This is a genomic window from Pseudoalteromonas sp. SG43-4 (assembly GCF_014164325.1).
GTDB classification, from domain to species: Bacteria; Pseudomonadota; Gammaproteobacteria; order Enterobacterales; family Alteromonadaceae; genus Pseudoalteromonas; species Pseudoalteromonas distincta.
Genome location: NZ_JACJFB010000018.1, coordinates 1 through 57671, shown reverse-complemented (window position 1 = coordinate 57671; position 57671 = coordinate 1). Strand labels below are relative to the sequence as shown.

Below are 57671 nucleotides of genomic sequence, written 5' to 3'. Positions count from 1 at the left end.
CTTTAAATTCGGTTATTACAGGTTGAGTGAAAATCATATCGTATGTTTTTGCATTTACCCATGCCATTTGTTCTTTATCCGGGCCTTGTATTTGCCCTGTTATAAAGTCGGTTAAGGCTGAATATGTGGCATTCCACTTACCATCGTAGTAATTTTTCTGTTGGTATTTTCTTACGCCTTCTGGTGTTTTTGAAAATTCGTTTTTATAGAAAAAATTTGTATCTTTGTAATCAACATACTGCAGGTAGTTTTCAAGCCCAATAGGGTTAAGTAAAATTAATTTACTTGTTGTGTTTGGGTACATTAATGCAAAACGACTCGCTAGCATCCCACCCATAGAGTGCCCTAATACAATTGACTCTTTTATATTAAGTGAGTCCATTAACGCATGAGTATGATGAGCAAGAGCCGCAAATGAATACTGGTAATTAGTTGGTTTAGATGATTTTCCAAAACCAATTTGATCAGGAATTAATACGCCGTAGCCTAAAGATTGCAGGTATTGCGCAGTGGTAGTCCAGTAATCTGCATTAAAATTTTTGCCGTGCATAAGCGTCACTGTAGGCATGTCGGATTTGGTAGGCTTTAAGTAAATATACGCCATTTTAAGGGACTGTTTTTGTGACTCAATGTTAAAGTAATTTACTTTAAAGTCGTACTGATAACTGCTTAAAAGTGCATCATAAGAAAGTGAAGAGGTATCTTGCGTTGTGCTCGCTAATGCATTGTTTGTTAATAACAATAAAGTAGAAAAGCAAATAACTTTAATCGACGACATTTGGTTACTCCAATTAAGGACAAATAATATGAGCTCTAATATATAAAACTCAGAATAATTCATTATAGTAACCAAACATTAAGTACTATTCAATTGAGGCTTTGTCATGCTCAACGTTGTTTAATTTGGAGATGAAAAAAGCGAAGCTAAAATAGAGCTTCGCTTATTAATGTAGGGTAAAACGAGTATCGTTAAAGCTTAAAACGTCCACTCAATATGGATTTGTGGCACTGACTCAGTGACTTCAGTACCTAGTTTATTGTGCCAGTATTGTAATTCCATACCCAACAGTAGTGTGTTTTCTTTCATTTGAAGAGCGTGGCCCATATCCCATACTAAAATAGGCTGTGCGAGTATCCACGCCTCTACATCGTTACCAAATTCATCTTCACGCTCTGCAATGTATTCAGCGTGGCCTTTAAAGCTAAATTTTTGTGAGCCAATAGTGAAAGGGTATTCAAAGGCAACATCAAGCATCCAGCTATTTGTTTCAATAGGAGCCCCGCCTTTTGCTACACCTTCACTATCGTCAATGTAAGCTGTGAATAGCGTTTGAAAAAAGTTAAACCCAGGTACATCCCAGCTTAATTTAACACCAGGCAAGTATTTCATTACTTTAGCGTCGCCAGCAACGTTAATACCACCGGTAAGGCCCACATCTAATAATGCGCCTGCGCCAATTTTTTCGCCGCTAATGGCCGATAAGCTTACCGTTGAATACCACTCACCATAAAAATCAGCATCTTGGTAACCATCATCGGTATCGTCTTTACTGTAATCGATAAAAAAGAAGTTATCGCCGTAATCGTAACCCGATGCATGTTGAACCGAGTAAACAGTGGTGTTTGACTCTTGCTCAGTGAATGGGTTTTTTTGGTCGCCATTATTAATATGTAGTGCTGTGCTGCTCCAATTAGCCGCAAAAGCAGAAGACGATAAAGCAATTGATGTAAAAGTAACGAGAGGAAGTAATTTTTTAAATTTCATATCTGTATTTAACTATAATTTTAGTGACACGCGAAGGCGCGCATTATAGCAAAAGTGATTGATATGTAGAGTATTATTTTAACATATGTTGCAGCTTACTTATTAAGCTGCAACATAGTGTCGGTGTTTAAATTATGCTTTATTGCGGCGTAAGCAAATAACTGCAATGGCTGTAAATGCTAAAATAAAACAGTAATAAGAAGACGTTGATACTTCCCACGGGCTAATTTTAAACGTAGCACCTAATAACAATGCTTGGGCACCGTATGGCAATGAACCCTGTGTTACACAGGCAAATATATCAAGTAAACTGGCAGAGCGTTTAGAGCTTATTTCACCGTCATCTGCTAGCTTTTTAGCAATAGGACCCGCGACAATAATAGACACTGTGTTATTAGCAATACATACATTACTTGTTAAAACTAACGCAGCGATACCTAATTGATCTGCCACTTTACGGTGCCATTTTGCAATGATTTTAGTAATCGCTTGAATTTTTTGAGCAATGTAATCAAGACCACCGTTAATACGAATAAATTCAGATAAGCCGCCAATAAACATAGAAAGTAAAAATATTTCCTGCATATCAGTAAAGCCTTTGTAAATGTCTTTTACAAAGCTTGCGCCTTCGTAACTACCGGTAAAGCCCATTAATGCGGCAAAAATAATACCGCTAAACAACACTACAAATACGTTCAAGCCAGCAACTGCTAACACTAAAATAAAGGCATAAGGAAGTACCAACCAAATATCATAATCTTTAGTTTCAACTACTTGTGCAGCAGGTGTTAAATAAAACAACAGGGCGATAGTTAGAATGGCTGCAGGGACTGCAATTTTAAGATTTTCTTTAAACTTGTCTTTCATTTCACAGCCCTGCGTGCGCGTAGCTGCAATAGTGGTGTCTGAAATAATAGATAAGTTATCGCCAAACATAGCGCCAGATACAATCGTACCGGCCATTAATGCTGGATCTATACCCGTTTTAATTGATACCGCATAAGCGATAGGGCCAATGGCGCCAATCGTACCCATTGACGTTCCCATTGCAGTAGAAACAACGGCCGCAATTAAAAACAAACCAGGGAGCAATAACGAAGGTGGAATAAGCGATAAGCCTGCATTTACTACCGCATCTACACCACCGGTTGCACTTGCCACAGCCGAAAAAGCACCTGCAAGTAAGTAGATTAAACACATGGTAATAATATTGTTGTGTCCGGCACCTTTAATAAAGGTCTCTACACATTGGTTTACCGTGCCTTTATTTAAAATAAACGCAAGCATAATAGCGGGCAATATAGCAACAGGTGCAGGTAGTTGGTAAAAAGCATAATCAACCCCTTGCGATTGCAAATACAAACCTGAGCCTAAAAATAGCGCTACAAAGGTAAGTAGGGGAAGTAAAGAAAGTATTGCTTTGTTTTTATTAAATGATGGCTGCATCATAATCCTCATAACCAGTAAAATTTATCACAGCCAAAACTCCTCTTTTAGCTGAATTTAGCAGTACAACTTTTTATTTTAAAAAGTTGTTAGCCGCAGCGTCCGCAAGCCAAAGACCAAATCGACGCGAAAGAGAAGTTTAAATGTATAGATGGCTAAAGTAAACTGGTATTGTTATTATTATTAAATTAAAAGGTCACCTGACTATTGCATGACTTTTAGATAATATCTATAAAGCAACGCGATTTTCAGCGATTAATATTTATCCAACTGCATAAAAATACCCACCTGCGTATTTTGCAATGTCCGGATATATAGCTAATAAACGGATTCAAATAAAATTAGGTAAAAACCATGACTACAAATCGAATAGGTGTTTTTGGTGCTAACGGCAGAATGGGCTTAGCCCTATTAGAAGCCGCGACAATTAAAGAGCAAACACAACTTACAGGCGCATATGTTCGTAGTGGTTCATCGCTATTGGGCATTAATGTAAATCAAGTAAATAGCGCAGCCGATAACAGTGTTAGCTTTAGCGACGAAAGTACAATAGATAATGTAGATGTTTTAATCGACTTTACGCTGCCAGCGGGTATGAAAAACCATTTAAAAACAGCTGTTGCGCAAAAAATTCCTATGGTAATTGGCACAACAGGTTTAACAAATGATGATATGGCGCTATTACACGATGCCGCTAAACATATCCCTATTGTATTTGCACGAAATTACAGCGTAGGTGTCAATGTATTACTTAACCTTGTGCAAACTGCAGCGACTAAATTTGGTGACGATTTAGATATCGAAATATTTGAAGCGCATCACCGTCATAAAATAGATGCACCATCAGGTACTGCACTGGCAATAGGTGAGTCAATCGCGCAAGCGAAAGGCTGGGATCACGACGAGGTTGCGGTATATGACCGAAGCCAAGTAGAAACAGCGAAATCTCAAAATGAGATTGGTTATTCTGTCCTAAGAGGGGGCGATATAGTAGGTGAACATACCGCATACTTCGCTACAATGGGCGAAAGGCTTGAATTAACACATAAAGCAAGTTCGAGAATGACGTTCGCTCTAGGTGCTATAAGGGCTGCAAGCTGGTTAAAAAACAAACCTGCTGGACTTTATGATATGCAAGATGTGCTAGATCTTAAGTAGTTTAGTTACTATTTTAACTGTTTGGGTCTAATTTCACCTACAGTGACTTATTTGTAACAATTAACCAAATAATGTTAGACCTAAATAGCAACTTCATGTAATATGCAGCCAATTTGCCAAAAATTACTAAATGCGTGTTTCCAATTATACCCAAGTGGCTAGTAAATCCAGGGTTTCAGTGGGAATGAAAATAGTTTTAGGCAAGAAAAATGATTGAAGGTTGAATGCTTTACATCTGCATCATTTAAGACTGCGTAAAACAATTTAAGCTCACAAAAATCTGGTTTTGACGATCCCTCTGGGTATTGGCGGGGTGTTAAGCAATTGCTTACTCCCGTTTTTTACTGTTAGGAGGTTTAACTTGACTAAATCCGCTCTGTTAGTCCTAGAAGACGGCACAGTGTTTCGCGGTACTGCAATCGGCGCTGACGGCATGTCAGTCGGTGAAGTGGTATTCAATACGTCTATGACTGGTTATCAAGAAATTTTGACTGATCCATCATACGCGGAACAAATCGTAACTTTGACGTACCCACATATCGGTAATACGGGTACCAACAGCGAAGACGAAGAAGCGAATCAAATTTGGGCTAAAGGCCTAGTGATCCGTGATTTGCCACTGCTAGCAAGTAACTTTCGTAACGAGCAATCGTTAGATGATTACTTAAAAGAACGTAATATTTTAGGTATTGCGGACATCGACACCAGAAAGCTAACTCGAATTTTGCGTGATAAAGGCGCACAAAACGGGTGTATTGTTGCCGGTGACGAGCTAGACGAAAATAAAGCGTTACAAGCCGCGCAAGCCTTCCCAGGTTTAAAAGGTATGGATTTAGCAAAAGTTGTCTCAACCAAGGAAAATTTTGAGTGGCGCGAATCAAGCTGGACATTAGGTGAAGGATTTAAAACCCTTGACGCTGCTGATGAAAAGTTTCATGTTGTTGCCTACGACTTCGGTGTAAAACGTAATATTTTACGTATGCTTGTAGACCGTGGTTGTAAACTTACAGTAGTACCAGCGCAAACTTCTGCCGCTGACGTACTTGCTTTAAACCCTGATGGTATCTTCTTATCTAATGGCCCTGGTGATCCTGAGCCATGTACTTACGCTATTGAAGCCATTCAAGCCTTTTTAGAAACCGACACACCTATTTTTGGTATCTGTTTAGGTCATCAGTTATTAGCCCTTGCCTCAGGTGCTAAAACAGAAAAAATGAAATTTGGCCACCACGGTGGTAACCACCCAGTTAAAGACCTAGACCGTAATGTAGTTATGATCACAGCTCAAAACCATGGTTTTGCAGCTCAAGAATCAAGCCTACCAAGTACGCTTCGTGCCACGCATAAATCGTTATTTGATGGAACGCTTCAAGGTATTCATCGTACTGATAAGCCTGCGTTTAGCTTCCAGGGTCACCCTGAAGCAAGTCCAGGTCCACACGATGCAGCACCATTATTTGACCACTTCATCGATTTGATGCAAGCGCGTAAACACTAATTTAACTGGAGTAATAATGCCAAAACGTACCGACATAAAAAGCATTCTTATCTTAGGCGCAGGCCCAATTGTAATTGGTCAAGCTTGTGAATTTGACTACTCTGGTGCTCAAGCGTGTAAAGCACTTAGAGAAGAAGGCTATAGAGTTATATTAGTTAACTCAAACCCTGCAACTATCATGACCGATCCTGAAATGGCCGATGCTACCTACATCGAACCAATTCACTGGGAAGTGGTAGAAAAAATTATTGAAAAAGAAAAGCCAGATGCAGTACTGCCTACAATGGGTGGTCAAACAGCATTAAACTGTGCACTTGATTTAGACAAGCACGGTGTATTGGCTAAGCACGGCGTTGAGCTAATTGGCGCAACGGCGGATGCAATCGACAAAGCAGAAAACCGTGAACGCTTTGACGTAGCAATGAAAAACATTGGCCTTGAATGTCCTCGTGCTGAAATTGCTCACTCAATGGAAGAAGCTAAAGATACAATGAGCCGAATTGGCTTACCATGTATCATTCGTCCTTCTTTCACCATGGGTGGCACCGGTGGCGGTGTTGCTTACAACATGGAAGAGTTTGAAGAAATTTGTGAACGTGGTTTAGACTTATCGCCAACAAACGAATTATTGATTGATGAATCACTGATTGGTTGGAAAGAGTACGAAACAGAAGTTGTACGTGATAAAAACGATAACTGTATTATTGTTTGTACCATTGAAAATTTTGACCCTATGGGTGTTCACACTGGCGATTCAATCACCGTCGCACCAGCGCAAACGCTAACCGACAAAGAATACCAAATTATGCGTAACGCCTCTATGGCGGTATTACGTGAAATTGGTGTAGAAACTGGCGGTTCTAACGTGCAGTTTGGTATTAATCCTGAAGATGGCCGTATGGTTATCATTGAGATGAACCCACGCGTATCACGTTCATCTGCACTTGCATCAAAAGCAACGGGTTTCCCAATTGCTAAAATTGCTGCAAAGCTAGCAGTAGGTTATACGCTTGACGAGCTTCAAAACGATATTACTGGCGGTAAAACTCCAGCATCTTTTGAGCCTTCAATCGATTACGTTGTAACAAAAATTCCTCGCTTTAACTTTGAAAAATTTGCCGGTGCTAACGATCGTTTAACTACGCAAATGAAATCAGTTGGCGAAGTAATGGCGATTGGTCGTAACCAACAAGAATCATTACACAAAGCATTACGTGGTCTTGAAGTGGGCGCAACAGGTTTTAACCCAATAGTTGCACTTGATGACCCTAAAGCGAAAGAAAAAATCATCCGCGAATTACGCGAACCAGGTGCTGAGCGTATCTGGTACATTGCCGATGCAATGCGCCATGGTATGAGCGTTGATGATGTTTATGAGCTGACTAAAGTTAATCGCTGGTTCTTAGTACAAATAGAAGATATTTTAAAAGACGAAGCAAAAATTGGTGAAGTAGGTATGGCTGGTTTAAATGCCGACTTCCTACGTAAACTTAAACGCAAAGGTTTCGCAGATCCACGTATAGCTGAAATTGCTGGTGTATCTGAAGCTGAAATTCGTAAAAAACGTCACTTATTAAACATCGTGCCAGTATACAAGCGTGTTGATACGTGCGCCGCAGAATTTAGCTCAGACACAGCTTACATGTACTCATCTTACGATGAAGAGTGTGAAGCAAACCCAACAGATAAAGACAAAATCATGGTTATTGGTGGCGGTCCTAACCGTATCGGCCAAGGTATTGAATTTGATTACTGTTGTGTACATGCCTCGCTTGCGCTTCGCGAAGACGGCTATGAAACCATTATGGTTAACTGTAACCCTGAAACGGTTTCTACCGATTACGATACATCTGATAGATTATACTTTGAGCCAATTACACTTGAAGACGTACTCGAAATCGTACGTGTTGAAAAGCCAAAAGGCGTTATTGTGCAGTACGGTGGTCAAACACCACTTAAATTAGCACGTGAGCTTGAAGCGAATGGCGTGCCAGTAATTGGTACTTCACCTGATGCGATTGACCGTGCAGAAGACCGCGAACGTTTCCAACAACTTGTTGAGCGTTTGAACTTACTTCAGCCAGAAAATGCAACAGTAACTTCAACTGAAGAAGCACTACTTAAATCAGTCGAAATTGGTTTTCCACTAGTTGTACGTCCATCGTATGTACTAGGTGGTCGTGCAATGGAAATTGTATATGATGAAGACGATTTACGTCGCTACATGACCGAAGCTGTATCTGCATCAAACGAAGCACCTGTATTACTTGACCGTTTCTTAGATAACGCAATTGAAGTTGACGTTGACGCAATTTGCGACGGCGAGCAAGTAATTATTGGCGGTATCATGGAGCACATTGAGCAAGCCGGTGTTCACTCTGGTGACTCAGCATGTTCATTACCAGCACATTCTTTATCGCAAGAAGTGCAAGATGTAATGCGCAAGCAAGTAACAGATATGGCGCTTGAGCTTGGTGTTGTTGGCTTAATGAATACACAGTTTGCTGTAAAAGATGGCAAAGTGTACTTAATTGAAGTTAACCCGCGTGCCGCACGTACTGTACCGTTTGTATCAAAAGCAACCGGTGTAGCGCTTGCAAAAGTGGCGGCTCGTTGTATGGCGGGTCAGTCTTTGGCAAGCCAAGGTATTACTAAAGAAGTGATCCCTCCTTATTACAGCGTTAAAGAAGTTGTTTTACCATTTGCTAAGTTTCAGGGTGTGGATCCAATTCGTGGCCCTGAGATGCGCTCAACGGGTGAAGTGATGGGGGTTGGTGATACTTTCGCCGAAGCATTCGCAAAAGCACAATTAGGTGCAAGCAACACTTTACCACGCGGTGGTCGCGCGTTATTATCTGTTCGTAATAGCGATAAGCCACGCATTGTTGAATTAGCCAAGATTATGACCGACTTAGGTTTTGAACTTGACGCAACGGGTGGCACGGCACAAGCTCTTGAAGAAGCTGGCATTGAAGTACGACGTGTAAACAAAGTATATGAAGGCCGCCCGCATATTCTTGATTATATCAAGAATAAAGAGTACAGCTATATCGTTAATACCACCGAAGGTCGCCAAGCGATCGAAGATTCGAAGGTGTTGCGTCGTGGTGCATTGCAAAATAAAACCAACTATACGACAACCTTGAACGCGGCTTTTGCTAACTGTACTGCTAACAAAGCAGATGACCGTAGTAAAGTAACGTCAGTTCAAGAGCTACACCTGCGATTGAACTAAGGAAATGTGCCAAGGCCAACTAGGGCCTTGGTGTTAAGTGAGAAAAGTATGCAATCAATTCCGATGACAGTTCGTGGCGCAGATTTACTGCGCAAAGAGCTTAACGAATTAAAAACAGTTACCCGTCCAAAAATTATCGCCGACATTGCTGTTGCGCGTGAACACGGTGACTTAAAAGAAAATGCTGAGTACCACGCTGCGCGTGAGCAACAGGGTTTTTGTGAAGGTCGAATTCAAGAAATTGAAGCAAAGCTTTCAAATGTTCAAATTATCGACGTAACTAAAATGCCGAATACTGGTAAAGTTATCTTTGGCACTACGGTAACTATTGTAAATGTAGAAACCGATGCAGAAGTAAAATACCGTATTGTGGGCGATGATGAAGCAAATATTAAAAACAATTTAATATCTGTTAACTCGCCTATAGCGCGTGGTTTGATTGGTAAACAAATGGACGACGCAGTGTCTATCCAAACGCCAAAAGGTATCGTTGAGTACGAAATCATTGAAGTTGAGTATCTTTAACGCATAACTCACTTTAACGTTTTAAATAAAAACCGATGTATTTACATCGGTTTTTTTATGCCCTAAATAAATCACTATACTGATAAGGGTGTTCATATTGCATAAAGAGTGAGCATGATGATATAGGTACATAATCACTTCATTAAAAGGAACACTCAATGGCTAATATACTTTACCCAGCGCCTTTAAAAGTAGGCTCTAAAATTGCTATTTGCTCGCTTTCAGCAGGTCTGAAAGAAAAGTTCCATGCACGATTAGACATTGTTATAAATGGATTAAAAAATCGAGGGTATGATGTTGTTGAAGGCGAGTTTTCACGTCAAAACAAACCGCGTGAACAGCTTAATGCTAAAGCACATGCTCAGCAATTAATGGGCTTTTTATTAGATGAAGAAATTGATGCAATTATGCCGCCAATGGGTGGTGAGCTGGCAATGGAAATACTGCCACTGCTTGATTTTAATGCCATTAAACAAGCAAAGCCTAAATGGTTAGTTGGCTTTTCTGATGTGAGTACTATTGCCTGTGCATTAACGGCTAAGTGCCAATGGGCGACCCTGCACAGTGCTAACCTTATGCAGTTGCATCCTGATGAAAAAAATCCGTATAGCTTACAAATATTCGAAACCCTTACTTACGAAGCGGGTAGTAAATTTGAGCAAGGGCCTTCCTCTTTATATCAAAAAAACAAGCCTAGCTACGCGCAAAACCCAAATGAATTACTAAGTCCTAGCGAGCCAACAAAATGGCAATGTTTAAACTACACAGATAAACGCACCATAGAAATGTCAGGTCGCTTATTTGGCGGATGTTTAGATACAGTAGGTTTACTGCTCGACTCACCATTTTTAGCACTACATGAATTTAAAAAGGACAGTGCGCCCGAAGGGCTTATTTTATACCTTGAAAACTCAGAACTTACACCTACAACCGTTGCACGATTTTTACTGTCATTAAAATTAGCTGGCATATTTGACGACATTAATGGTTTGGTTTTAGGGCGAAGTGAAATAACACAAGGTCATTACGATGCCTTTGATTATCGCCATGCGTTAGATGTAGCGCTAGGTGGGTGTTTATTTCCTGTAATTTTTGATGCCGATATAGGGCACGTTCAACCTAACTTAAATTTGGTCAATGGTGCTACCTGTACGCTAGTTGCTGATATAAATGAAGGTATAGTAGATCGCGCATCGTTAAATATTCAACTTTCGTAGTTTTTATTGTATTTAGTTTTGAAAAACAAATAAATACAAGCGTATAATATGCCTACAGTAACTGCTAATGCTTACTGTAAATTCTCAGGGCGGGGTGAAATTCCCCACCGGCGGTATGTTTAATGTTTTTTATGACTTAAACGAGCCCGCGAGCGCTTTATTTAACTTATTTTAGGTTAAGTAAAGGTCAAGCAGATCTGGTGAGATGCCAGAGCCGACGGTTACAGTCCGGATGAAAGAGAATATGGCTTATTATACTAAAACCAATTTAATTAAAAACATGATCCTTGTATCGCGTTAATTGAGCTATTTTTCTTTGCGCTATATTTAGTCACTAATTTAATGTTATTGGTATAACAGTGTGCGCTGCATTTTGCTGCGTGCTTTTTGTTATTTTATTTAAGCTATTTTGGTAGTGATCGCTTTAAATTTAAGTGATGTATTACTGATCCTTTCACAGTCCTGAATCTATTATTTTTATTTGGAATATAATGATGATTCAGTCTCTACTTACTCAATTCGGCGAAAGCCATACCCGCGTACAAAGCGCAATCACTGCACTACAGCAAGGCCAAGGCGTACTTGTCGTTGATGATGAAAACCGTGAAAATGAAGGCGACTTTGTTTTTTCAGCTGAGCACCTAACGACTTCTCAAATGGCCGAAATGATCCGCGAAGGCAGCGGTATTGTTTGTTTATGCATGGGGGATGAGCGCATTAAACAGCTCGACTTACCGCAAATGGTAGCTAACAATACGAGTCAAAATAACACCGCTTATACAGTCACTATTGAAGCTAAGCATGGCGTAACAACAGGCGTATCTGCTGCTGATAGAGTAACTACTATAAAAGCAGCGACAGCGGATAATGCAAAACCAAGTGATTTATCCCGCCCAGGGCATGTATTTGGTTTAAAGGCACAAACGGGTGGCGTATTAGTGCGTCGCGGTCATACCGAAGCATCCGTTGATTTAATGCAACTTGCCGGCTTAAAACCATTTGGCGTAATTTGCGAACTAACAAATCCTGATGGTTCAATGGCGCGCTTACCTGAGGTGAGTGATTATGCTAATAAACATAATATGACCGTTGTTTCTATTGAAGATTTAGTGCAATACATTCAGGCTGCACAGCGCAAAGTAAGTTAAACTGCTTTAAAGCAAAAAAACCACTTATTTAAATAAGTGGTTTTTTAATATTGTTATCATTTAAGTTTATAACGTATTACTTATAAAACCTGAATAACTTGCTCTTTTGCTAAGCGAGATTTAGGTAATTTAGCATTATAATCTTCAGCGCTATCATGATAGCCAAGTACTAATGCCACGTCGCATACGTAACCATCAAGTTCTTTTTCAAAGACTTCGCCAATCAGCTCGGCATCTACGCCTTCCATTGGGGTTGAATCAATGCCTAAACGTGCAGCGACATGCATAGTGTTACCCAGTGCAATGTAAGTTTGTGCTTTAGTCCACCTCGAATAATTGTTATTTTTTAAGAAAACTTCCAGACTTTATTTGAGAGGCTAATTAAAGTGTGTGACATTACATGTTAACTGTCAGTGCTAACGTTATAGTATAAGTGAAAGATAGTACGGCTTATTTTGCTTTTGTAAGCGAGTTAATGCCATGCTATATTGACGTTAACTTATATAAAAGGAATTAATAATATGATCGTTAAATTTAATAAACTTTGGTCTAATCATCCATATCCTGACGCACCTTGTGATAAATCTCTGTTTGGAAATCAATGCGCTATTCGCATGGGGGTTGCGCTAGAAAAGTCAGGAATAGATACTTCGTCTTTTGATAGTATGTATCCTCAACGCCGGTGCTACCCTGGTTTAAAGCATAGTCCTAGACATATCTTGGCAGCTCAGGAGCTTGCAAATTGGATTGACTCTCCTCGTAGCACTGCATTTGGTACTAAAAAAGTAATTAAAGGGGGCGCTTTATCCAAGTTGAAAGATAAAAAAGGAATTATATTTATAATGAATGGCTGGGGTAATACTGATCACATTGACTTGTGGGATGGGGAGTACCTAAAGGGTGGTAACACAGATTGGCTGAATTTAGGTGATGAGATCTGGTTTTGGGAAATTTTAGTATGAGAAATAAATTAACATTTAGCTCTATGTTACTTTTATTTTCTTGTTCAAATATAAACGCTGGCATACTTTTAGATGCTGAAATTTGCGAAGTTTCAATGGACAATAATAGTGAAAAACTACAGTTGTCACCTCCATGCTCATTAGTCAAAACTGAAAATGGCAAGAAAAATTTTTTTCAATTTAATGAAAGTAAAATTTATATTATTTCTGGAGCCCCGGCTAAATTAGAGAAATTAAAAAGATGGTCAGTAAAAGAGAGTGATAGATGTTCACTGGAATATCAGGCTGTTATAGTCGTTAGTAATAAATTTTCTCTATCTAAACTGAAAGATAAAGGTTTAGTGTGTCCTGATATTGGTTTAGATGAAAAGTTTTATCAACAATTTGTCCAATATTAATCTATGAAAGAGTAGTACAGTTTTCTCGCTTACTCCATATACCTTACGGATTATAAAAAACCACTTATTATAATAAGTGGTTTAATTGAAAACTGTTATTAATATAGTATTACTTATAAAACCTGAATAACTTGCTCTTTAGCCAAGCGAGATTTAGGTAGCTTAGCATTATAATCTTCAGCGCTATCGTGATAGCCAAGTACTAATGCGACGTCGCATACGTAACCATCAAGTTCTTTTTCAAAGACTTCGCCAATCAGCTCGGCATCTACGCCTTCCATTGGAGTTGAATCAATGCCTAAACGTGCAGCGGCATGCATAGTGTTACCCAGTGCAATGTAAGTTTGTGCTTTAGTCCACTCTTCATTAACGCCTTGCTCATCAGTATTCATATCAACAAACGCATAAGCACCAAAAGCTTGTTCGCGATTTTCTGCTTTAGTACGGCCATTTTTAATATCTGCATCAATAACTTGTGCGTAGTCATCGCGGGTATATTTAGGATTGTGAGCGAATAATATTATATGCGAAGCTGTTTTAATATGTGGCTGGTTAAACGCAAATTTATTAGCAAATGTACTATGCATACGCTCTTTAGCCTCATCTGATTCAATTACGATGAATTTCCAAGGCTGCGAGTTAATAGATGATGGAGATAGGCGCATAGCTTCGTAAATAACGGCTAAATCGTCTTGAGATACACGTTTCGTTGCATCGTAACGTTTTGCTGTGTAACGCTTTTCTAAGTCATTAAGAATAGGGTGAGTCATTAGTTTCTCCATTGAGTAGGTGTTTTACCAGTATTTACTATGTTGAGTCAGTTTTAGTAAAAACAAACCCTTTTAAAAATTTATTACAAAAATAATATCGTGTTTTTAAATCACTTTACTTATTTGATTCAATTGATATCTACGTAAAGTAAGGCCTATCAATATAGCTAGGTACGGATAGTAGTGGGTTATTACAATATGATAAACAGGTATATGGTTGAATCATTATCAAATATTATTAGGTAATAGTTTCTTTAATAAATATAAATACACTAATAGCCACCCCGAAATATTGGTTGAAGACACCAATTACATTGGTGCCTTCAATTAATTCAGGCAGCGCGTATTTAGTATTTATGGAATTAAAAACCTTCCAACACTATTTTGCCAATAGAGCGACCTTCTTCAAGTTCTGCGTGTGCAATACGCAGGTTAGCCGCATTTATAGTGCCTAAATTTTTACCAATCGTTGTTTGAATATGGCCCTGATCAATTAACTCAGCAACATGATTTAATAACTTGCTTTGCTCAATTAAATCTTTGGCATTAAACATTGAGCGGGCAAACATAAATTCCCAATGTAGCGATAAGCTCTTCATTTTTAATTTACTAACATCTAATGACTCAGGATCGTCAATCATTGCAATTTTACCAAAGGGTGCAAGTACCTCTGTATACGCTTCAAAGTAAGTATCAGTACTGTGCAGACTTGCTACATGTGTTACCGAGCCAATGTTTAATGCGTCAATTTGAGCGGGTAATGGTTTTGTATGATCAACAACATAATCTGCGCCTAGTTTTTTAACCCATGCTTGTGAGCTTTCACGCGATGCAGTGGCAATCACTGTTGCACCAGTAATCGCTTTAGCAAGCTGAATAAAAATAGAGCCAACGCCGCCTGCGGCACCTGTTACTAAAATAACTTCGTCAGATTTTGTTTTTGCATCAGCTGCTTGTTTTACAATGTTTAAATGCTCAAATAATAATTCGTACGCTGTTATTGCAGTAAGGGGTAATGCAGCAGCTTCAGCATTGTTTAAGCTTTGTGGTTTGAACCCTACAATGCGCTCATCCACTAATTGAAATTCTGCATTACTACCTGGGCGGGTAATATCACCTGCGTAGTAAACAGCATCGCCAGGTTTAAATGCCGTTACAGCATCGCCGGTGGCAACAACTTCACCAACGGCATCCCAACCAATAACTTTTACTTCACCATCAGCAGGGGGCATAGATGCACGCACTTTGTAATCTGCTGGGTTAACTGCAATAGCTTTAACTTTAATTAATAAATCGCGACCTGTTGCAACTGGCTGTGGTAATTCAACATCAATTAACGATTCAGGATTAGAAACAGGAAGAGATTTTTTATAACCAATGGCTTTCATAATAAGTGTCCTAATTCGTTTACATATAAGGTGCAAGCCATGCTTTGGCTAGCTGATGGATATATAGTAGACCTTGCTTTAATATAGATAAACCGCATAATTGTTGAATCATTATCAAATATAAATAGATAATATGAACATAGAAGATTTAAAACTTATTTTAAAAGTAGCTGAGTTTAGAAGTATTACGCTCGCAGCTGCTAAGTTAGATATGCGTACAGCCACAGCAAGCGCTGCTATTAAACGTGTTGAGGCAGCCCTTGGTAGCGAGCTGTTTGTTCGTACAACACGTCATTTAAGGTTATCGGCTGCTGGGGAGCGCTACATACCACAATGTGAGCAGGCTTTAGCTGTACTTGAGCTTGCAAAGCAAAATCTAAAAGGTGAGCACGACGAAATTGAAGGGGAGTTGCGGGTTGCCCTTTCATCTGACTTAGGCCGTAACTTAGTGATCCCATGGATTGATGAACTCATGGACACTTATCCAAAGCTAAGTTTAAGAACGCATATAAGTGATAGTAATATCGACTTTTACCGTGACTCAGTTGATATAGCGCTTCGTTATGGCTCGCCTAATGATGCTAGCGTTTATGGATTCAAAATTTGTAACGTACCGCGCTTGTTATGTGCAACTGACGAATATCTCTTACAAAACGGGGCTCCCATGCATCCCGATGATTTAGCGTCGCATCAAGGTTTGTTTTATCAGTTGCAGGATATTATAAATAATACGTGGGAATTCACCGATGGTGAGTCAAAATATAAAGTTAAAATGAATGGCAGGCGCGCCTCAAACGATGGCGATTTAGTAAGGCGCTGGTGCGTTGCGGGTAAAGGCTTGGCTGTAAAATCAGCCCTTGATATAGCCGATGATTTACTCAATGACAGGGTGGTTACTGTAATGCAAGATTATCAACATGTTAATGGTGAACTTTGGCTTATTTGCCCAAGTAGGCAGTCAATAACCCCAGCGGTGCGTTTACTACGTGATGTATGCAGAGCAAAATCCCAAGCTATTTTGCAGCAGTTGGTCAATAAAGGAATTATTGATAAAAGCGTACTGAGCTAATTAGTCTACTTAATAATGCCACCGGCTTAGAGCTGGTGGCATTTATCGTATTCGTTAACTTAGCTTTTTATTAAAAAACTCAACGGTACGTTGCCATGCAAGCTCGGCATTGTCTTTATCATAGCGACCTGTCGAGTCATTATGAAAACCATGATTTGCCCCTTTATACATATGCATAGTGTATTCAACATTATTAGCTTTCAAATCTTGTTCGTACTGTGGCCACGACGCGTTTACACGTTTATCCAGCTCGCCTAATTGAATCATTAACGGTGCTTTAATATTTTTACGTAAACTTTCACTGGCGGGAGTGCCGTAAAAAGGCACGCCAGCGCTGATTAAATTACTATCTACTGCCGCTAAATAATTAACAATGTAGCCACCAAAACAAAAACCGACAGCGCCTAATTTACCGTTACTGTTAGCATGCGATTTTAAAAAGTGCGCTGCGGCAACAAAATCGTTTTGAATTTTAGCGCGATCCATGGTTTTTTGCATAGCGCGTCCTTCATCATCGTTACCAGGGTAACCACCTAGAGGAAATAGCGCATCGGGTGCAAATGCAATAAAGCCTACTTTAGCTAAGCGTCTTGCTACATCCTTTATGTAAGGGTTTAATCCACGGTTTTCGTGTACCACGAGTACAACAGGAAGCTTACCCTCTACATTTTTAGGGGTTGCTAAGTAACCTTTGCCTTTACCGTGTCCGTCTGGCGAATCGAATTCTTCGTACGTTGCCGTTATATCGTCATCGTTAAACGACACTTGTTCAGCCAGTGCGTAATTAGGTAATAATGCCGATGTAAGTACAGCCATCGAAAAGCCAAGTGCAGCAAGGCCACCGAGTTTTTTCATAAAAGTACGTCGGTCCATTAAACCGTGGGCGTACTCGTCATACCAATCAAAGGCTTCTTGAGGAATGTGATCAGAGGGAGATGTATTCATGGCTGTTCCTTAATTTTATTATGTCTATTTATTATTTAAATACCATAACGTATTAGAGATAAAAAACGAGCAATATTTCTATCAATTATTAGGACTGGTAATTAATCCTGCGTGTTAAAAAATAAGTAATGTTAGCAAATAGGTGAATATCATTTTTAAGCTAAAAATAAAAAGCTCGACATAATATGCCGAGCTTTTTTGGTTGGGATGTTACTTAATTTAGCTGTGAGTAGGCGCTGGTTGGGCATCTACTAGTGGTGGCTTGCCACGCATTTTACGTACTAATCGTTTAGCATCTTCTAGTGCAACATACTGGCACGGTATAAGTATCAGTGTAATTACTGTGGCAAATAACACACCAAAAGCAAGTGATACAGCCATTGGGATAACAATTTTAGCTTGTAAACTCGTTTCAAAAATAATTGGCATTACACCAATAAAGGTAGTGATTGAGGTGAGTAATATTGCTCTAAAGCGACGAGCACCGGCTTGCATTACAGCATCTTTAATTGCAACACCTTCAGCGCGGGCTTTGTTTACAAAATCAACCATAACGAGGGAATCATTTACGACCACACCCGCTACAGCAATAATGCCAAACATCGATAAGCTACTCATGGTCATACCTAAAATCATATGGCCAAACATAGCGCCCACTACACCAAACGGAATAACCGACATTATAATAAGTGGCTGCGAGTAAGAGCGAAGTGGAATCGCTAATAAAGCAAATATAATCATCATTGATATACCAAAATCACGAAGCTGCTCTGAAGCGCTATCCATTTCTTCTTGAATGCGCCCAGCTACATCACTTGTAACGCCAGGGTAGCTTTTAAGTAATGTTGGTAAGTATTCATCACGAATTTCTTCTGCAATCGCAAATGGTTCGGCTTGGTCGGTATTTACCGCAGCCCATACGTTTACAGTACGTTTAGAGTTTTCGCGGCGGATACGGTTAACACCGTCAACAAGCTTAACTTCGGCTACTTCACTTAGCGGTACTTCAGCGCCAGTAGGTGTAATAATACGCACACTTGCGATGTCACTAATTGAGTTACGTTCGTCTTCTGGATAGCGGATCATGACTTTAATTTCTTCGCCTTCACGCAATATTCGCTGCGCTTCTAAGCCGTAGTAACTAAAGCTAACTTGCGATGCGACATCAGCAAGCGTTAAACCCATGCTATAAGCGAGTGGTTTTAAATCAAGTTGCACTTCGTCGGTGGCACTTTGCATTGAGTCGTTTACGTCGCCAACACCTTCCATTGTTTGTAATTTGGCTTTTAATTTACCAGCCACTTCTTTTAGCTCGTTAGCATTTTTGCCTTCAAGTTTAAAGCTAACGTCGCCATCATCTCGACCGCCATTCATTATACTGTCTTGAATGGTCATGGTTTTAATGCCTGGTAGGGCGGGCATTTGCTCGCGCCATAACGCACTTAGGGCAAAGGTGTCGATAGGGCGTAAGTCAGGCTCTACCAAAATGGCCATAATATTTGCTTCAGTTCGCCCGCGCAGGCTTACCGATAAATCGCGGATCATCGGTTTACCGTATTGCTCTTGTAGTTGCTGATCGACCTTTAACAACACGCTTTCTATTTTACGTGCGGTTTCAAGCGTTGCTTGCTCAGATGAAGCAAGGTTCATTTCTATATCAATACGTGGAAAGTCGTGCGGTATTTTAGGGTTTGGTACAAACTTAACTAAACCACCTGCAAACATACCTGCGCTTACAATAAGCAAACACATAAAGCCGACAATCACTGTATAGCGATAATGAATACAGCGGCTAACAAAAGGAAGGTAGTAGTTATTCACAAAGCCTTTTAAGCTGCTATCAATCACCATACGTAAGCGATGTAATAGGTTTTTAGGATTTGGTTTACGTGGGTTCATTGCTGCAATATGTGCAGGCAAAATAAGTTTTGATTCAATGAGTGAAAAAATCAAACATAAAATAATCACGCCACCAATGGCCTTAGAAAAAGCAGCACCAGGGCCGGTTGCGAGTGTTTGTGGTAAAAATGCAGCAATAGTCGTTAGCACACCAAAGGTTGCTGGCATCGCAACGCGTTTTACACCGCGTACAACGTTATCAAGTGTGTGGCCGTATTTTTCTATTTCGGCACTGGCTGACTCGCCCACAACTATGGCGTCATCAACAACAATCCCGAGTACAAGTATAAAGGCAAAAAGAGAGGCTAGGTTAATTGTTACATCTAAAAAGCCAATAGGCATAAACAAAAAGGCGCCCAGAAAAGACACCGGTAAACCCATCATTACCCAAAATGCTAAGCGGAGCGGTAAAAATAGTGCCAGCACTATCATTACTAACAAGCCACCCCAAATCATGTTATCGACCATCATATCGAGTCGACCTTCAAGGTAGTAAGTTAAATCAACAATAGGAGAGAGCTTAACGCCTGCAGGTAAAAGTGGCTCTTTAGTTGCCATGTAGCTTTTAAGTACTTTTGCTACATCGGTAATGTCTTGATCTTTTGATGCGTTTACTTCAAACGAGAGTGAATTTTTACCATTGTATTTTGAATATTGTAGACCTTCTTCAAAGCCATCATTAATAGTTGCAACATCGCCTAAATAAATTTGTGCGCCATCAGCAAGGGTAATAAGTGGCAGTTTTTCAAACTCAAAACCACGGTAGGCTTGTTTTTCAACACGCATCGAAATATAACCATTTTCAGAGCGTATTTGCCCCGCCGACATATTTGCCGAAAAGTTTTGCACAGCACCTGCAATATCTCTAAATGTTAATCCGTACTCGCGTAGTTTATCAGGGCTGACTTCTATACCAATTTCGTATTCTAAGCCGCCGTTAAAATTAACAAGGTTAACGTGAGGCAGTGCTTGTAGCTCGTCTTTTATATCGTTGCCAAGCTCTTTTAACTGGTAATTACTCATGTCGCCGTAAAGCGCGAGTATCATTACCTCTTGCTCAAACTTATCGCGGCGCACAACAGGGCGCTCCATCCCCGCAGGAAAGGTGTTTATTGAATCAACTTGTACTTTAATTTCATCAAGTACTTCTTGTGGATTGTATTGTTCTTCTATTTCAATCCACGCTTGTGAAAAACCACGGTTAGAGTACGTAATTAGGCGTTTAATGCCTTCAATACCTTCGAGGTTTTCTTCAACTTTTATGGTTATGCCTTCTTCAACCTCTTGCGGGGCTGCACCTGGGTAAACCGCTTGTACGCTTATCCAGTTGCTTTCAAACTGTGGGAACATTTGTTTGCGAATGGTCATCGCCATTAAAATACCGCCTACTAATATAAATATCATTAGTAGGTTGGCAGCAACGGGATTTCGGGCAAACCATGCTATTAACCCTGTTTCACGAGTGTTCATGATTATTCCTCTTTCAGCGCAAGTTGAGTTACATCAGTTTTATCAGGCGCAATATCTTCAATTTTTACTGCCATACCTTCAGTTGGGTATTCAAGCGCTGAGGTAACAATTTGCTCGCCATTGTTTAACCCTTGGCTAGCTATAATCATGCCGTTTTGTTCGCGTATAATATTGAGGGTTTTAAACGACAATGTTAAATCGTCATTTAAAATTACAATTTTATTATCTTTAACTAAGTGGTGCGCAACAATAATTGCGTTATCAAGCGGGCGACCTTCAATGGTAGCGTTAATGTACGAACCAAAACGAAGAGGGCGTGTTTTGTCGCCATAAGGTGTTGCAAGTTGTGCAACCAAGTAGCTCATGCGGCTTGTTTGATCAACCACACCTTCGGTGCGAATTACTTTGGCTTGCCACATTGTTTGTTTACCTGCGTATTCTGCGTTAAATGTAACATTTGAGCCTACGCCGCCATTTTTTAAATATTGCAGTTCTTGATCGGCAACCGGTAAACGTACCTCTGCAACTGAGGTTGCGCTTAGTGCGCCAAAACTATTACCTGGGTTTACTACTGAACCCAAGCTAATTGTGCGCTCATTAATAATGGCATCGTATGGGGCTTTAATATAAGTACGCTCAAGATTGCGGCTAGCACGCTTAACACTTGCTTGAGCAGAGCGGTAACGCGCTAATTTTTCTGCCAGCTGTGGTTTTCGTAAATAAAGTTCTGATGCAATAGCGTCGCTTGAGTCTGACTTAATGCGCTCCCACTCAGCTTGAGCGACATGTGCTTGCGCGCGTTCTATTTCAAGTGCTGAGCTTGCTTGTGCTAAACCCGCTTGCGCTTCAATAAAGTCAGCCTCATAATCATTTGCATCAATTCGTGCTAAAATATCGCCTTGCTTTACAAACGCGCCTTCTACAAATTGATCTGATACCGAAATAACTTGCCCGCTAACTTGTGCTATTAGCTCGGTACGATATTTTGGTTTAACAATGCCGTACGATTTAACATCGAGCGTTATAGAATCTAAAAGTACGCGTTGTGTTGCTACTAAAGGACGTAAATCTTGCTCTGGCTTTTCTTCGGGTGGTTTTTTCATTGCCATAAAGGCGAAAGCTAAAGCAATACCGCCTGCTAAAACAGCGATTGGGAGTATTATTTGTTTTTTAGTAGCCACAAGGCATTCCTTCATAATTGGTGGTGACAGAGCAATAATACGCAATAAAGTGTTTACAAGCTGTTTTAAGATGTAACAAAGCATTACATGTGTGTGTTACAACTCACTATGTGACTAATTAAGTTCCTAAAAAGAAATTAAAGTAAGTGTTTTTTATACAGAGGAAATTATGAAAACCGAATCGATGAATTGCAGGCTAGGCTGCGGCGCATGTTGTATTGCGCCAAGTATTAGTTCGCCTATTCCAGGTATGCCAAATGGTAAAAAAGCCGGAGAGCGTTGTATTCAGCTGGACGAAGGTAATTTATGTAAGTTATTTGGTGATGAAAGTCGACCAAAAGTATGTAGCGATTTTAGTGCCACGCTTGATGTGTGCGGGTCAACAAACGCGCAAGCTCTAGCACTTATTACAGAGCTTGAAGAGCTAACTTAATCCTCGTTTTTAATACACATCTATTTACACTTATTTTATTACTGAGTATTTATTTTACGTCATTCAAAGCTGCGCTTTTCACGCGAGCAAGCTCTACGTTTACCGCCAAAGTGTAGGCTTGTGTTTGTTTTGTAGACGTGAAGCTTGCTTACGTGACAGGCAAAGCCTGTAAAACTGATTTATTCACAAAGAGGGGAGGAGGCGCTGCGCTTTTAGAGGAGGAGATTAATTTAAAGTAATAGTTGGCTTTTGTTTTTCTCATTTACTCCTAATTCTTTTCTCTTTGTGTAATATTTTTTTCCTAAAAACTGCACTTTTATATAAATAAACACAGCGTTTACAAACCAAAGTATAAATTGAGTTCGTAAACGCTGGCTTTATTTTCTACCAGCTATACGTTGCGCTTAACGTATATTGCTCACCGCGCCCAGGTGTACCTGGTATTTCTTCAAACGACTCATCCCATAAGTTATCTGCCGCTAAGGTGATAAATAAATTACTCAACTGTGGCGGCGTTATTTTAAGCGTTAGCTGGGTAAATAACGCATTGTCATTGCCGTTTCTAAGTGAATTTTTGTGTTGTGTACGCCATTCGTTATCTATTCTAAATTCTAAAATATCAGTTGGGTTGTACACAGCGCCAAGTGTTAAACGGTGATCAGGAAAGTTTAACGCGTAAAAGCTGGCATCAATATCGGCTGCGCCGTAGTTTTCTGATTTATGTAAATAGGTGTAGCTTGCTATAAGCTTTGCTGTATCAAAGTGCTTAGTCGCTAAAAATTCAACCCCTGCAGTATCAATATCTACTGGGTTTGCAAAGCGCGCTGAGGTTGAATCAAAATTAAAGGTCCAATCGGTCAAGTTATTATCTTTTCGATAAAAAATAGCCGAGTTTAACTGCCAGCTTTGTTCTTCAAGTAATAAACCTAGCTCCAAGTTTGATGTGGTTTCGCGCTCAAGGTTGTAGTTACTTCTAAATAACCCGCCAGAGTCGCTGCCGCCAATGGCTGTGTAGCCTGCAACTTGACTCGCTTGCGCGTATGATAAGTAAAGGGTTTGTGCTGTGCCGTCACTATTTTGGGTGTTTAAGGTTATGTCACCAATAGCTGATACTTCAGCATCATCACGATTTGTATCGTCATAGGCTGCGCCTAAACGAAAGGTAAGCTGTTGGTTTTTTTGCGCTATTGTGTATTGGGGCAATATACTTAGCTTGTAATACTTTCGTGAGGTAAAGTTGTTTTCAAGTGTGGTTGATTCAATCGAGTCATCAATAAATTGTGCAGAGTAATTTATTGCCAGTGCATCGCTTTGTGCATGGCGACCCGAAAGTCCAAACGATTTAACTTCGCTTTTATGAAAAGCTTCAAATGCACTAGGATTTTCGCGCGAGTAAATATAGTGATCGTCATGGGTACGATAATAAGCAGATACTTCAAAGTTGCTGTTATCAGCGTAGTTTTGCTTGTGATTAAGCATCCAAAGACGGGTTTCTAAATCTTCAGTTTCGTTAACGCCAAAAGGGGTGTACAAGTTAGGCCAGCCAAAAAACTTATCTTGTGAGCCAAAAAACAAATCTGTTTGGCTATGCTCGCTTGCTAATTGCACGCGAGCTGAGGCGCGCGAGAAGTCATGATCGCCATTATCAATGGTGCCATCACTTTGCGAATGAGAATACTCACCTTCAAAGCCCAGAGTATAGTTAGCTAAGCTATCAAGTTGTGTGTTTTTAGCAGCGTGAATACTTTGCAGATTAAAGTCGTTTGTACCAGTACCAAGGGATACACTACCGCCAGTAATAATCGGTTTCCAACCAAACGAAACTGTACCTACAGAGCTATTCATACCGTAAAGTGCGTTATCGGCACCGGTTAAAACATCTGGGCCGGTTAGCATTTGCGGTGCAATGGGTATTTCAGCAAAATAATGCCCAGATTGCGGGTCAAGCAGGGTAACGCTTCCTACTCTAAAACCGGTGTTTTCAAAAATCCCTCCACGAATAGTTACATCAGCCTGCGCCTCAGCCATATTACGCGATTGTAAATCAACACGGGGGTCATATTCTAAATTAGAAATAGGCGAGTCGAATGTACCTACTGGCAACTTATTTGCAGTGGGTGAGGCCTCAACCGTTATTTTCTCGATTGCCGACTCATCAGATAGCGTATTAGCATTAGCAAATGCAGTAACGCTGCATAATATTGCAGGTATTATAAGGTGTGGTGTGCGATTCATGTGTTTCTCGTCATTTTTTATTTGTAGCTGCGGTTACAATTAATTTCAAAGCTTATATTTGAGCATGATAAAATAATTAAATGTAACAGCAGTCATTTTGTGCGCGATTGTACATTAATTTGTTAATAACTGCATTTGATAACCATTTACGTAATACCGGCTTTATTAAAAACATGGTCATTCTATCGTATTAAATAGCGCACTCACTGCGTTAAAAGTTATTTATATAGAACAACTATATGTCATAATTTTCGCCTTGTTATTGCGCTATTTTCTTGGCGCTATAATAGAACATTATTTTAATGCAATCGGTATAATTACTTATTAGGTAACATTTATAATGGATACGACACAACAAAATACTATTTACTTTGCTGGTGGCTGCCTGTGGGGCGTACAAGAGTTTTTAAAGCACTTACCAGGCGTAATAAGTACTGAAGCAGGTCGCGCTAATGGTACAAGCAAAACCACTGACGGCGAATACGATGGTTATGCCGAATGCGTAAAGGTCATTTTTGATTTAAAAGTCGTTAGCCTAAATAAGCTGTATGATTACTTTTTTGAAATTATTGACCCATACAGTATTAATAAACAAGGGGATGACGTAGGCCCTAAATACCGCACTGCCATTTATAGCAAAAACCAAAGCCATTTAGATGCAGCAAGCAATTATATAAACAAGCGCAGTGATGCCGATAAAATTGTGGTAGGGGTAGAGCTGCTAACTAACTACGTGCCAAGCGATCCTGAGCATCAAGACCGACTAACTAATCACCCTGATGATTACTGCCATATACCGCTTGAGTTACTGCATAAGTATAAATCGTAAATTTAACACGGTGTTTTTTTGTAGACGTGCAGCTTGCTGACGTGACGAGCGCAGCTCGTAATTTAAGATGGAATATAGCGCTATAAAGTAATTAGAAGCTATCGCTTCTCGCGCAAGCAAGCTTAGCGCCTACAGGTAAAGTTTAATCCGGTATTTTGTAGACGTGCAGCTTGCTGACGTGACGAGCGCAGCTCGTAATTTAAGATGGAATATAGCGCTATAAAGTAATTAGAAGCTATCGCTTCTCGCGCAAGCAAGCATAGCGCCTACAGGTAAAGTTTAATCCGGTATTTTGTAGACGTGCAGCTTGCTGACGTGACGAGCGTAGCTCGTAATTACTTAAGTCTGTAAGCCCAAAAATACACATCCACAAAAAAGCTCACGAACTGTGAGCTTTTTTAAAACTTACTTATAGCTAATTTTAACTTACAGCTGCTTTTGCGGCGGGAAGTTACTTAAAATTTCGCTAACTGTTTTATTAATTGATGCTTCACGTTGTTCTGGCGATTGATTTTTCTTTAATCGACCTTCTTTTGCGCCGCGCCATACAAGCTGGTTAGATTCACGATCTACAATATCAATAATCAACGTACCCACTTCGTATTCACGCGCGGTTGTATCACGTTGAAAACCAGTACCCCAATAACCCCAATGCGGGCGGTAATTTACATTAAATGTATCTACTTCAAGCTCTTTATCTACCGATGCATGATAGTTAACAAGTACATCAGCATTTGCTGCATCAACTAAGCTCATACCTAGTGTTTGGCTCAGTTCTGCGTTAACGGCAGTGCGAACACGTTTTTCCATTAGGCCATTAATTTGGTAGTTATTTGTGTCTTTAGTTAGGCTGGCGTTTTCTACCCAAGCAAATGTTTTAAAATTACTAAAGTTGGCTGATTTATCGTAATCCCAATCAGGGGTTTGTGTACAGGCTGTAAGTAGTGCTAGCGCTGCAACAATAAGTATATTTTTCATTACGTTTGCTCCAATAAAATGCATTAATTTAAAATAACACACATAGTTTAAATGTGTATTATTTAAACGTCCTATATTTTAGTTTAGTTGGTTTGCCTTAACGGCCAATTAATTGTGTTCAACTTCAATCCAGTCTTTTTCGTCTACCCAGTTTTGGGCGCCATCTTTTACTGAACGAATAGGTACAATGTAATCACAGCTTACCTGCGGTTTAACCGAGGCAAAAATTGGCACAAAGCCAAAGCTCAGTGCCGTTTCTATGATTGCTTTTTGGTTTTGCGGGTCAATGTCGGCCGCTTCATCAATATAAATAGGTATACGGTAAAGGTTTTGTTCCTGATCGCTTAATAAGTAACGAATAAACAACATGCCACACAATAACTTAATCGTAATACGTGTGCCGTTTGAACCTGCAGAATCTATTTTTTCAAAGTGCTCTGTTTCACCTGCGCGGTTAACTACTTCAAATCGAATATCAAATAAATCGGTAAGTGTTAAGCCCGCTTTATCTGATGCGAGTTTAATTAAGTGATCTTTTGCTTCGTTTACCGCACTTTCGCTGTAAGGTTCTTGGCTAAGTAAATCAAGCGTGTCGCCTTGCTCAAACTGATGCGACGTGCTGATAATGGTATCTATACTATCAACCAGCATTTTGCGCGGTATGACGTTAATTTTAAACGCTTGCAGGTTTGAAATACGGTGCTGGCTTATGCCTTTATTAAAGCTATTCATTTCGCGGCGAAGTCGGTCTAAATCTTCTCGCAAGCCTTTTATAGTTGCGGCCACTTCGGTAAGCGCAACGCGTGCTTGGCGCTCAACAGCATCGCGTTCGTTATCAATATTATGAAAGGCGCTTATTAGCTTTTGGTATTTAGTATATTCGTCATTTTCGTTGTCGAATTTAGTAATACCCGCGTTATATACATGCAAATAGGTATTACGCACGTTTATGTCAAAATTACGCAGTTCTTGGCAGTCTTTATTAAAATGATGAACAAGGTCGCTTAAGTTATCAAAGTCGACCGTAATATCAATCATGTATGGAGTTACTTTACCGCTGTATAAATCAAGCGTGTGATCAATTCGCTCGCTCTTAACTTGGCGTAATCGCTCAGTTTGGCGATTAATTTGCTCTTGTTTCGATTTAATTAACGAGCGACGATCGGCAATTGAGCCACTATTTTTTTGAATATCTTGCAAGTAGTCGTCAACTTGTTCGCGCTCAGCTAATAACTGCTCTTTTAGCATGGCTTGCGCTTCAACCGATTGCTGCATTACCTCAAACTGCTCTAAGCGTTTTAGGGCGCTCTCTGCGCTCATAAGCTCATCGTATAACGCGTCTTTCTCTTTTTGCTTGTCGGCAACGTTTGCTGCAACATCGCGCTGTTGCTTAAACTCTTTAAGTGAGTGCTCAAGTGCATTTAGCTGAGCGGTTAATTGCTCTTTGTTTTCGCCGCTTTGCATTTGCACAGGCGAGAGCTTTTTAAGCTTAATGCTCGCACCTGGTAGCCTTAATACGCCGCCTTTAACGTTTTCGCTAAGTAGCGATAAAAATTCACCAAACGCGTCTTCGTCATCAATGGTTATATCGCCATTAGTGGTGGTCGCAAATGAGAGAATATCGGGGTTTAAAATGCGCGATATTTCCTCTACTTCTTTTAACGAGAGGTCTTCGCGCATGCGGGTAAACAAATTAAACTCAAGGTTTTTAAGTTGTAGCTTTAGGCTCTTAATTTGTTTTTGTGTTTCGCTAATGCGGTAGTCAAGTGTGTGTAGGCTTTGCCCTTGTGCGCTTGTTATAGAGTGCGAAAGCGACTCGTAATCTTGTTTTAACTGAGTCAGGCTGGTTTTAAGCGTGGCTTTATTTACCAGTTCAAACTCGCTTTTAAGCGCATCGTAATCTAAAAACCACTGCTCAATTTGAGTTTGTCTGCGCTCTATATCACGCGATTGCTGTACGTATAGGCTTTGTTTTTGCTCAAACTCGTGTTTTTCGTGCTCTATATCTTCAAGGGCTATACCCAACTCATTAAGTTGCGACTCTTGATAAGTATCAAAATCAATCAGTGCTTGGTCAATTTTAGGTGCGTATGCGGCTAATTTACCTTTAAGCACGGTTTGGTTTTCAAGCATTGATTCAAGCGCTGCTATTGGCTCTTGCATTGACTCAAGGGCTTTTAATTCGCGTCTTGAGCGGTTTACTTTATCAAACGAGCGACGCCATACTTCATAAAAGTCGACCTTAGAGTTCGACATATGGCGTTCAAACACGCGTAGCATAAAGCGTTTTACGTCGCTTGCGCCCAATTTATGTAAGTTAAGAATACGTCTAAATATTTCTTTATAAATAGAAGAGTCTTGTACATTATTTAGCGGGATCATTTTTAGGTTAATGTCGCCGTCAAAAGGCGTTGCGCCGCCAGTAAGTAGCGCGTTTAACTCTTGTGCTTTAAGCTCAATAGGGTTGTAGTTAAGCGATTTTAAATGGTTGAACAGCTTGGTAAATTTAATAATAGTTTTACCTTGCGTATACTGCTCTAAATCAAGCTTACCTTGATAACAAAAGTACTGATGCGCGTAACCGGCAATTTTACCAAGTCCTGCAACTCCAATTACTACCGAGCCATGAGGCAAGTTAGCTTCTAGTAAAATGTAGGACTGATCGGATGAAAAATAAAACTTACGGGTTTCATCTAAATCGTGTCCGTCCCATTCTGTTAAGCGCAAATCGTTAATAAGCGGAAACTGCAGGGCGTTAATAACCGAGCTTTTACCGGTGTTATTGGGCGCGCAAATAGAGCTGCTTTTATCAAGCGGGATCACACATTTTGCATAGCCTGCAGTGTTAAGTAGGGCGAGTTTGCTTAGTCCGTATAGATTTTTCATTCCTCGTCCTCTGTAATGTAGGTTTCTTCGTTTACTTCCATGAGTGCATCTATGTAGCGGTGAATTGGCGCTTGTAGCATAAAGCCGCCTTCTACTTCACGGGCTAAACCTAAGCGCACCATGCGCAGGTAAACGTCTTTACGCAAATCCGATCCCGAAAATATCTCAAGCTGATCAAACAAATGTTTGTTAATTTGCACCAGCGTTTGCATAAGCTCTAAATCGTTTACGTCGTCAAACAATGCGCGCATTGGGTCTTTACCCGTATTGGCGTAGTGCTCAATTAAAATGTAAATGGTGAGCGCGATAGCGCGAGATATTTTGCCCATATTGGGTGTGCTTTCGTCGCTACCAAAATAATAAAAGCCACGGCTGTCGTGTTTTAAATCGTTACCTAAAGCGGTAAATAGGGCGGTGTAGTCTTCTATGCGTTGGTCAAGCTCTTGCCACATTACGTTGTCTTGCTCGCAAATGTGATAACCCGCTACTAATTTTTTATTAATGGCTTGTAGATGGGTTAGCTCGTCTAAGTTTATGTGTGTCATGGTTTATTTACCTGCCTTTGAATCTGGCTGAGGCTCTGAATTAAATGGATATAAAGAAAAGTGCTGACCGGCAATTTTTACGCGGGCTTTTTCATCGCTTTGAATTATTTTAATATCGCTGTCGCTGACTAATTTTTGATACAAAAATAGCATTTCGTCGGCATCGAGATCTGGATAGCTTTCGTCTAAAAATTGCAGCAAGGGCTGCGGCTTTTTGCGTTTTTTATTAAAGCGCTTAGCAAAGCTGGTTTTGACATCGTTGTAGTCAGGAATATTAGGCGTAACAAATGCAGGCACGTCTTGCTGGTCAGGCAATTGGTATTCTTCGTGTTCAAATTCAACCAAGCTTGCCATGTAAGCCACAATATGGCGTTGCTGACCAAGCGAATATCGCTGCGCGTCGCTTACAAAATGTGGTTGCACAGCACTTAGCATATTGTCTACGCCATTTTTACGTACAAGCCCAAGTACTTTGGCTGCTTGGCGAGTAATTAAGTTATTACGGCGTAGCTCCTCGCGCAGTGGCATAAGCATATCGGCACTTTTACGTAAGCTTTCTCGGCCCATTAAATGCATTTCGAGTATACGGGTACGTAATTGCTCCAGCATACGTTTGTCGTTATACGCTTTACCTGAGCGCTCAATGTGCAGTATTTGCTTACTTATTTGCTCTTCAATGAGGGTAAAACATGCATGAAACTCACCACGAATATCAACCATTTCAAGCATTGGCTCTATGTATTCGTCAAAGGCTTCTATTACCGCTTTATAACGCTTTTGCAGCGATTGCACTGCATTATTTGATTTGGCTTGTTCAACAATATTTAAAATAGCGTTTTCGTTGTGCGTATAGAGCTTCATTATTTTACGCACCCGATCATCCATAATGCGGCTGTAGCGGCGCAAGTCGTCAAAGTCTTCTATTTCGCCAGCGTTATCTAGGCGGTTACCTAAACGAGCAAGGTCCTCTACTAATACGCTAATTTCTTGCGCTAAACCTAAATGCTCTTCTTGCAGTAAAAAAGTAGCAAAATCAGCAATAGCACGATTTATTTCAAGCTGAGAGGATTTAGCCAGTGGAATTAAAATATCTTGGTTTAACAAACGATTTGTTTCTTTATAAATGCGTTCGTTTGACCACGTAGGCTGCTTTTGCTTAATCGCGTTTTGTACGTCTTTTAGGCTAAAGTCAGCCATTTTAAAACGTTTAAATAATAGCTCTAATACACCCCAATGTTCGGTTATGGTGTTTAGCAGCTTTTTAGCTGGGATCATAAGGGGTTACAACATCCTAGTATTTTATTATTGAGTTCTTTTAGAAGACTCATTATTACGTATTTTTAATTAACCTTGTCTGTATATAGTATTCGTTTTTAAGACCATTTAATAATAGTTTTTGCATAGAGGCAGTGCTAAAATTCGCGCCGAAAATAGGCACATGAAATGGAATGTTATTTGTGTGTTCTTTAAAACTATATCAAAGGTTGTTTAACTACCATGGTTTCCTCGATTATTCTAACCCTGATAGCGATTGCATTTTTACTGATCGTTATAGAAGATATAATCCATGTAAATAAAGCTAAAACCACGCTGTTTTTTGGTACGCTTTGCTGGATTCTTCTTTTTATATACCCCCTACACGGGCAAAGTCCCGATACGATTCAACATCTTTTAAATGAAAATATTTTAGAAATTGCCTCATTATGGCTATTTTTAATGGCTGCAATGACCTTTGTCGCGTATTTAAATTCAAAGGGGTTTATAGAAAATATTGTGCACCGTGTTATGCCAAAAAGTATTAGCGAAAAAAAGCTCATGTTTTTGGTGGGTGGTTTTGCGTTTTTGTTTTCGTCGATTTCAGATAACGTAACAGCGACGCTTATATCGCTTGCGGTTGTTATGTCGTTAAAGCTTGAACCTAAAAAACTCATTAAATACGCCACGCTTATTGTGTTTGGAGTTAACTCAGGTGGGGTATCGCTAATAACCGGTGACGTAACCACACTAATGATATTTTTAGATGGCAAAGTAACCATTGCTCATTTATTACTACTTATAGCGCCAGCACTTGCAAGCGTTATGCTGCTTGCCGCGTTACTGTCTATAGGTATGAAAGGGCGTGTTGAGTTTGCTAGTGCAGGTAAAATCCGCATTGAAAAAACCGACATAACCATTGCTGTTATATTTTTATCTACCGTAGTGAGCACACTTACGCTGAGTGTAATTTACAGCGTACCGCCTCTATTAACCTTTTTGTTTGGCTTATCAGTGATGTTTTTAGTGGCGCAATTTTTAATGCGTAAAAAAGACATAAACAAAGACATAATCGATTTTGTTCGCGATATAGAATACGACACATTATTGTTTTTTGTAGGCGTACTTTTACTTGTAGGTGCACTTAAAGAAATTGGTATGTTGAGTAAATTTACCGATCTATACACGGTAATGGCACCAGAATACGCAAACTACTTAATGGGCATATTATCAGCTGGGGTCGATAACGTACCGCTTACCGCTGCATTATTAAAAGCCAATATAGTAATGAGCCAACAACACTGGTTGTCGTTTACGTATGCAACGGGCGTGGGCGGTTCAATGCTTATTATTGGTTCGGCTGCGGGCATTATTGCCATGAGTAAAGTTAAAGCGCTTACCTTTATGAGCTACTTGCGTTTATCGCTGCATTTATTAATTTGTTACACGGTTGGATATGCGGGCTCGTATTACATGGGCAGTTTTATTTAACTCATAAATTATTAAATGCTTGACAGCTAGACGTCTAAACGATAACTTTCAAAGCCCCGCTACTTAGTGGGGTTTTGTTTTATTAGCCACTGGTTAATAAAGCATTCAGAAGAGGTGCGATACTTAGGTACTTAATGTTAGGCGACGAAAGCCGATGATCATTAAGGAGGGAAGTACTCGCCGAGGAAAATAATGGTACGTCGTCATTGTTTTTCGGTTTATGGGGCTGAATCCTCAAAACTGTCACCAATATAGGTGGAGAGCTTCTGGCAGTGGACTTATCTTCAAGCATTCCTTTGCCAAGTTCTTCTTGTTTTATTGCGGTTTGGATACCGCGAAAGGAGACTAAATGACTACCCAATCAGTGCCACAAACAGTATCAGGCGCAAAATCAGATTACATCGTTGCCAAATTTGGCGGAACAAGTGTTGCAAATTTTGAAGCGATGAGTCGCTGTAGCGAAATTATTGTTGCAGATAAAAGCGTACGTATTGTTGCCGTGAGCGCCAGTGCCGGCGTAACTAATCACTTAGTTGCACTGTGTAAATCAAGCATTACTTCAAGTGAGCGCCAAGAACACATAAATGGCGTTCTTGCTATTCAACAAACTATTTTAGATGAATTATCGCTAGATGCCGATTTAGCTGTTGGCTTTAACGAAACCCTAAAAGCATTTCAAACATTGGCTCAAGAGCCACTAACAACCGCTCAGCAACACGACGAGCTACTTAGCTTTGGTGAGCGTTTGTCGTCGTATTTGTTTGCTCAAGTGCTGCGTTTACAAGGTTTAAACGCCGATCGCTTTGATGTGCGCAAGGTGCTTAAAACAGACAGCCAATTTGGCAAAGCAACGCCCAATGTTTCAGCCACAGCGCAAGCTGCTAAAGAGCATTTAATTCCGTTATTAGACACTCAAGTAATTGTAACTCAGGGATTTATTGGTAGTGACGAATACGGTCACACCACAACGCTAGGACGTGGTGGTTCTGACTATAGCGCTGCATTACTAGCTGAAGCGATTAACGCTAAAAGTGTGCATATTTGGACCGACGTAGTGGGCATTTTTAGCACCGACCCGCGTTTGTGCGCAAAAGCGACGCCTATTGCACGCTTAAGTTTTGACGAAGCCGCTGAAATGGCAACCTTTGGCGCAAAAGTATTACACCCAGCAACTATTTTACCAGCGAGCCGTAGCCACATTAACGTGTTTGTAGGTTCTAGCCGCGAGCCAGAGCGTGGCGGTACGTGGATTGAGCGCGAAAAATCGCAGCAACCAGGTATACGCGCAGTAACGCAACGTAAAAACCAAATATTGCTTACGCTTAAAAGCCCAGAAATGCTACTAGCAAGCGGCTTTTTAGCACGCGTATTTACACTATTAAGTGAATATAATATATCGGTAGATTTGGTAACCACATCAGAAATCAGTGTAGCTATAACGCTTGATAACGCGCAAAACGCCTCGCGCCCAGAGCTTGATCAAGAATGCCTAGATAAGCTTGCAGAATTTTGCCATGTTTCGGTAGAAAACAACCTAACATTGGTGGCACTTATTGGCTCTGAGATTCAATTACGCCAACACGAAATGAACTTAATGAGTGTACTAAAAGACTTTAACATTCGATTAATTTGTCACGGTGCTAGTAAGCACAACCTGTGCTTTTTAGTAGAGCAAACTGAGTCAGATAACGTAGTACAGTCTATTCATAGCCGTTTATTAGAAAACGATTTTGCTGCGTAAATAACGGTTATTCAGGAAAATTAACTAGTAAGGTTGCTTAACAAAATTAATAAAGTCATTTAATAAAAAGCATCGCCAGTCGGTGCTTTTTTTATGCACCACACTCACATCAAAACAAACATTACTGTCACTGCTATCAGCTACAGTAACGCGATTACTGCAAGCACTCAGCTTTGCACTATTTAATTCGTCAAACACATTGGGGCTAAGTAACTTTGCAATAGGGCGGCTGGTGGCTTTAGCAAGAGACTCTTTTAGTGTCCAAATTCTAAAAAACGTATCTGCTTGGGCTTGGGTATTAGTAGGCTTGGTGATAAGTGTAATTTCATCATTATGATAAAAATGCTTAGCTAGCTTTTCAAATGGGCGCTTTAGGCTTACTTTTTCAATATCAAAACCAAACTCACTTTTATCAAAATTTAGCGCGACTCCAACTAAACCATGTGAGTGCGAAATACAGGTATTAATAACATCACCACTTACATGTACTTGCAGCTTTGAGCTTGCCTCGTCAAATTCTGTACTCATTTTATTAAGGGCTACGTGCGCATGTTGCGGCTGCGCTACTTTAATAAGGTGTTTTAACAATAACCGCGTCGCTAAATACTCTTGCTTAGCTTGTGGGCTTTTACGGCGGTTTATAATGTTTAACTCAAACGGGCTTAAGCAATCGGGCAAATTAAAGTCTCTAAGCTCAAGTGTTTTAGCATTAAATAATAAAATACTGTTACTCGCTAAAGACAAATTTGCCAATTGAGTTGAAGTAATACTCAAGGCGTTTTTAAAATAGTGTTCAGTCATAAAAGCCCTAAAGCAAAAGAAGTCGCTGATATTGTGAGCGGTTAACGCCACTAATAAAGGCTGGGTACAATTTTATTACTCAGCTGGCATGAAATATGGTTTAATTCACAATAATCAAAATAATAACAGATTTGTAGATGTATGGCACAAGTGCGTGATGGGTTTCAAAGCCGACTTGGTTTTGTTTTAGCCGCTGCTGGCGCAGCAGTGGGTTTGGGTAATATTTGGGGTTTTCCTACGCAAGCGGCCAACCATGGCGGCGGTGCTTTTTTACTGGTTTATTTTATTGTTATATTTTTACTTGCGCTACCTGCGCTGTATACCGAACTTTATTTAGGTCACAAAGCACAAGCTAACCCGGTAAAAGCATTGGGCGATGCATGGCAAAACACTAGCCGTAAAGTAGGTGCAGCAGCCGGTTACATAGGCCTTGCGGGCGCAGTTGTTATGCTAAGTTTTTATTCAATAGTGGCAGGGTGGATGCTCTCGTACGCTATTGAACCCATAACAACCTTTTTAGGTTTCACAGGCGCAAGCGAATTTTTACATAGCGACTCAGTGCTGCGTAATTTTGTATTTACGCCGCTTATGCTTATTTTAACTGCCAGTATTATTTTAAAAGGGGTTAAATCGGGAATCGAAACTTGGTCGCGCCGTTTGATGCCACTTCTGCTTGTGCTGCTTGTTGGTTTAATTGCCTACATTGCAACACTCGATGGCGCAAGCGAAGGCTTTGCCGCGTATTTAATCCCTGATTTTAGCCAAATACTCGACCCTAATTTAATTATTGCCGCAATGGGGCAAGCGTTCTTTTCGCTCTCGTTAGGTGTGGGTTGTATGATGATTTACGGCTCGTATTTACAACCAGATGCTAATTTACCAAAGCTCACAGCAGGTGTTGCACTACTTGATACTGGCGTTGCTTTTTTAGCGGGGTTACTTATTATTCCTGCTATTTATGTGGCGCAGCACAACGGTGTAGAGGTATTTAGTGGCGGTAAATTGATTGGTGAAGGGCAGCTAATTTTTGCTATTTTACCTGAGCTATTTAGCACCATGGGCGAAATTGGCTTATTAGTTGGTTTATTGTTTTTTGTATTAATGTCTATCGCATCGGTTACGTCAACTATATCGACGACTGAAATTCCGGTAGCGTTTTTAGTCGAAAACCACAACGTTAGTCGCACCAAAGCAACATGGGCAGTGAGCGCCGTTGTACTTGTGTGTGCAAGCGCAATTATACTAAATTTTGATTGGTTATTTGGCTTAGTTATTATGCTATTTACTCAATACCAATTGCCGCTTATGGGCTTGTTTTACTTTATTACGGTAGGTTGGATGTGGCAGCGTGGTAATAAATTACACCAAGCAACAACAGGCCTACATTACTGGTTTGCTCAGTATATTCGTTTTGTTTGCCCAATATTAATGACCTTGGTATTTGCAAACGTTGCGTTTGGTTAAGCTCTATTTAAAGTGAATTTTTAAACAAAAAAAGCGAATAGGGCTCACCTTATTCGCTTTTTTTGTGCCTGTTATCTAGGTATAGCTTAGGTCTTTATAAAACCTCATTAGTTAGAGGCCTACCTTCACTTACTTCAAGCGCGTTAAATACGGTTGTGTTTGCTATTTCGGTAAGTGCTTCTTGCGTAAAAAATCCCTGATGCCCCGTTACTAATACGTTTTTAAAGCTCACTAAGCGCGAGAATATATCGTCTTGGTTTATTTCGTCGCTGTGGTTTTTAAAAAAAAGCTCCGATTCTTGCTCGTAAACGTCGAGTCCCAGGTAACCTAGCTTTTTAGTTTTAAGCGCGCTAATACACGCGTTACTATCAAGCAATGCACCGCGAGAAGTGTTAATGAGCATAACGCCGGTTTTCATTTTACTAAATGCCTCATCATTTATTAAATGATGAGTTTGCTCGTTCAGTGGGCAATGTAAAGAAATCACATCGCTTTGGCTAAGCAAGGTGTCTATATCGGTAATTGTATAATTGCCAGGTTGCGCGTATGGGTCGCACACTAATACTTTAGCGCCAAAGCCATTTAAAATGTTACACAGCGCAAGGCCAATTTTACCGCAACCTACAATACCCACGGTTTTATTGTGCAAGTTAAAACCAAGCAATCCGTTTAAATCAAAATTGTCTTCGCGTACGCGGTTATACGCTTTATGGGTTTTACGGCTAAGTGTTAGCATAAGTGCAATACAATGCTCGGCTACTGCTTCTGGGCTGTAAGCCGGTACGCGTAATACTTTAATTTTATGTGCTTTTGCTGCAGGTAAATCAACGTTATTAAATCCTGCACAACGCAGTAAAATAGTATTTATGCCTTGGCTTGCCAATTGTTCAATAACCGTGTCGTTTACGGTGTCGTTTACAAATACACATATGGCATCAAACCCGCTTGCTAAAATAGCCGTTTGTTCGCTCAGGGATTGCTCAAAATACGTTATTTTTATATCACGATGATCGCGTGTACTTTGTTCAAAAAAAGGCAGTTCGTACTTTTGAGTACTAAAAAAAGCAATATTCATGGTAATAGCCTCGACGCTTAATAAGTATCAATACAATAAACTACTTTATAAACCTGTGCTTTAGTAACACGCATTTTATTGATTTAAATTAAGCCTTAGCTGCCGTAAACAAAGGTATTTTTGATGCTACCTTTTTACCACCTCTTGCAGCGCTTAACTTTGCAGCTTGCAGTAAGTTGCTTTCTATTACTTGTTTAAGTGTTTCGGGCTTAGTACGCGGTGCATAGCGTGCAACAAGTTGCCCTTGTGAGTTAATTAAAAACTTAGTGAAATTCCACTTAATTGCACGGTTTTGCGAAATACCCCGCGTATGCGACTTTAAATAATTAAACAACGGATGTGTTTCTGGCCCGTTTACCATTACCTTACCAAATACCTCAAACGAGATATTAAATTGATCTTGGTAAAAGTCTTTAATGGCTAAATTATCAAGCGGCTCATTTTGGCCAAACTGGTTACACGGAAACGCAAGCACAGTAAAACCATTGCTTTTGTATTGCTGATAGAGCTTTTCGAGCGCGTTTAATTGCACCGAAAAATTACACTTACTCGCTGTATTAACAATAAGGACGGTTTTGCCCTGTAACTGGCTAAGAGGAAAATTTTCGCTGTTATAAAGTGGTGCATTAAATTGATAAATACTGTCCATAGGTTACCTACTTACCTTTCCCGCTAAGGAAATTTTATAAAGACTTTCATTCGCTTTTTTATCGACCGGTTGACATAATCGAGGTCTAGTTTCTAAGTTATCAGTTAAATAGGTCATTTTTATGTCAATGAAAGTCGCATTTATAGGTTTAGGCGTAATGGGTTACCCAATGGCGGGGCACTTAGCAAAAGCAGGGCACAGCGTATGCGTTTATAACCGCACTCAAGCTAAAGCAAAAGCGTGGACTGCAGAACATTCAGGAAGCTTTGCATCAACCCCGCGCGAAGCTGCCAGCAATGCCGATATTGTATTTATGTGTGTTGGGAATGATGACGATTTACGCTCAGTAGTGTATGGCGACGACGGCGTGTTAGCGGGCATGTTACCGCACACTATTTTGGTTGATCACACCACAACCTCTGCCGAAGTAGCACGCGAAGTGGCTGCAAAAGCGGCTCTGCAAAATATCGACTTTATAGATGCGCCTGTATCGGGCGGACAAGCTGGCGCCGAAAACGGCGTATTAACGGTTATGGCGGGTGGTAGTGAAGCTGTATTTGCTAAAGTGCAGCCAGTTATGGCGGCGTTTAGTCGTTTTAGCCAATTACTAGGCGGCGTTGGCTCGGGACAACTTTGTAAAATGGTTAATCAAATTTGTATTGCTGGTGTAGTGCAAGGTTTAGCCGAAGGCTTACATTTTGCCAAGCAAGCTGGGCTTGATGGCGAAAAAGTTATAGAAACCATTTCTAAAGGTGCAGCCGGTTCGTGGCAAATGGAAAACCGCTACAAAACAATGTGGGCGGGTGAATATGAATTTGGTTTTGCCGTAGATTGGATGCGTAAAGATTTAGGCATTGCACTCGATGAAGCTAAAAACAATGGCGCTACTTTACCAATGACCGCAACGGTCGATCAATATTACGCCGACGTACAAGCACTTGGCGGCGGCAGATACGACACCTCAAGCTTACTAGCACGCATTGAAGCGCTACATAAAAAGTAACGCTGTAGACGCGAAGCTTGTTTGCGTGACGGGCAAAGCCCGTAAAGTAATTTATTCACAAAGAGGTTATGAGGCGCTGCGCTTTTAGAGGCAGTGATAGATAAAAAGATTGTTGTTGGTCTTTATATTTTCTCATTTACTCCTCATTCGCTTCTCTTTGTGAAATAGATTTTTATTTAAGTAATTAAAAGCTGCGCTTTTCACGTGAGCGATCTCTACGTTTACCCCAAAGTATAGTTTATTGTTGTTTCGTAGACGCGAAGCTTGCTTGCGTGACGGGCAAAGCCCGTAAAGTAATTTATTCACAAAGAGGTTATGAGGCGCTGCGCTTTTAGAGGAAGTAATAGATCTAAAAAATTATTGTTTTTATGTCTTCTCATTTACTCCTCATTCGCTTCTCTTTGTGAAATAGATTTTGCTTTGTTTTAAGTGGTACAGATATTTATAAACAAAAACGCGACGCTTTATTGCTAAAGCGTCGCGTTTTTAATGCGTTATACAAACAAAATTACATGCTTTGTGCGTAGTTATACAACGCCTTTAAAATTGTAAGGTTTTTTTCGCTGTCGTCATGTTCATGCGCTAGGTTTTCAAGGGTGATCATAAAATCTTGCGCGTTAATCGATGGTTGATCTTCGCCGTGCATTAACTTGTTTTGGCAATACTGGCGCCATTGATCAAGTTCTTGCTGGTTTAGCGTTTCAGGCCAGTTACGTGCGCGGTATCTAAACAACAATGTATTAAACTTTTTATCTTCAAAGTCTAACTTCAACCCTGCTAATTCATCTGGTTTAGCATCGCGAATAATCGCAAACTTAGCTTTATCGGCATGGCTTGTAAAACCATTGTAAAGTAGGTAGTCAACGTTAGTAGTTGCGCTGTAATCGCCTTGCTCGTTAAACACTTCGGTTACTTTATCGCGAAGGTCGGTATTGGCTTTTAAAATAGCTAAGTTAGCTAAGCACTGCTCGCGGTTAATCCCTAGGCGGGCGGCGTTTTCAGGCAATAACGTTTTAGCTGGGGCTAAAATAGGGCACTTGTTTAAATGCACTAGTTTTAAGCCAACAGGTAATTCACCCTCGGCTAAATCAACACGTTTGGTGTATAAGCGTTTGCGTAACTCTTCTACGTTTAAATCAATGAGTACTTGTGGATTTTGGGTTAAATCAAAACAAATAACCGCGTTTTTATTTACCGGATGAAAGCTCATTGGTGCAACCCAGCTTGTACAGCCTTGTGTTGCAGGTATGCGCGACGTGGTATGCACCAGCGGCGTCATGTTAAATACATCAACCAATTCAGCAAGGGCTTTTTTATTACGCAGCCCAAAAAAGAAGTTATATAGCTTTGGCTGTTTTTCTTTTATTAGCTTAGCCAGTGCAATAGTGGCGGTTACATCGCTTAGCGCATCATGCGCTGCAGCGTGTTCAATACCATTGGCTACGGTTAAATGTTCTAGCTTAAAGCTTGGGCTGCCGTCTTCTTTTAACGGCCATTCAATACCTTCAGGACGCAGCGCATAACAAGCACGTACTAAATCTATAATATCCCATCGGCTATTGTTATTTTTGTATTCGCGCTCGTATGGGTCGTAAAAGTTACGGTAAAAGCTATAACGGCTTACTTCGTCGTCAAACCGAATACTGTTATAACCGGCAACACAAGTGTTTGGCACGCTAAATTCGGCATGAATTTTTGCTATAAACTCAGCTTCAACTAAGCCTTTTTTCATCGCCACTTGTGGCGTAATGCCCGTAATTAAACATGCCTCAGGGTGAGGCAAGTAATCCGCTTGCGGCTTACAATATTCAATAAGCGGCTCGCCAATTATATTTAAATCAAGATCGGTACGAATACCCGCAAATTGGCTCGGCTTATCCTTTTGAGGGCTCGCCCCCCAAGTCTCGTAGTCGTGCCAATAGATTGTTGCTTGATTTTGCTCTTGATATGCCATGCTGAAAACCCTGAGTAGTTAACTTAAAAGCGCCTAAATACGCGCCAAGTTACTAAAATAATGAATTATTTAGATTATGGCATATGGGCGAGGGAGTTTATAGGTTTGGGTGAGAAATGATGTTCACGGAACTTTGGAATAATACGTCAAGCTTGAGTTTTGTACCCATATTGCATTTAGTTACCAAAATGACACTATTTAAGCAGGAGTATTAAAATCATTTTAAAGGAATAAATTTAGCATGCCTTCTAATACAAAAGAGTACGTAACCGTTCAATAGTTAGAGCAAGACCTTCTCACCGTGACTGGTAATCCCTCAATTGCTAAAAACCAAGCTACTCAATATGCTATTTACTATCGAGGCGAAATTATTGATTCAGCACGTTATAAAAAAGGGCTTATAAGTAAAGATGACTTAATACTTAGTAGGCATGTACGGTGGGAGCATAATAAGCGGCACAGTATTAAACTAAGTAGAAATATGATTGCAGCAGGTAGGGAAAGAGGTGAAAATATGGCGGCTCACCATATAGTCGCTTGGGACGATCCCCGAGCTTCAAAGGCTAGGCTTAGACTAGCAGGCTTTGGAATCGATATTGACCATGAAGCAAATGGAGTATTTCTTCCTAGATTTGCTAAACATACTCCAATGGATGCAATGCCTAAGGCTGAAGCACATACAAAAACCCACACAAGCGAATATTTCTTAAACGTAGAAGCTTTACTTACCGATACTATAGCTGAAGGTTTAGGGCGCACAGGTGTAATAGAGTTACTTAGAGATATTGGCGACGAATTACAAAGTGGTGATTTCCCACTACATGAAGAATTATCAAATATGATACCAAGGTAATTAAATGAAAGAATTTAATAAAGTTTATGCTGTTGGCGTTGATGCTGGTGAATATTTGCTGTTACAAGAAACAATGTTCGAGCAGTCAATACAGTTAACAAGCAACGATATTTATACTTTTAACGGCAACTCAAAAGGTGATGACTGGCGTGTTGTAGATGTTGATTGGTTAATAGTCGAAGGTGAAACTCCTACTAATAAACCCGATGTAGCAGGCTGGGGAGCAATGGCTTTCGTAATTCCAGCACCTTTAAAAGGTATGTTTGAGCCAACACTTAGAGAATGCTGTGAATTTTTACCACTAAATCTTAATGGTGAAGAATGGTTCGCGTTAAATATTCTAGAGCAACAAGACGCAATTAACCAAGAGCACACAGAGTTGAACATGAAGAATGGTCGTGTAAATAGAATCAGGCGCTTTAAAAAACTCGCTTTAAGCAAAAATGCTATAAAACACGGTGGGTTGTTTAAAGTGAAAGGAGCTGGAATATTTACCTTTTGTACGGATGAAGAAGGGGGCTTATATGACTTGGTTAAAAGCCATAATTTAAAAGGCCTAAAATTTACAGAAGTTAATGTAATATAAACACGTTATCCCAAAACTAGCGGGCTGTTATGATTGCTGATTAGTTTACTTCTTAAGTAAACTAATCCATTAACCTATTTGGTCCATGTCATTAAAGGTACTTGTATGGTTTTCAGCATCACTGATAACCCAACTAAAAATAAGGTTCTTAAACTTTTGTAAATTAGTAATTTGGCATTAGACTAAAGTCTATAAGTTAATTTTCTTCACTTATTAGGTTTGTTTTAATCGTTTGTCGATTTTGTGTTAATTCTCTAAAGTTCAGTTGTCGGCAACAAGCACGGCTTAACCAACAGGACTACGACCATGAAACTTACTCTTATCAAAACTATCGCTCTTAGCTCACTACTTACATGTTCAGCTGCTGCAATGGCTGAGCAAAGTGATTACAAATTAATGGTTATTGAAACTGCAACAGCGCCACAGCCACTTGAGCAATCATTTAATAGCTGTGCACTGAATGTTAAGTCAAAAAATTACGCTGAGGCTGAAGCAATTTGTACTAAAGCAATTGCGCTTTTAAAAGACGCAGATGGCCCTAAATTTAAAGTGCGCCAACTTACGTCATTCGCATTAAGCAACCGTGGTGTTGCACGTTTAAAAGCGAACAACGACACTGCTGGCCTTGCTGATTTATACGAAGCAAACCAAATGTCTACAAGTACAATGGTATCGCACAATTTAACTCGCGCTAAAGAAGAGCTTTCTTTATAAACACTTTATAAAGTGCTTACCAAAAGCATGTTATAAAATAGCGAGAGTAAAAAAGCCCATGTTAGGTTAATTCCTAACATGGGCTTTTTTGTTTTATTTAACGCGTGAGTTAATACTTTAAATACGTTAACAGAGTAGGGTGTGTATTTATAATTAATATTTTGGGTATGCTTGTTTAGGCTACACGAATATAATGCGAGATAACCGTATAAAAATAATAACCCTTCTGCTTTGCTTTTTTTGAGCAAGGCATCATTAAATAAATATTGAGATTTAAACCATGGCACCAGGAACCAGCCTAAGCGTACTTGAAATAAGTGCGATATTTTTATCAATTACCGCGTTACTCACCTATGTAAACCATCGCTTTATTGGCCTGCCAACAACCATTGGCGTTATGGTTATTTCGATGCTTTTATCTATCGGCGCTATATTTTTGGGCTTTTTAGGGTTTGATGATCTTATAGATTACGAAGTGAGCTTGCTCGATCAGTTAGATTTTACTGAAGTTTTGCTCGATGGCATGCTCTCAATGCTGCTTTTTGCTGGGGCGCTGCACGTAAATGTTAGCGACTTAAGGCGCTATAAATTGCCAATAGGTATTTTGGCCTGTGTTGGTACGTTGCTATCAACGGTTATTATTGCTGGTGCGCTTTATTTAGTACTTCCTTTGCTTGGTTTTGATTTAGCATTTATATGGTGTTTATTATTTGGCGCATTAATTTCGCCAACTGATCCTATTGCGGTAATGGGAATTTTACAATCTGCGGGGGCGCCTAAAAGTATTGAAACCGTGATTGCGGGTGAATCGTTGTTTAACGATGGTATTGGCGTGGTTATTTTTGTGCTTTTATTGGGTGTTTTATCAAGTGGTGATATTCCTACAACTTATTATGTCGCACACACGCTGGCGGTAGAAGCCGGTGGCGGTATTGTTTTTGGTTTGGTATTAGGTGGTATTTTATATTACTTACTTAAAAGTATTGATAGTTACCAAGAAGAAGTACTCCTTACTTTAGCGGGCGTTATTGGTGGCTATGCACTTGCAAGCCATTGGCATTTGTCGGGCCCACTTGCAATGGTAATGATGGGGTTAATGGTGGGTAATCATGGTCGTAGTATGGCTATGAGCGACAAAACACGCCATTACGTTGATTTATTTTGGGAGCTGATTGACGAAATTTTAAATGCCATTTTATTTGTACTCATAGGGCTTGAGGTCGTCATGATTGCATTTTCGAGTAATTTGTTTATTGCTGGTGGCTTAACAATTTTAATAGCGTTAATGGCACGTTTAATTGTTGTGGGTATAACAACCACTACATTTAATAAGCAATTAGAGTTGCCATCTGGCGCGTGGAAAGTTTTAACCTGGGGTGGCTTGCGCGGTGGTATTTCGGTGGCACTGGTATTGCAATTACCTGATGGGAACGAGCGCGATATTTTATTGGCTCTCACTTATGCGGTTGTGGTGTTTTCTATTTTAATTCAGGGTTTGAGTATTGGTAAAGTAGCCAAAACTATCCGTTAAATATAAATTGGTTAGACTAAACCTGTTAAATATAATTCTTTAAAAAGCGTGTGAAATAGCTGTATTTCACACGCTTTTTATTTTTCTTATAAGAAAAGGGCAATTAAAACGTAAAACTGAGCTGCACACCGCTGTAAATATGTTCTTGTGCTTCCCAGTAGTCGCCATCTATTTGGCGTGCTCGGGTAAATACTTCTATTTTAAATGGCTTAAAGTGATAACCCGCACCTATACCTGCGTAGCCGTCTATGTCGTTGTTCGATTTTTCTATTTGGTAGGTGTTGTCGCCCCTATCGTTTTTAAAGGCGAGTTCGAACAGATCTAAGCCAAGCTCGGCGTATATAAAAAAGTCATTAAAATAACCAAGCTTCATGCCGTTGTCCCACGTTATAAATTCTTCTTGCTCGCCTTGTTTATTATCGATTACTGCCGCGCCAATTGCGCTGGTAAAAACAACACCAAAGTTACTGTAATTTTGTTTGATCATCATTTCTACACCCGCAGATGTAATGCTGCTATCGCCATTAAATTCTGATTTTATAAACATACCGGTGTTAGGCATGTCATTACCGAGCAAAAGCCTTGCGTTAACATTTTGGCTAAATGATAAAAGCGTGCTTAATAAAACAAAAAGAGAAAGTATGTGTTTCAAAAAAGTTAACCCATTAATGATGAAAAGTTACCAGAGCTGTAATTATAAATACATGACTTAGTATTGCATGTAATTAAATGTATAAATTTGTTTGATAGTTACTCAGCTATGCCAAAGTAAGGTGTTTAAAATAAAACCAACTAAAAAAAAGCATAAATAATTATATACATTTTAAAACGTAAAGTAGCGATTTTAGGCACGATTGTTGGTGCGTAAGTTGTTTAAATATATAGAAAAAGTTTAAACGTATTAGACTAAGGTCTATAGGTTAATTTTCTTCACTTATTAGGTTTGTTTTAATCGTTTGTCGGGGTTGTGTTAATTCTCTAAAGTTCAGTTGTCGGCAACAAGTACGACTTAACTTACAGGAAATTAATCATGAAATTTACACTTATCAAAACTATCGCTCTTAGCTCACTATTAACATGTTCAGCTGCTGCAATGGCTGATCAAAGTGATTACAAATTAATGGTTATTGAAACTGCAACAGCGCCACAGCCACTTGAGCAATCATTTAATAGCTGCGCACTAAATGTTAAGTCAAAAAATTACGCTGAGGCTGAAGCAATTTGTACTAAAGCAATCGCACTTTTAAAAGACGCAGATGGCCCTAAATTTAAAGTACGCCAACTTACGTCATTCGCATTAAGCAACCGTGGTGTTGCACGCTTAAAAGCGCATAACGATACAGCTGCACTTGCTGATTTATACGAAGCATCAAAATTGTCTAACAGCTCAATGGTATCGCACAACTTATCTCGCGCTAAAGAAGAATTATCTCTATAAGGTTTTTTATAAAGTGCTTACTAAAGCATAATATAAAATAGCGAGAGTAAAAAAGCCGATATTGGGTTAAACCCCAACATCGGCTTTTTTGTGTTTATTAACTTTGTATTGTGTTATACCAATTCGCAATAATACATAATCATTTTGCGGGGCTAAACGTGTCGCTACCTGCGTTAAAAAATTCTCATTTAGAACAACCAAATAGCGAATTTTTTGCCTAGCTATCAACACGTTTTTCCATCCTCAAAATAGATCACTTAATTAAGCGAATTGGTATTATTAAAAAATAAAAAAATGTATTTTGCTATTTATTGTTTAGTGATTTTCATGGTTTTTAACTAATTGTAATTACTAAGTATTTTTACAAGTGTTAGACTAAAGTCTATAGGTTAGATTTATTCACTTATTAGGTTTGTTTTTATCGTTTGTGGTAATTGAGCTAACACTCTAAAGTTTAGTTGTCGGCAACAAGTACGACTTAATTAATTAGGAATATAATCATGAAATTTACACTTTTAAAAACCATCGCTCTTGGCTCATTATTAACTTGCTCAGCTGCTGCAATGGCTAATCAAGGTGATTATAAATTAATGGTTATTGAAGACTCTGTAACTGCAGCACCCGCATTTGAAAAATCATTTAATAGCTGTGCTTTAAATGTTGAAGCAAGAAACTACGAAGAAGCAGAAGCTATTTGTACACAAGCTATTGCATTGCTTAAGCAAAGCCATGGTCCGCGTTTAAAAGTACGTGAACTTACATCGTTTGCATTAAGTAACCGTGGTGTAGCACGTATTAAGGCTCAAAAAGACACTGCTGGTATTTCTGATTTATATGAAGCGGTTCAAATTTCTAAAAACTCACTTGTAACACATAACTTAACTCGCGCTAAAAAAGAGTTATCTTTATAAGAATGCTTGTATCAAGCGCTTATAATTTAGCGAGAGTATAAAAGCCCATATTAGGTAGCACCTAATATGGGCTTTTTTGTATGTTTGAATAACCGTAGTTACCTATAAACACACTTCTTTTAATAAAACAGTTTTACTGAATAATAGTGTTTTTAAAGGTGATTTTTAGAGTCTTACGTTACTAATTTATATTGGTAAGTACTTGTTACCTAAAACATAGATCTATAAATATAGAAACATAGGTAAAAATATAGTTTTTTAGCATGATTCAACTGTGCAGTAAAACGGGATTGTTTTATTTAAGCTGTTGTTTTTAATTGATAATAAAACCTAATGTCTTTGACTTTAGTCTGTTTTTATTTAAAAATCGAAGTAATATATATTTTATAGCATTGACGCCACGTGGATGCTAATCACTGTTTTGTGATGAATAGCTAGATATGACTTTTGTTTTATTTTTAGTCCCACCTCAATCTTACTAAAAATTAAACAGGGAATAGAGTAGTTATTAACTTGCGCAATAAAAATAAAAAGCGCAAATAAAGGGATTTAAAAATGCAATTTAAACTAAAAAAAATAGCTGCCTTGTTATTCGGGGTGGGTATTAGCCTTTCTGTATTTGCCGAAGATATAGAGCTATACGTAAACCATAATGTTGAAACCGACGAAAAACCACGTGTAATCATTGTTTTTGATACATCTGGAAGTATGAAAAACTTTTTACCCAACGGTATTAGAAAAGTAGATGCCGGCATCAGTGCAATGAGTCAGTTGGTTACTGATAATAGCTCTATCGATTTTGGTTTGATGCGTTTTAAAAATGATAATGGCGGCTATATTATGGCAGGTCTTGGATCTCCCCATTCTACAATTTTAAGCCAAATTCACAGTTTACCAGCGGCTGGTAGTACCCCAGTTACAGAAACCCTATGGGAAGCCTACTTGTATCTAACAGGTCAGAAAGTGTACTACGGACAAAACTCAAATGAGCGGGATTTTTCTGCTGAAACTGGTTCGCTATATTACGACAATAACTCTCGATACATATCACCATTTACCCAAGCAGTTGGTGCCGATGTACGTTGTGATAATTCAATCAATTTAATTTTGATGACTGACGGTGATCCTCAAAGTGATACTAACCGAAACGATGATATCAAATCATTATACAAATCTACTTTTGGCTCAAATCCTTCTAAAACAAGTAATAGTTATCTAGCCGCTTTAGCTCAGATAATACATGGTACAAGAGATGTTGAAGTTGACTTGTACGACACCACGCCAGAGGTTGCCGATACGGGGCGAGTTTTTACTATCGGTTTTGGTAGTGGCATGAGTACAAATGGTAAAAAGTTATTAGAAAAAACCGCTTTATTGGGCGGCGGCGAGTACTTACATGCAGATACATCAACTGAACTTTCTGAAGCGCTTAATAATACAATATCGAAAATACGCGAAGTTAACGATAGTTTTTCATCACCTACGGTAGCAAGTAATAATGTTGACCAAACACGTAGCCGAGAGTCAATTTACTTTGCGATGTTTTACCCAGAAACAGGCGCACGTTGGAGCGGGAATTTAAAAAAGCTAAAAGTGTCAGGCGCAAATATAGTCGATTCAACTGATCAAATAGCCCTTGATGAAAATGGGTTAATTGATGAGAAAGCGCGAACATTTTGGCTGCCAACTAATAAGCCTGCAGATGGGAATTTAGTAGCCCAGGGTGGCGTAAATTTACTTTTATCAACTTTAGACCCTGATAGCCGTAAAATCTACATAGATAAAACGGGCAGTATTATTGATTTTACTTTTGATAAAGTACAAACCATTTTAAATTTAGCGACAGGTACAGTTACCGATCTTGCCCCTGATTTGATTCCTAATATCGGGCTAACTTTACAGGAGAGTGATATTAGCTGGGCACGAGGGGTTGATGTTGACAATGAAGATGGTGATAACTCATCAGTAGATCAGCGAATCAATATTTTTGGCGACCCTTTGCATTCAAAGCCGGTATCTATAGATTACGGCGATGGAAGTATTCACATACTTGTTGGTACTAATGCCGGCTTTTTACATATGTTTGAAGACAAAGGCGATACTGTTGAAGAAAAGTGGGCTTTTACACCTGCAGCCTTATTAAAAAACATTCCTGCTTTGCGTAGTAATCTTGCAAATACAAAAGTGTATGGCATGGATGGGCCTATAAGTGTGTTCTTTAATAATAAAGGCTCAAATAGCGAAGGGTTAAACGATGGTGTTATTAGAGCAAGTGATGGTGATGAAGTGTGGGCATTTGCAGGTATGCGCAGAGGCGGTAAAAATTACTACGCGCTTGATATAAGTGATCCTAACGAACCTAAAAAATTATGGAATAAGCCTATTGTTGGTGGCTCAGAAGAATTTAAATATTTAGCGCAAACATGGTCTAAGCCTCAAATTGCATACATTAAAGCCTTTGGTGAGGATCCATTGCTAATATTTGGCGCAGGCTACGATACAAACAAAGATAATGCGATTAGAACAACAGATGAAACCGGACTAGGTATCTACATTGTTAATGCTAAAACTGGCGAAAAGGTATGGGCGCTGACTCCAGATGAACATGGTTTTACCGGAGAGCACAGTATTGCAGCGGATGTAACTACGCTTGACTCAGATTACGACGGGTATATCGACCGAATTTATGCAACCGATACAGGTGGTAATATTTGGCGAGTAGATATTCCTAGTGAAGATGAAGGTGATATTACCCATTTTAAATTTGCAGAGCTTGGCAGTACATTAGCGTCGCAAGACAGACGTTTTTTTTACAAACCATTAGTTGCTAGAACGCTGTTTAGTAAAGTTACTAAAACCAATTATGGTGGTGAAATGATCACCACCCGTTTAGATACCCCGTACGACGCAATAGTTATAGGTAGCGGAAATCGTTCAAACCCACTTGCTACTAATGAGCAAGATCAGTTGTATATGATCCGTGATGAAAACACCCTAACAAAAATATTTACTGAATTTCCAGCCCCAATAGTGCCAGATGATTTAATGAAAATGAATGAAGACCCATTTGGTAACGCACTTGATGACGTTGATAAATTTGTTAATCTTGAAGTTAAGTTAGCCGAATTTAAAGGGTGGCGATACGAATTAGGGACGGGTGAAAAGTCTCTTGCTGCAGCAACAGTCGTTGGTGGGGTTGCGTACTTTACTTCCTTTACGCCTGCATCTTCATCATCAACGCAAAACCAATGTTCGTTAACGGGTGGCGGTGGTTCGCTTTATGCCTTTCATTTGCATTATGGAACGAAGGTTTATGACGATGTGAAATTTGCAACAAGTAATGATGTACCAGATACACCGAAACTATTTTTTGGGGAAGGCCCGTCGTGTGCAGATAATGATGCGGATGGTAAGTGCGATTGGGATGATGCAACGGATGTAACGCAAGTTAGTCAGTTTTATTTAATAGGCCCTGGGGTTAAAGGTTCTGATAAGCCGATAAAAGCTATTGAAATACTTGGGCCAAATTTAAATGTTGAAGGTGGAAAAGTTAAGCTAGTAAATGGCGCTGAACCAATTGGTTTTGGCTTTAAAACCCAACAAACATATATTTATAAACGCGAAGAAAACGATACTCAGGCACTTTAAAAAACACAATGCAATAAACATAAGCCACCTTAGTTAGGTGGCTTTTCAATTTTAAGAGCAAATCAAAAATGCTAATGGTTTGCTTATATAATTGGTTTAGAGTTTTCGAAGGGCTCTAAACCAACCCATGTATAATATACATTCGTTTACAAAACTCGGTCATCACTTGAGCCCTTTACTCTAGGCACTTGCAGTCCATATTAGTCAATAATAACTGGTGTTAGTTATATTTAATTAACAAATATAAGAGCTAAATATAACATGCTGTGTCACTATATAGGTACAGGGCATGTTAACTTGTTGCCATCCCCCCATAAAAATTCAATAAATTTCTGTTGTTTAAATTTATACCAACCTGCATAAATCTTTGAGTAATTTAACAAATTAAATTGCACTATAACGTCGTTAAAATTTTATTTAGAACAACTAGATACAAAAATTTTGCCTCGTTCTAGCATAATTTTCTTAACGTTAACTAGATCCCATATATAAGCAGATTGGCATTACTTATTTTGTATTAAAGTAACTTATAACAATATGATTTTTAATAATAATTAAAGTGCAAAAAAGGAAGTCTTTGTATGTTTTTTAAAAAAAGTCAGTTAGCTATTTCATTAGCGTTTACGCTAGGCCTTGTTGGATGTGGTGGCGGTGATAAAGCGGCCGTTGTAGAGCCAGTTGTAGCTAAGCCAGATCCTATAAAAGTAGATCCCGTAGAAGTTAACACTATCTCTCTTACAGGAAAGGTTATTGATGGTTATGTATCTGGTGCAATAGTATGGCTGGATATTGATGGCGATGGTACTTTTGACGAGCAATCAGAACCTTCTGTAGTCTCTGAAGAATCGGGTAATTATAGTTTTAATTTTACAGAAGAGCAGGCGCTGTGTGTGCCGTATTCAACTATGTACGTTGATGTACCGGTTGGCGCAATTGACGAGGACTTAGGCGAGGTAACACAAGCGTATCAAATGTCATTTCCACCCTCAATTGAGGCTTTGACTGATGAAGATATTCGAAATATATCACCTTTAACAACCGTTATTTGGGAACAATTGAGCCTTCAATTACAAAAAAGTGGTAACAATAATTTAAGTTGTGATGCACTTAAAGAAAATACTGAACTACTGGCAAACCTTCAAAGCGAAATAACAAATGTTATGCAAAACTTGGTTGCGCATTATAATTTGTCAACAGAGCAAATTTACTCAGATTTTATCGCTACTAACGACAGCGACGCTTACGACAGAGCACAAGCAATTGTTAAGGGACTAAAAGCGGCCTATAAATTCAAGCAAGAGCTAGATGCTCAGTATCCTGATGCAGAAGAAGTAAGAGCAGTGATTTACCAAGACACAGCAAAAGATGCAGAGTATGGGTTTGAAAATGCATGGTACCGCGACAAAGTTATTTTTGCAGGCGCTGAACTTATTTATGAGCAAGTAAAGCTTCAAAATACAGACGAACTCGACAAAATTGACGTTATTTTGTCTCGATTGGATTCAACAGATACGCCTTGGGGCGAAGAATCGTTAAATGGAAAATTAACAGTTAGAGACGATGTTTACATTAACGCCGATCGTACTTACCGATGCTCTAGCATTGAGAACGTTAGTTTTGAGCAAAGCAATGTGCTTTATGGCGTTGCTAATACTAGCCCATCGGTTAACTTCCCAACAGCAGATGAATGCGTTAGTGCTAATTTAGATACACCGTTCGAGCGAGGTTTTAGCATTAGCTATACTGAGTCAGGATCGTTTTACCAAACTGACTTTGCCTTTAGAGAGGAAAATGCCGACTTTCAAACATTATCTGATTGGGTAAATGTTAAAGACAAAGCTACTGACTTAGAAACTCAAGATTTAGTGACCGTACTCGCTGCTATGCCCTATGAGTTTGATGACGAAACATCTATTGATGCTAGCTTTTGGCGTAAATACAAAACCACAGACAACGTACGTATTATTAAAACAATTGAAGGGCAATGGTTTAGAGATACCCGCCGAGAAGATGGAACAATGCTGCATGAGTGCAGTGAAAATGGTGTTGACTGGGTGCAATGCGAATAATGTAAAAGCACTTTAATTAATATTAGCTTAGTGCCAGTCAGTTAATAACTGACTGGCATTTTTTGTTTGAAAAAGCTTACTTTTATGTGCGGTTATAATTGTATACCTGATGAACTTTATTTTTAATCTGTTTTTTACTCGGGTTTACTGTAAAATTACTGGGTTAACATTTGTTAAGTGATGCTTACAATTGTTATTGCTCGTTAAGTATTTAAACTAATTTAAGTAGAGCTTATGATTTTTTATATTATAGGGTTAAGTTTACTTGTTATTATTTTATGCGTTGCACTTTATGTAATTTACAGCAACGTACATAAAAGTCGGGTAAGAAAATCCAAGGAATACAACGTACTGTTTGATAAAGACACGATAGTTGATGAACTAATCACTCAACTAACAGAAAAAAATCAAACACAAGAAAACCAAGATAAAACAGCTAAAGGTAAAGAAGAAATCCTTGCAACATTTGTTGAGTTACATCGCTCTGGTAGCTTTTGCGCACATTTGAGTGAACAGGAAATTATTTACTTTGTTAAAAAGAAATTAAACATGGAGAGTAATAAAAATGGATAGCGAAAAAGCAGTCCCAGCAGTAAAAAGTGACTCATTTATGAGTCGATTTGGTCGTCGTAATGTAATTATAGTGTCATCAATTGTTGTTGTATTGGTAGTGATAGCAACCCTTACATCGCAAGTTGTTTCGTGGAATGAAGCAGATGAGCGTTTAGTACATCAATCGGCTTTTACAGGTAACTTAACCGTAATAAATCAAGCCGGCCCTTACTTAAAAGCGTTTGGTAGTACATCTGCTTATAAAAAAGTAATTTCGATTAACTTTACGGGCGATGCCGGTGCAACAGCAAGCGCAATTGTACCGCTAATACCAATTCGATTTTTAGATACCACAACAGGTGGCGCACGAGGTGTCTCTCGTTTTAGATTACCAGGCAATGTACCTGCAGCAGAGTCGGGTGCTCTACGTGGTTTACTTAAAATACACGAAGAGTTTGGTTCACAAGAAACATTAATATCTAATTTATTAATGCGTGCAACCACTGAAAATGTAAAAGCGTCGGCGCGTATGATGTCGGTAGAGCAACATTACTCTGGTGGTAATGGTCAATTAAGCCAAGATTTTGCTGATCAATTAACAAACGGTATTTTTGTTACTGAACAAATTATTAGTACGGGCGAGCGCGATAAATCTGACGATTTAGGCAATTTAAGTAAACAGCAGCGCGTCACTATTAATATTAAAATGGATGATGAGGGTAATACACTGCGTAATGCACCTATTTTAGGCGCTTACGGTATTACAGTAGTAGATGCCAGCATTATTGATATTGACTACGAAAGCAAAGTAAATGCTCGCCTAGAAGCCCAAAAACAGGCTGCTGCAGATGAAGCGCTAGCGCGTCAAAACCTTAAAAAAGCAGAGCAACAAGCGCGTACTGAAGTGGCTTTAGGTGAGCAAGCAATTGCTAAGCAACGTGCTGAATCTGAAAAGCTAAAAATAAAAGAGCAAATTGATGCTGAACGAATTAAGGCAAATGCCATTATTTCTGCACAGCAACGAGTAGCTGTAAAAGCGGAACTTGCAAAAGAGCAAGAAGAGATTTTAAAGCAACAACGTTTAGAAGCATTAGGTATGGACGTTTTAGCTGAGGCTCGTTTAAGAGCTAAGTCTGCTGCACTTGATCCTAAGTATGTATTTGATGAAACGCTAAAAGCAGAAGTTAAAATTCAAACTGCTTTATTTACAAGCTTAGGTAATAGCCGTTTAGTGCCTGAAATTGTAATAGGCGCAGGCCAAGGCGAGCAAAGTAATGGCTCTGAATTTATGCGTTTATTAGCCGCCGATGCTGCATTAAGTCTTAAAAAGCGTTTAGAAAAAGAGAAAAAATAAACGATTAGTTAAGTATTGCACAAACAATAAAAACGTTGGCTGATTCGCATTGGCTAGCGTTTTTTATTGCGTAAATTTTGTTATTGTATGGTGCGCTTAGCTTGTGAAAACAAGCTTTTTAAATTATTAAATAAAAGAGTGAGCAGTACTTATGGACCCCAGTAATCAGTTTATTTTAGATTTAGGGCAAGAGCATATTACCATCCAGCGACGATATGAAGCGCTGGGAGCGTTTAACGATTTTTTGATTGCTGTTTGGTTTTTAATTGGCAGTTTTTTCTTTTTAAATGACTCACTAATAGAAAGTGGCACATGGCTGTTTATAGCGGGCAGTGCTCAATTGCTTATAAAACCTATTTTGAAATTGATCAGCTTAGTACATGTTAGTCGGGTATTTCATTCAAATAAAACTTCATAAATAAAACACCATAAATACGACTCATGATGAGTTCAGTTATTATGGTGTTTTATTTACCAGTATAAGTTATTTAAATATCAAGGATAGAAAAAGTGAAAGTACTTAAGTGGATTGCAATTGGAATAGCTACTTTATTAATAGTAGGCTTACTAATTCCCGAAAAAATAATGATTCCGGTACAAGGTGCCACAAGTAAAGATTGGAACCATAACACGTTTTGGTACGAGCCTTGGGGTAGGTCGGGTGTGCACAAAGGAATTGATATTTTTGGCATAAAGAACACTCCTGTAGTTGCCTCAACAAGCGGTATTGTTATATTTGCAGGTGAGTTAACTCGTGGTGGTAAGGTGGTTGCGGTGCTTGGGCCTAAATGGCGCGTGCATTATTTTGCACATTTAAATAACTACTCGGTAAGTACAGGTGATGTAGTAAGCATAAACAGTCAAATTGGCTTACTGGGCGATACCGGAAATGCCGCAGGAAAACAGCCTCATGTGCATTATTCTATTTTATCGTTAGTGCCCATGCCGTGGCTTTTTACAACGCAAAACCAAGGGTGGAAAAAGATGTTTTTTTTGAGCCCACATAAAAAACTCACTGCTAAATAATAGTTTTAGCTGTTAAATCAAGATGTTTAACAGCTAGAATTAGTTAATAAGCAAGCGTGTATTTAAGCTAAAAATTAGCCTGCAACTGGGGTTTTACCCGCGCGAATATTTTTAATGCTTTTAATAAACATATAAATACAGGTAGTGATTAAACAGCCTGCTAAATAAAACACAATACCGTTGGGTGCATCAGATAAATTTGCAGCAAGCATAGGGCCAAATACCGACCCAATACTGTAACTCAAAAGCATTACCTCAGTTGCAGATACTATTTTTGCCATTGGTAATGAGTCGCACGCAAGTGTTATAGCAATCGGGTAAAGTGCAAAGCTGCATGCGCCTAGTATTAAGTAGCTTACTATTAATCCTGCTAAAGTGTTTGCTTGTAGTATACCCACAGCACCGGCTGCGCCTACTAAACAAAACATACCCATCAATAAGCTTTTTTCAAGCCGAGTAGATAAGTAACTCACAAGCGGCTGCACGACCATGCCGCCTAAGATAATAACCGCCATAAGTGTTCCTGTGTACTGAGCTTGATCAGCTTGTGCTGCAATATACACCGGCATTAAGCCGTAAATAGGGCCCAGTAATAATCCCGATGCTAAGCATCCGAGCATAGCTGGGTGGCTTAATGTTTTTATTTCTTTTAGTGGTAGTTTTTCAAGGTGCTGTTTTTCGGGCTGACCTTTGGTTATTAATAAAGGGGCTAAAATAGCTAAAAATAATAACGAGGCTACAAATAAATAAGGCGTTGAACCTTCGGTGCCAAGCGGCCCTATAGCAAGTTGACCAACCGCGCTGCCCCCATAAAGTGAGGTCATGTATAAACCCAAACGTTTAGCACGCGACTTTGCTGTGTTGGTCATTAATAACCAAGACTCAACAACGACAAACACACCGGCAACAGCAACACCTGCTACAAATCGTGCAATTAACCAGTTAACGGTATTTGGCAGTGCAAGTTGTGCAAGCACGCTTGCTATTAATAGGCTTAAAAATAATATAAATGCGAAGCGATGACCCATTTTTACCACAATGCGCTCTATTGTGGTGGCGCCAATAAGTAAGCCAAAGTAAAAAATGCTCGCAAGCCAAGGCGCTAGGTTTTCATCGAGTTTAAATGCGGGTAACGACAGCGGAATAAGGCTCATTAAAAAGCCGGATGCGATAGCAAAAAATGACAGCCCGATAACGGGTGCTAAAGGGTTATTAGAGGTGCTTGTGGCGGCTGATTCGGCCATGTGTGTTTATCGACTCATCAAGGTAAATAACCACTGTTTTAAAGTTTGAGAGGTTACTTTAATAATAAAATTTGCGCGAATTTAGAGCCAAATTAAAAATAAGTAAAGTGATATTTTATTAAATAATATAAATAAATTTAAAACGATCTTTTTGGTAAATTATCGGATCTATTATGCTTTTTATTGTAGTGTTTTTATGTAGATATTGTTTTATATTTGTGAGCATTTATGTCTGAATAGAGTTTTTTGTAATGCAAGCAGATAGGCACATATCGCATGCTGCACGTCACTTTTTAAAGTTTTCGCAGCAGCACGTAGAGCAATACATAGAGC

46 protein-coding genes, 1 pseudogene and 2 riboswitches (1 of these 49 running past the window's edge) are annotated in these 57671 nt (G+C 39.3%); of the genes and pseudogenes, 27 read left to right on the top strand and 20 right to left on the bottom strand.

Going from position 1 to position 57671, the window contains the following annotated elements:
- The 3 genes from H5160_RS16125 to H5160_RS16115 all read right to left on the bottom strand — a co-directional run.
- Positions 1 to 778 carry the 5' portion of an alpha/beta fold hydrolase gene (locus tag H5160_RS16125; protein WP_182673508.1) on the bottom strand. It extends 239 nt beyond the left edge of the window, so 778 of the gene's 1017 nt are visible here — the first part of the coding sequence; the start codon lies at positions 776 to 778; the stop codon falls past the left edge of the window.
- 198 nt (positions 779 to 976) lie between these two features.
- Positions 977 to 1765 carry a nucleoside-binding outer membrane protein gene (locus H5160_RS16120; protein ID WP_024597204.1) on the bottom strand — a complete coding sequence of 263 codons (789 nt, stop codon included), beginning with the start codon at positions 1763 to 1765 and terminating at the stop codon, positions 977 to 979.
- A gap of 132 nt (positions 1766 to 1897) precedes the next feature.
- Entirely contained in the window at positions 1898 to 3211 is a 1314-nt protein-coding gene (locus tag H5160_RS16115; protein WP_182711679.1) for a Na+/H+ antiporter NhaC family protein, read from the bottom strand.
- Between the two features lie 354 nt (positions 3212 to 3565).
- On the opposite strand from H5160_RS16115, the gene dapB reads away from it, so the two are divergent.
- The 6 genes from dapB to ribB all read left to right on the top strand — a co-directional run bounded on the left by dapB (position 3566) and on the right by ribB (position 11992).
- Positions 3566 to 4369, top strand: coding sequence for a 4-hydroxy-tetrahydrodipicolinate reductase (gene dapB, locus H5160_RS16110; protein WP_182737980.1), 804 nt, complete (start codon positions 3566 to 3568; stop codon positions 4367 to 4369).
- 361 nt (positions 4370 to 4730) lie between these two features.
- Positions 4731 to 5867 (top strand): glutamine-hydrolyzing carbamoyl-phosphate synthase small subunit, encoded by a 1137-nt coding sequence (carA, locus tag H5160_RS16105; RefSeq protein ID WP_004335400.1) that lies wholly within the window; start codon positions 4731 to 4733, stop codon positions 5865 to 5867.
- Positions 5868 to 5883: 16 nt separating this feature from the next.
- Positions 5884 to 9102, top strand: a complete 3219-nt coding sequence (gene carB / locus H5160_RS16100; protein ID WP_039487473.1) for a carbamoyl-phosphate synthase large subunit — start codon at positions 5884 to 5886, stop codon at positions 9100 to 9102.
- A 48-nt stretch (positions 9103 to 9150) separates the two neighbouring features.
- Positions 9151 to 9627 (top strand): transcription elongation factor GreA, encoded by a 477-nt coding sequence (greA, locus tag H5160_RS16095; RefSeq protein WP_182737979.1) that lies wholly within the window; start codon positions 9151 to 9153, stop codon positions 9625 to 9627.
- Positions 9628 to 9785: 158 nt separating this feature from the next.
- Positions 9786 to 10844, top strand: a complete 1059-nt coding sequence (locus tag H5160_RS16090) for a S66 peptidase family protein (protein WP_182737977.1) — start codon at positions 9786 to 9788, stop codon at positions 10842 to 10844.
- Between the two features lie 76 nt (positions 10845 to 10920).
- Positions 10921 to 11092: riboswitch (FMN riboswitch) on the top strand.
- Between the two features lie 246 nt (positions 11093 to 11338).
- The gene (gene ribB, locus H5160_RS16085; RefSeq protein ID WP_182671740.1) at positions 11339 to 11992 is read left to right on the top strand and encodes a 3,4-dihydroxy-2-butanone-4-phosphate synthase; all 654 of its coding nucleotides are present in this window, start codon (positions 11339 to 11341) and stop codon (positions 11990 to 11992) included.
- 80 nt (positions 11993 to 12072) lie between these two features.
- Here ribB and H5160_RS16080 read toward each other — a convergent pair.
- Positions 12073 to 12324 (bottom strand): annotated as a pseudogene (locus tag H5160_RS16080) (nitroreductase family protein); the annotation flags it as partial.
- A gap of 189 nt (positions 12325 to 12513) precedes the next feature.
- Here H5160_RS16080 and H5160_RS16075 point away from each other — a divergent pair.
- Both H5160_RS16075 and H5160_RS16070 read left to right on the top strand, forming a co-directional pair.
- Complete coding sequence (locus tag H5160_RS16075; protein ID WP_232525520.1) at positions 12514 to 12954, top strand: T6SS effector amidase Tae4 family protein; 441 nt, start codon at positions 12514 to 12516, stop codon at positions 12952 to 12954.
- Positions 12951 to 13352 carry a hypothetical protein gene (locus H5160_RS16070; protein WP_096792864.1) on the top strand — a complete coding sequence of 134 codons (402 nt, stop codon included), beginning with the start codon at positions 12951 to 12953 and terminating at the stop codon, positions 13350 to 13352. The genes H5160_RS16075 and H5160_RS16070 overlap by 4 nt, the downstream gene beginning before the upstream one ends.
- Before the next feature lie 113 nt (positions 13353 to 13465).
- Here the strand turns inward: H5160_RS16070 and H5160_RS16065 are convergent, their stop codons facing one another.
- Both H5160_RS16065 and H5160_RS16060 read right to left on the bottom strand, forming a co-directional pair.
- Positions 13466 to 14122: a nitroreductase family protein gene (locus H5160_RS16065; protein WP_182715806.1), complete on the bottom strand. Its 657-nt coding sequence runs from the start codon at positions 14120 to 14122 to the stop codon at positions 13466 to 13468.
- Positions 14123 to 14484: 362 nt separating this feature from the next.
- On the bottom strand, positions 14485 to 15510 hold the full coding sequence (locus H5160_RS16060; protein WP_182737976.1) for a zinc-binding alcohol dehydrogenase family protein: 1026 nt from the start codon (positions 15508 to 15510) through the stop codon (positions 14485 to 14487).
- A 133-nt stretch (positions 15511 to 15643) separates the two neighbouring features.
- On the opposite strand from H5160_RS16060, the gene H5160_RS16055 reads away from it, so the two are divergent.
- The gene (locus H5160_RS16055; RefSeq protein WP_182737974.1) at positions 15644 to 16579 is read left to right on the top strand and encodes a LysR family transcriptional regulator; all 936 of its coding nucleotides are present in this window, start codon (positions 15644 to 15646) and stop codon (positions 16577 to 16579) included.
- A 54-nt stretch (positions 16580 to 16633) separates the two neighbouring features.
- Here the strand turns inward: H5160_RS16055 and H5160_RS16050 are convergent, their stop codons facing one another.
- The 3 genes from H5160_RS16050 to H5160_RS16040 all read right to left on the bottom strand — a co-directional run bounded on the left by H5160_RS16050 (position 16634) and on the right by H5160_RS16040 (position 22074).
- Complete coding sequence (locus tag H5160_RS16050; protein ID WP_182737972.1) at positions 16634 to 17524, bottom strand: dienelactone hydrolase family protein; 891 nt, start codon at positions 17522 to 17524, stop codon at positions 16634 to 16636.
- A 219-nt stretch (positions 17525 to 17743) separates the two neighbouring features.
- Complete coding sequence (locus H5160_RS16045) at positions 17744 to 20893, bottom strand: efflux RND transporter permease subunit (protein ID WP_182711579.1); 3150 nt, start codon at positions 20891 to 20893, stop codon at positions 17744 to 17746.
- A 2-nt stretch (positions 20894 to 20895) separates the two neighbouring features.
- A complete protein-coding gene (locus tag H5160_RS16040; RefSeq protein ID WP_182737970.1) occupies positions 20896 to 22074 on the bottom strand; it encodes an efflux RND transporter periplasmic adaptor subunit in 1179 nt (392 codons plus the stop codon).
- A gap of 169 nt (positions 22075 to 22243) precedes the next feature.
- On the opposite strand from H5160_RS16040, the gene H5160_RS16035 reads away from it, so the two are divergent.
- Positions 22244 to 22507 (top strand): YkgJ family cysteine cluster protein, encoded by a 264-nt coding sequence (locus H5160_RS16035; RefSeq protein ID WP_182733704.1) that lies wholly within the window; start codon positions 22244 to 22246, stop codon positions 22505 to 22507.
- A 384-nt stretch (positions 22508 to 22891) separates the two neighbouring features.
- On the opposite strand, the gene H5160_RS16030 is transcribed toward H5160_RS16035, so the two are convergent.
- Positions 22892 to 24742: a TonB-dependent siderophore receptor gene (locus H5160_RS16030; RefSeq protein ID WP_182733705.1), complete on the bottom strand. Its 1851-nt coding sequence runs from the start codon at positions 24740 to 24742 to the stop codon at positions 22892 to 22894.
- Between the two features lie 340 nt (positions 24743 to 25082).
- Here H5160_RS16030 and H5160_RS16025 point away from each other — a divergent pair, with 340 nt between their 5' ends.
- Complete coding sequence (locus H5160_RS16025; protein ID WP_182715797.1) at positions 25083 to 25571, top strand: peptide-methionine (S)-S-oxide reductase; 489 nt, start codon at positions 25083 to 25085, stop codon at positions 25569 to 25571.
- A 426-nt stretch (positions 25572 to 25997) separates the two neighbouring features.
- Here the strand turns inward: H5160_RS16025 and H5160_RS16020 are convergent, their stop codons facing one another.
- The 4 genes from H5160_RS16020 to H5160_RS16005 form a co-directional block, all read right to left on the bottom strand.
- Positions 25998 to 26549 carry a DUF4136 domain-containing protein gene (locus H5160_RS16020; protein ID WP_182737969.1) on the bottom strand — a complete coding sequence of 184 codons (552 nt, stop codon included), beginning with the start codon at positions 26547 to 26549 and terminating at the stop codon, positions 25998 to 26000.
- 108 nt (positions 26550 to 26657) lie between these two features.
- Complete coding sequence (locus tag H5160_RS16015) at positions 26658 to 29435, bottom strand: ATPase (protein WP_182737967.1); 2778 nt, start codon at positions 29433 to 29435, stop codon at positions 26658 to 26660.
- Positions 29432 to 29980: a condensin complex protein MksE gene (locus H5160_RS16010; protein WP_182737966.1), complete on the bottom strand. Its 549-nt coding sequence runs from the start codon at positions 29978 to 29980 to the stop codon at positions 29432 to 29434. Before H5160_RS16010 ends, H5160_RS16015 begins: the two co-directional genes overlap by 4 nt.
- Positions 29981 to 29983: 3 nt before the next feature.
- Positions 29984 to 31255 (bottom strand): hypothetical protein, encoded by a 1272-nt coding sequence (locus tag H5160_RS16005; RefSeq protein WP_101217584.1) that lies wholly within the window; start codon positions 31253 to 31255, stop codon positions 29984 to 29986.
- A 222-nt stretch (positions 31256 to 31477) separates the two neighbouring features.
- Here H5160_RS16005 and nhaD point away from each other — a divergent pair, with 222 nt between their 5' ends.
- Together nhaD and lysC are read left to right on the top strand one after the other, a co-directional pair.
- A complete protein-coding gene (gene nhaD, locus H5160_RS16000) occupies positions 31478 to 32725 on the top strand; it encodes a sodium:proton antiporter NhaD (RefSeq protein WP_182737964.1) in 1248 nt (415 codons plus the stop codon).
- Between the two features lie 101 nt (positions 32726 to 32826).
- Positions 32827 to 32999, top strand: a riboswitch (Lysine riboswitch).
- Between the two features lie 75 nt (positions 33000 to 33074).
- Positions 33075 to 34466 (top strand): lysine-sensitive aspartokinase 3, encoded by a 1392-nt coding sequence (lysC, locus tag H5160_RS15995; RefSeq protein WP_182737963.1) that lies wholly within the window; start codon positions 33075 to 33077, stop codon positions 34464 to 34466.
- A 24-nt stretch (positions 34467 to 34490) separates the two neighbouring features.
- Here the strand turns inward: lysC and H5160_RS15990 are convergent, their stop codons facing one another.
- Positions 34491 to 35267 carry a 4'-phosphopantetheinyl transferase superfamily protein gene (locus tag H5160_RS15990; RefSeq protein ID WP_182693749.1) on the bottom strand — a complete coding sequence of 259 codons (777 nt, stop codon included), beginning with the start codon at positions 35265 to 35267 and terminating at the stop codon, positions 34491 to 34493.
- A gap of 141 nt (positions 35268 to 35408) precedes the next feature.
- Between H5160_RS15990 and H5160_RS15985 the strand changes: the two genes are divergently transcribed.
- Positions 35409 to 36731 (top strand): sodium-dependent transporter, encoded by a 1323-nt coding sequence (locus H5160_RS15985; RefSeq protein ID WP_182737962.1) that lies wholly within the window; start codon positions 35409 to 35411, stop codon positions 36729 to 36731.
- Positions 36732 to 36825: 94 nt separating this feature from the next.
- Here the strand turns inward: H5160_RS15985 and H5160_RS15980 are convergent, their stop codons facing one another.
- Together H5160_RS15980 and H5160_RS15975 are read right to left on the bottom strand one after the other, a co-directional pair.
- A complete protein-coding gene (locus H5160_RS15980; RefSeq protein WP_182737960.1) occupies positions 36826 to 37806 on the bottom strand; it encodes a 2-hydroxyacid dehydrogenase in 981 nt (326 codons plus the stop codon).
- An 88-nt stretch (positions 37807 to 37894) separates the two neighbouring features.
- Positions 37895 to 38455, bottom strand: coding sequence for a glutathione peroxidase (locus H5160_RS15975; RefSeq protein WP_182737959.1), 561 nt, complete (start codon positions 38453 to 38455; stop codon positions 37895 to 37897).
- Between the two features lie 121 nt (positions 38456 to 38576).
- Between H5160_RS15975 and H5160_RS15970 the strand changes: the two genes are divergently transcribed.
- Positions 38577 to 39458, top strand: a complete 882-nt coding sequence (locus H5160_RS15970) for an NAD(P)-dependent oxidoreductase (RefSeq protein ID WP_182737958.1) — start codon at positions 38577 to 38579, stop codon at positions 39456 to 39458.
- Positions 39459 to 39966: 508 nt separating this feature from the next.
- Here H5160_RS15970 and sbcB read toward each other — a convergent pair.
- The gene (sbcB, locus tag H5160_RS15965) at positions 39967 to 41412 is read right to left on the bottom strand and encodes an exodeoxyribonuclease I (RefSeq protein ID WP_182737957.1); all 1446 of its coding nucleotides are present in this window, start codon (positions 41410 to 41412) and stop codon (positions 39967 to 39969) included.
- A gap of 301 nt (positions 41413 to 41713) precedes the next feature.
- On the opposite strand from sbcB, the gene H5160_RS20490 reads away from it, so the two are divergent.
- From H5160_RS20490 to H5160_RS15945, 4 genes are all read left to right on the top strand, one after another.
- Positions 41714 to 42265 (top strand): AHH domain-containing protein, encoded by a 552-nt coding sequence (locus H5160_RS20490; protein ID WP_278381028.1) that lies wholly within the window; start codon positions 41714 to 41716, stop codon positions 42263 to 42265.
- Between the two features lie 4 nt (positions 42266 to 42269).
- The gene (locus H5160_RS15955) at positions 42270 to 42851 is read left to right on the top strand and encodes a hypothetical protein (protein ID WP_182737956.1); all 582 of its coding nucleotides are present in this window, start codon (positions 42270 to 42272) and stop codon (positions 42849 to 42851) included.
- 306 nt (positions 42852 to 43157) lie between these two features.
- Positions 43158 to 43565, top strand: coding sequence for a hypothetical protein (locus tag H5160_RS15950; RefSeq protein WP_101162764.1), 408 nt, complete (start codon positions 43158 to 43160; stop codon positions 43563 to 43565).
- Between the two features lie 280 nt (positions 43566 to 43845).
- On the top strand, positions 43846 to 45096 hold the full coding sequence (locus tag H5160_RS15945; protein ID WP_002963249.1) for a sodium:proton antiporter: 1251 nt from the start codon (positions 43846 to 43848) through the stop codon (positions 45094 to 45096).
- A gap of 103 nt (positions 45097 to 45199) precedes the next feature.
- Here the strand turns inward: H5160_RS15945 and H5160_RS15940 are convergent, their stop codons facing one another.
- Positions 45200 to 45748, bottom strand: a complete 549-nt coding sequence (locus tag H5160_RS15940) for a hypothetical protein (protein ID WP_182737955.1) — start codon at positions 45746 to 45748, stop codon at positions 45200 to 45202.
- 378 nt (positions 45749 to 46126) lie between these two features.
- Here H5160_RS15940 and H5160_RS15935 point away from each other — a divergent pair, with 378 nt between their 5' ends.
- The 8 genes from H5160_RS15935 to H5160_RS15900 all read left to right on the top strand — a co-directional run bounded on the left by H5160_RS15935 (position 46127) and on the right by H5160_RS15900 (position 56094).
- Positions 46127 to 46534, top strand: a complete 408-nt coding sequence (locus tag H5160_RS15935; protein WP_024609350.1) for a hypothetical protein — start codon at positions 46127 to 46129, stop codon at positions 46532 to 46534.
- Positions 46535 to 47034: 500 nt separating this feature from the next.
- The gene (locus H5160_RS15930; protein ID WP_004336087.1) at positions 47035 to 47445 is read left to right on the top strand and encodes a hypothetical protein; all 411 of its coding nucleotides are present in this window, start codon (positions 47035 to 47037) and stop codon (positions 47443 to 47445) included.
- Positions 47446 to 48000: 555 nt separating this feature from the next.
- Entirely contained in the window at positions 48001 to 51093 is a 3093-nt protein-coding gene (locus H5160_RS15925; protein ID WP_182737954.1) for a pilus assembly protein, read from the top strand.
- A 581-nt stretch (positions 51094 to 51674) separates the two neighbouring features.
- On the top strand, positions 51675 to 53162 hold the full coding sequence (locus H5160_RS15920; RefSeq protein ID WP_182737953.1) for a hypothetical protein: 1488 nt from the start codon (positions 51675 to 51677) through the stop codon (positions 53160 to 53162).
- Between the two features lie 234 nt (positions 53163 to 53396).
- The gene (locus H5160_RS15915) at positions 53397 to 53735 is read left to right on the top strand and encodes a hypothetical protein (RefSeq protein ID WP_024595217.1); all 339 of its coding nucleotides are present in this window, start codon (positions 53397 to 53399) and stop codon (positions 53733 to 53735) included.
- Positions 53728 to 55068: an SPFH domain-containing protein gene (locus H5160_RS15910; protein WP_002961828.1), complete on the top strand. Its 1341-nt coding sequence runs from the start codon at positions 53728 to 53730 to the stop codon at positions 55066 to 55068. The genes H5160_RS15915 and H5160_RS15910 overlap by 8 nt, the downstream gene beginning before the upstream one ends.
- 151 nt (positions 55069 to 55219) lie before the next feature.
- The gene (locus H5160_RS15905) at positions 55220 to 55486 is read left to right on the top strand and encodes a YrhK family protein (protein ID WP_165742813.1); all 267 of its coding nucleotides are present in this window, start codon (positions 55220 to 55222) and stop codon (positions 55484 to 55486) included.
- Positions 55487 to 55578: 92 nt separating this feature from the next.
- Entirely contained in the window at positions 55579 to 56094 is a 516-nt protein-coding gene (locus tag H5160_RS15900) for a M23 family metallopeptidase (protein ID WP_182737952.1), read from the top strand.
- 74 nt (positions 56095 to 56168) lie between these two features.
- Here H5160_RS15900 and H5160_RS15895 read toward each other — a convergent pair whose 3' ends face one another.
- Positions 56169 to 57338 carry an MFS transporter gene (locus tag H5160_RS15895; protein WP_182721432.1) on the bottom strand — a complete coding sequence of 390 codons (1170 nt, stop codon included), beginning with the start codon at positions 57336 to 57338 and terminating at the stop codon, positions 56169 to 56171.
- Between the last annotated feature and the right edge of the window lie 333 nt (positions 57339 to 57671).

What these genes read in the sequence shown, in the direction of transcription:
- H5160_RS16120 (WP_024597204.1), bottom strand. Translation starts at nt 1,765, where the DNA reads ATGAAATTTAAAAAATTACTTCCTCTCGTTACTTTTACATCAATTGCT.
- H5160_RS16115 (WP_182711679.1), bottom strand. Translation starts at nt 3,211, where the DNA reads ATGCAGCCATCATTTAATAAAAACAAAGCAATACTTTCTTTACTTCCC.
- dapB (WP_182737980.1), top strand. Translation starts at nt 3,566, where the DNA reads ATGACTACAAATCGAATAGGTGTTTTTGGTGCTAACGGCAGAATGGGC.
- carB (WP_039487473.1), top strand. Translation starts at nt 5,884, where the DNA reads ATGCCAAAACGTACCGACATAAAAAGCATTCTTATCTTAGGCGCAGGC.
- greA (WP_182737979.1), top strand. Translation starts at nt 9,151, where the DNA reads ATGCAATCAATTCCGATGACAGTTCGTGGCGCAGATTTACTGCGCAAA.
- H5160_RS16090 (WP_182737977.1), top strand. Translation starts at nt 9,786, where the DNA reads ATGGCTAATATACTTTACCCAGCGCCTTTAAAAGTAGGCTCTAAAATT.
- ribB (WP_182671740.1), top strand. Translation starts at nt 11,339, where the DNA reads ATGATTCAGTCTCTACTTACTCAATTCGGCGAAAGCCATACCCGCGTA.
- H5160_RS16075 (WP_232525520.1), top strand. Translation starts at nt 12,514, where the DNA reads ATGATCGTTAAATTTAATAAACTTTGGTCTAATCATCCATATCCTGAC.
- H5160_RS16070 (WP_096792864.1), top strand. Translation starts at nt 12,951, where the DNA reads ATGAGAAATAAATTAACATTTAGCTCTATGTTACTTTTATTTTCTTGT.
- H5160_RS16065 (WP_182715806.1), bottom strand. Translation starts at nt 14,122, where the DNA reads ATGACTCACCCTATTCTTAATGACTTAGAAAAGCGTTACACAGCAAAA.
- H5160_RS16060 (WP_182737976.1), bottom strand. Translation starts at nt 15,510, where the DNA reads ATGAAAGCCATTGGTTATAAAAAATCTCTTCCTGTTTCTAATCCTGAA.
- H5160_RS16055 (WP_182737974.1), top strand. Translation starts at nt 15,644, where the DNA reads ATGAACATAGAAGATTTAAAACTTATTTTAAAAGTAGCTGAGTTTAGA.
- H5160_RS16050 (WP_182737972.1), bottom strand. Translation starts at nt 17,524, where the DNA reads ATGAATACATCTCCCTCTGATCACATTCCTCAAGAAGCCTTTGATTGG.
- H5160_RS16045 (WP_182711579.1), bottom strand. Translation starts at nt 20,893, where the DNA reads ATGAACACTCGTGAAACAGGGTTAATAGCATGGTTTGCCCGAAATCCC.
- H5160_RS16035 (WP_182733704.1), top strand. Translation starts at nt 22,244, where the DNA reads ATGAAAACCGAATCGATGAATTGCAGGCTAGGCTGCGGCGCATGTTGT.
- H5160_RS16030 (WP_182733705.1), bottom strand. Translation starts at nt 24,742, where the DNA reads ATGAATCGCACACCACACCTTATAATACCTGCAATATTATGCAGCGTT.
- H5160_RS16025 (WP_182715797.1), top strand. Translation starts at nt 25,083, where the DNA reads ATGGATACGACACAACAAAATACTATTTACTTTGCTGGTGGCTGCCTG.
- H5160_RS16020 (WP_182737969.1), bottom strand. Translation starts at nt 26,549, where the DNA reads ATGAAAAATATACTTATTGTTGCAGCGCTAGCACTACTTACAGCCTGT.
- H5160_RS16015 (WP_182737967.1), bottom strand. Translation starts at nt 29,435, where the DNA reads ATGAAAAATCTATACGGACTAAGCAAACTCGCCCTACTTAACACTGCA.
- H5160_RS16010 (WP_182737966.1), bottom strand. Translation starts at nt 29,980, where the DNA reads ATGACACACATAAACTTAGACGAGCTAACCCATCTACAAGCCATTAAT.
- H5160_RS16005 (WP_101217584.1), bottom strand. Translation starts at nt 31,255, where the DNA reads ATGATCCCAGCTAAAAAGCTGCTAAACACCATAACCGAACATTGGGGT.
- nhaD (WP_182737964.1), top strand. Translation starts at nt 31,478, where the DNA reads ATGGTTTCCTCGATTATTCTAACCCTGATAGCGATTGCATTTTTACTG.
- lysC (WP_182737963.1), top strand. Translation starts at nt 33,075, where the DNA reads ATGACTACCCAATCAGTGCCACAAACAGTATCAGGCGCAAAATCAGAT.
- H5160_RS15990 (WP_182693749.1), bottom strand. Translation starts at nt 35,267, where the DNA reads ATGACTGAACACTATTTTAAAAACGCCTTGAGTATTACTTCAACTCAA.
- H5160_RS15985 (WP_182737962.1), top strand. Translation starts at nt 35,409, where the DNA reads ATGGCACAAGTGCGTGATGGGTTTCAAAGCCGACTTGGTTTTGTTTTA.
- H5160_RS15980 (WP_182737960.1), bottom strand. Translation starts at nt 37,806, where the DNA reads ATGAATATTGCTTTTTTTAGTACTCAAAAGTACGAACTGCCTTTTTTT.
- H5160_RS15975 (WP_182737959.1), bottom strand. Translation starts at nt 38,455, where the DNA reads ATGGACAGTATTTATCAATTTAATGCACCACTTTATAACAGCGAAAAT.
- H5160_RS15970 (WP_182737958.1), top strand. Translation starts at nt 38,577, where the DNA reads ATGTCAATGAAAGTCGCATTTATAGGTTTAGGCGTAATGGGTTACCCA.
- sbcB (WP_182737957.1), bottom strand. Translation starts at nt 41,412, where the DNA reads ATGGCATATCAAGAGCAAAATCAAGCAACAATCTATTGGCACGACTAC.
- H5160_RS15955 (WP_182737956.1), top strand. Translation starts at nt 42,270, where the DNA reads ATGAAAGAATTTAATAAAGTTTATGCTGTTGGCGTTGATGCTGGTGAA.
- H5160_RS15950 (WP_101162764.1), top strand. Translation starts at nt 43,158, where the DNA reads ATGAAACTTACTCTTATCAAAACTATCGCTCTTAGCTCACTACTTACA.
- H5160_RS15945 (WP_002963249.1), top strand. Translation starts at nt 43,846, where the DNA reads ATGGCACCAGGAACCAGCCTAAGCGTACTTGAAATAAGTGCGATATTT.
- H5160_RS15935 (WP_024609350.1), top strand. Translation starts at nt 46,127, where the DNA reads ATGAAATTTACACTTATCAAAACTATCGCTCTTAGCTCACTATTAACA.
- H5160_RS15930 (WP_004336087.1), top strand. Translation starts at nt 47,035, where the DNA reads ATGAAATTTACACTTTTAAAAACCATCGCTCTTGGCTCATTATTAACT.
- H5160_RS15925 (WP_182737954.1), top strand. Translation starts at nt 48,001, where the DNA reads ATGCAATTTAAACTAAAAAAAATAGCTGCCTTGTTATTCGGGGTGGGT.
- H5160_RS15920 (WP_182737953.1), top strand. Translation starts at nt 51,675, where the DNA reads ATGTTTTTTAAAAAAAGTCAGTTAGCTATTTCATTAGCGTTTACGCTA.
- H5160_RS15915 (WP_024595217.1), top strand. Translation starts at nt 53,397, where the DNA reads ATGATTTTTTATATTATAGGGTTAAGTTTACTTGTTATTATTTTATGC.
- H5160_RS15910 (WP_002961828.1), top strand. Translation starts at nt 53,728, where the DNA reads ATGGATAGCGAAAAAGCAGTCCCAGCAGTAAAAAGTGACTCATTTATG.
- H5160_RS15905 (WP_165742813.1), top strand. Translation starts at nt 55,220, where the DNA reads ATGGACCCCAGTAATCAGTTTATTTTAGATTTAGGGCAAGAGCATATT.
- H5160_RS15895 (WP_182721432.1), bottom strand. Translation starts at nt 57,338, where the DNA reads ATGGCCGAATCAGCCGCCACAAGCACCTCTAATAACCCTTTAGCACCC.